The sequence below is a fragment of the Olsenella sp. KH1P3 genome (assembly GCF_900167315.1).
GTDB classification, from domain to species: domain Bacteria; phylum Actinomycetota; class Coriobacteriia; order Coriobacteriales; family Atopobiaceae; genus Olsenella_J; species Olsenella_J umbonata_A.
In genome coordinates this window covers 114,414-171,584 of the sequence record NZ_FUWQ01000003.1, presented here as the reverse complement: position 1 = coordinate 171,584, position 57,171 = coordinate 114,414, and the positions used below count along the sequence as shown (strand labels likewise).

Annotated in this window: 52 protein-coding genes and 4 tRNA genes (2 of these 56 running past the window's edge); 40 read left to right on the top strand and 16 right to left on the bottom strand. The window is 60.6% G+C overall.

What is annotated here, in order from left to right; all coding sequences use genetic code 11:
• From B5D13_RS05445 to gyrA, 7 genes are all read left to right on the top strand, one after another.
• Positions 1–703, top strand: partial view of an ATP-binding protein gene (locus B5D13_RS05445; RefSeq protein ID WP_078687314.1) — the 3' portion only. 359 nt of this gene lie to the left of the window's left edge; 703 of the gene's 1,062 nt are visible here — the last part of the coding sequence; the start codon falls outside the window, past its left edge; its stop codon occupies positions 701–703.
• Between the two features lie 69 nt (positions 704–772).
• Positions 773–2,308 (top strand): chromosomal replication initiator protein DnaA, encoded by a 1,536-nt coding sequence (locus B5D13_RS05440; protein WP_078687313.1) that lies wholly within the window; start codon positions 773–775, stop codon positions 2,306–2,308.
• A 240-nt stretch (positions 2,309–2,548) separates the two neighbouring features.
• A complete protein-coding gene (dnaN, locus tag B5D13_RS05435; RefSeq protein WP_078687312.1) occupies positions 2,549–3,652 on the top strand; it encodes a DNA polymerase III subunit beta in 1,104 nt (367 codons plus the stop codon).
• Between the two features lies 1 nt (position 3,653).
• Positions 3,654–4,742: a DNA replication/repair protein RecF gene (locus B5D13_RS05430; protein WP_078687311.1), complete on the top strand. Its 1,089-nt coding sequence runs from the start codon at positions 3,654–3,656 to the stop codon at positions 4,740–4,742.
• On the top strand, positions 4,735–5,307 hold the full coding sequence (locus B5D13_RS05425) for a hypothetical protein (RefSeq protein WP_078687310.1): 573 nt from the start codon (positions 4,735–4,737) through the stop codon (positions 5,305–5,307). The genes B5D13_RS05430 and B5D13_RS05425 overlap by 8 nt, the downstream gene beginning before the upstream one ends.
• Positions 5,308–5,437: 130 nt before the next feature.
• Positions 5,438–7,384 (top strand): DNA topoisomerase (ATP-hydrolyzing) subunit B, encoded by a 1,947-nt coding sequence (gyrB, locus tag B5D13_RS05420; RefSeq protein WP_078687309.1) that lies wholly within the window; start codon positions 5,438–5,440, stop codon positions 7,382–7,384.
• 14 nt (positions 7,385–7,398) lie between these two features.
• Entirely contained in the window at positions 7,399–10,242 is a 2,844-nt protein-coding gene (gene gyrA, locus B5D13_RS05415) for a DNA gyrase subunit A (RefSeq protein ID WP_078687308.1), read from the top strand.
• A gap of 153 nt (positions 10,243–10,395) precedes the next feature.
• Here the strand turns inward: gyrA and B5D13_RS05410 are convergent, their stop codons facing one another.
• Positions 10,396–10,899 carry a bifunctional nuclease family protein gene (locus B5D13_RS05410; RefSeq protein ID WP_078687406.1) on the bottom strand — a complete coding sequence of 168 codons (504 nt, stop codon included), beginning with the start codon at positions 10,897–10,899 and terminating at the stop codon, positions 10,396–10,398.
• A 269-nt stretch (positions 10,900–11,168) separates the two neighbouring features.
• Between B5D13_RS05410 and B5D13_RS05405 the strand changes: the two genes are divergently transcribed.
• The 4 genes from B5D13_RS05405 (at position 11,169) to typA (ending at position 14,032) form a co-directional block, all read left to right on the top strand.
• Positions 11,169–11,245, top strand: a tRNA-Ile gene (locus B5D13_RS05405).
• 92 nt (positions 11,246–11,337) lie between these two features.
• A tRNA-Ala gene (locus tag B5D13_RS05400) sits at positions 11,338–11,413 on the top strand.
• A gap of 116 nt (positions 11,414–11,529) precedes the next feature.
• The gene (locus tag B5D13_RS05395; protein WP_078687307.1) at positions 11,530–11,985 is read left to right on the top strand and encodes a hypothetical protein; all 456 of its coding nucleotides are present in this window, start codon (positions 11,530–11,532) and stop codon (positions 11,983–11,985) included.
• A gap of 208 nt (positions 11,986–12,193) precedes the next feature.
• The gene (gene typA / locus B5D13_RS05390) at positions 12,194–14,032 is read left to right on the top strand and encodes a translational GTPase TypA (protein WP_078687306.1); all 1,839 of its coding nucleotides are present in this window, start codon (positions 12,194–12,196) and stop codon (positions 14,030–14,032) included.
• Positions 14,033–14,190: 158 nt separating this feature from the next.
• Here typA and B5D13_RS05385 read toward each other — a convergent pair whose 3' ends face one another.
• Positions 14,191–15,012, bottom strand: a complete 822-nt coding sequence (locus B5D13_RS05385) for a trimeric intracellular cation channel family protein (protein ID WP_234970713.1) — start codon at positions 15,010–15,012, stop codon at positions 14,191–14,193.
• 171 nt (positions 15,013–15,183) lie between these two features.
• Here B5D13_RS05385 and B5D13_RS05380 point away from each other — a divergent pair.
• The 14 genes from B5D13_RS05380 to B5D13_RS05315 all read left to right on the top strand — a co-directional run bounded on the left by B5D13_RS05380 (position 15,184) and on the right by B5D13_RS05315 (position 27,088).
• Positions 15,184–15,274, top strand: a tRNA-Ser gene (locus tag B5D13_RS05380).
• A 47-nt stretch (positions 15,275–15,321) separates the two neighbouring features.
• Positions 15,322–15,412: transfer RNA gene (locus tag B5D13_RS05375), tRNA-Ser, on the top strand.
• 176 nt (positions 15,413–15,588) lie between these two features.
• Complete coding sequence (locus B5D13_RS05370; protein ID WP_078687305.1) at positions 15,589–16,617, top strand: DUF4013 domain-containing protein; 1,029 nt, start codon at positions 15,589–15,591, stop codon at positions 16,615–16,617.
• Positions 16,618–16,901: 284 nt separating this feature from the next.
• Complete coding sequence (gene rpsF, locus B5D13_RS05365; RefSeq protein ID WP_078687304.1) at positions 16,902–17,195, top strand: 30S ribosomal protein S6; 294 nt, start codon at positions 16,902–16,904, stop codon at positions 17,193–17,195.
• Positions 17,196–17,243: 48 nt separating this feature from the next.
• Positions 17,244–17,705, top strand: a complete 462-nt coding sequence (locus tag B5D13_RS05360; protein WP_078687404.1) for a single-stranded DNA-binding protein — start codon at positions 17,244–17,246, stop codon at positions 17,703–17,705.
• Between the two features lie 49 nt (positions 17,706–17,754).
• Positions 17,755–18,027: a 30S ribosomal protein S18 gene (rpsR, locus tag B5D13_RS05355; protein ID WP_078687303.1), complete on the top strand. Its 273-nt coding sequence runs from the start codon at positions 17,755–17,757 to the stop codon at positions 18,025–18,027.
• A 30-nt stretch (positions 18,028–18,057) separates the two neighbouring features.
• On the top strand, positions 18,058–19,101 hold the full coding sequence (locus tag B5D13_RS05350; RefSeq protein WP_143327751.1) for a DUF2232 domain-containing protein: 1,044 nt from the start codon (positions 18,058–18,060) through the stop codon (positions 19,099–19,101).
• A 42-nt stretch (positions 19,102–19,143) separates the two neighbouring features.
• Positions 19,144–19,677 carry a 50S ribosomal protein L9 gene (rplI, locus tag B5D13_RS05345; RefSeq protein ID WP_078687301.1) on the top strand — a complete coding sequence of 178 codons (534 nt, stop codon included), beginning with the start codon at positions 19,144–19,146 and terminating at the stop codon, positions 19,675–19,677.
• Positions 19,678–20,127: 450 nt separating this feature from the next.
• Entirely contained in the window at positions 20,128–21,516 is a 1,389-nt protein-coding gene (gene dnaB, locus B5D13_RS05340; RefSeq protein WP_078687300.1) for a replicative DNA helicase, read from the top strand.
• A gap of 94 nt (positions 21,517–21,610) precedes the next feature.
• Positions 21,611–22,891 (top strand): adenylosuccinate synthase, encoded by a 1,281-nt coding sequence (locus B5D13_RS05335; RefSeq protein ID WP_078687299.1) that lies wholly within the window; start codon positions 21,611–21,613, stop codon positions 22,889–22,891.
• Between the two features lie 12 nt (positions 22,892–22,903).
• Positions 22,904–23,848: a DegV family protein gene (locus B5D13_RS05330; protein ID WP_078687298.1), complete on the top strand. Its 945-nt coding sequence runs from the start codon at positions 22,904–22,906 to the stop codon at positions 23,846–23,848.
• Between the two features lie 25 nt (positions 23,849–23,873).
• Positions 23,874–25,172: a phosphoribosylamine--glycine ligase gene (gene purD, locus B5D13_RS05325; RefSeq protein ID WP_078687297.1), complete on the top strand. Its 1,299-nt coding sequence runs from the start codon at positions 23,874–23,876 to the stop codon at positions 25,170–25,172.
• A 61-nt stretch (positions 25,173–25,233) separates the two neighbouring features.
• A complete protein-coding gene (locus tag B5D13_RS05320; protein ID WP_078687296.1) occupies positions 25,234–25,986 on the top strand; it encodes an NUDIX domain-containing protein in 753 nt (250 codons plus the stop codon).
• 142 nt (positions 25,987–26,128) lie between these two features.
• Complete coding sequence (locus B5D13_RS05315; RefSeq protein WP_078687295.1) at positions 26,129–27,088, top strand: hypothetical protein; 960 nt, start codon at positions 26,129–26,131, stop codon at positions 27,086–27,088.
• A gap of 111 nt (positions 27,089–27,199) precedes the next feature.
• On the opposite strand, the gene B5D13_RS05310 is transcribed toward B5D13_RS05315, so the two are convergent.
• The 8 genes from B5D13_RS05310 to B5D13_RS05275 all read right to left on the bottom strand — a co-directional run bounded on the left by B5D13_RS05310 (position 27,200) and on the right by B5D13_RS05275 (position 33,197).
• The gene (locus B5D13_RS05310) at positions 27,200–28,072 is read right to left on the bottom strand and encodes a PfkB family carbohydrate kinase (RefSeq protein WP_078687294.1); all 873 of its coding nucleotides are present in this window, start codon (positions 28,070–28,072) and stop codon (positions 27,200–27,202) included.
• Between the two features lie 237 nt (positions 28,073–28,309).
• Positions 28,310–29,383, bottom strand: coding sequence for a type IV pilus twitching motility protein PilT (locus tag B5D13_RS05305; RefSeq protein WP_078687293.1), 1,074 nt, complete (start codon positions 29,381–29,383; stop codon positions 28,310–28,312).
• 8 nt (positions 29,384–29,391) lie between these two features.
• On the bottom strand, positions 29,392–29,892 hold the full coding sequence (locus tag B5D13_RS05300; RefSeq protein WP_078687292.1) for a hypothetical protein: 501 nt from the start codon (positions 29,890–29,892) through the stop codon (positions 29,392–29,394).
• Positions 29,889–30,272 (bottom strand): hypothetical protein, encoded by a 384-nt coding sequence (locus B5D13_RS05295; RefSeq protein WP_078687291.1) that lies wholly within the window; start codon positions 30,270–30,272, stop codon positions 29,889–29,891. Before B5D13_RS05295 ends, B5D13_RS05300 begins: the two co-directional genes overlap by 4 nt.
• Before the next feature lie 2 nt (positions 30,273–30,274).
• On the bottom strand, positions 30,275–30,808 hold the full coding sequence (locus B5D13_RS05290; protein ID WP_078687290.1) for a DUF4860 domain-containing protein: 534 nt from the start codon (positions 30,806–30,808) through the stop codon (positions 30,275–30,277).
• The gene (locus B5D13_RS05285) at positions 30,805–31,131 is read right to left on the bottom strand and encodes a hypothetical protein (protein ID WP_078687289.1); all 327 of its coding nucleotides are present in this window, start codon (positions 31,129–31,131) and stop codon (positions 30,805–30,807) included. The genes B5D13_RS05290 and B5D13_RS05285 overlap by 4 nt, the downstream gene beginning before the upstream one ends.
• A gap of 9 nt (positions 31,132–31,140) precedes the next feature.
• Entirely contained in the window at positions 31,141–32,193 is a 1,053-nt protein-coding gene (locus tag B5D13_RS05280; RefSeq protein WP_078687288.1) for a type II secretion system F family protein, read from the bottom strand.
• 38 nt (positions 32,194–32,231) lie between these two features.
• On the bottom strand, positions 32,232–33,197 hold the full coding sequence (locus B5D13_RS05275; protein WP_159443993.1) for a transglutaminase-like domain-containing protein: 966 nt from the start codon (positions 33,195–33,197) through the stop codon (positions 32,232–32,234).
• A gap of 236 nt (positions 33,198–33,433) precedes the next feature.
• Between B5D13_RS05275 and purE the strand changes: the two genes are divergently transcribed.
• The 5 genes from purE to purN all read left to right on the top strand — a co-directional run bounded on the left by purE (position 33,434) and on the right by purN (position 38,041).
• Positions 33,434–33,895 (top strand): 5-(carboxyamino)imidazole ribonucleotide mutase, encoded by a 462-nt coding sequence (gene purE / locus B5D13_RS05270; protein ID WP_078687286.1) that lies wholly within the window; start codon positions 33,434–33,436, stop codon positions 33,893–33,895.
• A gap of 6 nt (positions 33,896–33,901) precedes the next feature.
• Complete coding sequence (locus B5D13_RS05265) at positions 33,902–34,741, top strand: class B sortase (RefSeq protein WP_078687285.1); 840 nt, start codon at positions 33,902–33,904, stop codon at positions 34,739–34,741.
• Positions 34,742–34,749: 8 nt separating this feature from the next.
• Positions 34,750–36,282, top strand: coding sequence for an amidophosphoribosyltransferase (gene purF, locus B5D13_RS05260; RefSeq protein ID WP_078687284.1), 1,533 nt, complete (start codon positions 34,750–34,752; stop codon positions 36,280–36,282).
• 77 nt (positions 36,283–36,359) lie between these two features.
• Positions 36,360–37,433 (top strand): phosphoribosylformylglycinamidine cyclo-ligase, encoded by a 1,074-nt coding sequence (purM, locus tag B5D13_RS05255; protein WP_078687283.1) that lies wholly within the window; start codon positions 36,360–36,362, stop codon positions 37,431–37,433.
• Complete coding sequence (gene purN, locus B5D13_RS05250; protein WP_078687282.1) at positions 37,430–38,041, top strand: phosphoribosylglycinamide formyltransferase; 612 nt, start codon at positions 37,430–37,432, stop codon at positions 38,039–38,041. The genes purM and purN overlap by 4 nt, the downstream gene beginning before the upstream one ends.
• Positions 38,042–38,167: 126 nt before the next feature.
• On the opposite strand, the gene B5D13_RS05245 is transcribed toward purN, so the two are convergent.
• From B5D13_RS05245 to rlmD, 3 genes are all read right to left on the bottom strand, one after another.
• The gene (locus B5D13_RS05245) at positions 38,168–39,898 is read right to left on the bottom strand and encodes a 1-deoxy-D-xylulose-5-phosphate synthase (protein WP_078687281.1); all 1,731 of its coding nucleotides are present in this window, start codon (positions 39,896–39,898) and stop codon (positions 38,168–38,170) included.
• A gap of 140 nt (positions 39,899–40,038) precedes the next feature.
• A complete protein-coding gene (locus B5D13_RS05240; RefSeq protein WP_078687280.1) occupies positions 40,039–40,563 on the bottom strand; it encodes a GNAT family N-acetyltransferase in 525 nt (174 codons plus the stop codon).
• Between the two features lie 149 nt (positions 40,564–40,712).
• A complete protein-coding gene (gene rlmD, locus B5D13_RS05235; RefSeq protein WP_078687279.1) occupies positions 40,713–41,909 on the bottom strand; it encodes a 23S rRNA (uracil(1939)-C(5))-methyltransferase RlmD in 1,197 nt (398 codons plus the stop codon).
• 261 nt (positions 41,910–42,170) lie between these two features.
• Between rlmD and B5D13_RS05230 the strand changes: the two genes are divergently transcribed.
• From B5D13_RS05230 to B5D13_RS05205, 6 genes are all read left to right on the top strand, one after another.
• The gene (locus B5D13_RS05230) at positions 42,171–43,118 is read left to right on the top strand and encodes a lactate/malate family dehydrogenase (protein WP_078687403.1); all 948 of its coding nucleotides are present in this window, start codon (positions 42,171–42,173) and stop codon (positions 43,116–43,118) included.
• Between the two features lie 202 nt (positions 43,119–43,320).
• Positions 43,321–44,793, top strand: a complete 1,473-nt coding sequence (locus B5D13_RS05225; RefSeq protein WP_078687278.1) for a radical SAM protein — start codon at positions 43,321–43,323, stop codon at positions 44,791–44,793.
• Between the two features lie 207 nt (positions 44,794–45,000).
• On the top strand, positions 45,001–46,323 hold the full coding sequence (locus B5D13_RS05220) for a hemolysin family protein (RefSeq protein WP_078687277.1): 1,323 nt from the start codon (positions 45,001–45,003) through the stop codon (positions 46,321–46,323).
• A gap of 88 nt (positions 46,324–46,411) precedes the next feature.
• Complete coding sequence (locus tag B5D13_RS05215; protein WP_078687276.1) at positions 46,412–48,046, top strand: cyanophycin synthetase family protein; 1,635 nt, start codon at positions 46,412–46,414, stop codon at positions 48,044–48,046.
• 81 nt (positions 48,047–48,127) lie between these two features.
• Positions 48,128–48,574: a YtxH domain-containing protein gene (locus B5D13_RS05210; protein WP_078687275.1), complete on the top strand. Its 447-nt coding sequence runs from the start codon at positions 48,128–48,130 to the stop codon at positions 48,572–48,574.
• 70 nt (positions 48,575–48,644) lie between these two features.
• On the top strand, positions 48,645–49,619 hold the full coding sequence (locus B5D13_RS05205; protein WP_078687274.1) for a PRC-barrel domain-containing protein: 975 nt from the start codon (positions 48,645–48,647) through the stop codon (positions 49,617–49,619).
• Between the two features lie 16 nt (positions 49,620–49,635).
• Here the strand turns inward: B5D13_RS05205 and B5D13_RS05200 are convergent, their stop codons facing one another.
• Together B5D13_RS05200 and B5D13_RS05195 are read right to left on the bottom strand one after the other, a co-directional pair.
• A complete protein-coding gene (locus B5D13_RS05200) occupies positions 49,636–50,904 on the bottom strand; it encodes an Nramp family divalent metal transporter (protein ID WP_078687273.1) in 1,269 nt (422 codons plus the stop codon).
• Positions 50,905–50,906: 2 nt separating this feature from the next.
• On the bottom strand, positions 50,907–52,760 hold the full coding sequence (locus B5D13_RS05195; RefSeq protein ID WP_078687272.1) for a magnesium transporter: 1,854 nt from the start codon (positions 52,758–52,760) through the stop codon (positions 50,907–50,909).
• 345 nt (positions 52,761–53,105) lie between these two features.
• Here B5D13_RS05195 and B5D13_RS05190 point away from each other — a divergent pair, with 345 nt between their 5' ends.
• Entirely contained in the window at positions 53,106–53,783 is a 678-nt protein-coding gene (locus B5D13_RS05190; RefSeq protein ID WP_078687271.1) for a transaldolase family protein, read from the top strand.
• 64 nt (positions 53,784–53,847) lie between these two features.
• Here the strand turns inward: B5D13_RS05190 and B5D13_RS05185 are convergent, their stop codons facing one another.
• Complete coding sequence (locus tag B5D13_RS05185) at positions 53,848–54,723, bottom strand: DeoR/GlpR family DNA-binding transcription regulator (protein WP_078687270.1); 876 nt, start codon at positions 54,721–54,723, stop codon at positions 53,848–53,850.
• Positions 54,724–54,960: 237 nt separating this feature from the next.
• Between B5D13_RS05185 and B5D13_RS05180 the strand changes: the two genes are divergently transcribed.
• From B5D13_RS05180 to B5D13_RS05170, 3 genes are all read left to right on the top strand, one after another.
• Positions 54,961–55,413 carry a PTS mannitol transporter subunit IIA gene (locus B5D13_RS05180; RefSeq protein WP_078687269.1) on the top strand — a complete coding sequence of 151 codons (453 nt, stop codon included), beginning with the start codon at positions 54,961–54,963 and terminating at the stop codon, positions 55,411–55,413.
• 65 nt (positions 55,414–55,478) lie between these two features.
• Entirely contained in the window at positions 55,479–56,951 is a 1,473-nt protein-coding gene (locus B5D13_RS05175; RefSeq protein ID WP_078687268.1) for a PTS ascorbate transporter subunit IIC, read from the top strand.
• Positions 56,952–57,143: 192 nt separating this feature from the next.
• Positions 57,144–57,171: the start of a PTS sugar transporter subunit IIB gene (locus B5D13_RS05170; protein WP_078687267.1), read on the top strand. It continues 254 nt past the right edge of the window; the window shows 28 of its 282 coding nt (coding positions 1–28); the start codon lies at positions 57,144–57,146; its stop codon lies off the right edge, out of view.

Genomic DNA, 57,171 nt, shown 5'->3' with positions numbered 1-57,171 from the left:
GGAGAAGGACCGCGCACTGGAGTACGGGACCTCCTCCGCAACCGAGCCCATGAAACAGTTCATACGCGGCGTTGGGTCGGGACTTCCTTACGCACAACAATATATGGAGGACCGAGGCGGCACCCTTACCATCGCAGACAACATCTCGGGTGGAACCGTCGTTACCCTTTCGACGCTGGGTGATGAGGAAGACCTCGTAGATGAGCCAGCATATCCGGGTTCGCCGATACAGGGGCAGCCGAAAGGCTACATACCACGGCAGGGATATCCCCAGGGATACCCGCAGGCCTACCCGCAGCAGACCTATGTGCAAGGGACCTATGGCTATCCACAGTACGGCCAGCAACTGGGAGCCTATCAACCTGCCTACCAGCAGATTCAGCAGGGGTATCCCATGGCGCCCGCGGGAGCGATGCCTCAGGGCACACCCTATAGCATGGGAGGCGCGCAACTGCCTATGCAGGCAACGCCCATGCAGGTTAGTGTCACCAACAGGGGAATGCAGATCCTCTCGTACCTGACCCATCACGAGTCAGTAGGCCCCACCGAGCTCTCAAAGAACTTCGAGGGATCCCAGCCGACCTGGTCGAGGGAGCTGCGTGCTCTTGAGCAGGCGGGTCTCATCCACAAGAGCAACGGCAGCCAGAAACGCGGGCTAACGCCGGCAGGCAAGGCCTTTATCTCCCAATTTCCACAGATGTAGTGCCCTGTAGAAAAGTTTTCATCATATAATGGGTCCACTTTTCAACAATTCTAAGATATACGGGGAAAAATGGACCAGTCACAGCAATCAGATGCGGACTTCCTCTGGCAGGACGCACTCACGCTCCTGGAGTCAGAGGGGCTTCCAGCGGCGAACGTAGCAATGCTCAAGAGCTGCGACCCCGTCTCGTTTGACGGGGAGACTCTGATCATCTCGACTAACCTTGGCTTTGCCCAGAGAAAGATTTCGCAGATCACGCCGACCATCGAGGAATGTCTCGAGAAGGCCGCCTTCCAGCCCGTGACCCTTCAGGTCACGCTGTCTCAGGACAGGACGCCAGTCACTATCGACACTAGGTCATCAATGACGGCAGAGGAGATCGGTCGCGCGAACAAGGAGTCCCACGAGCACGAGCTTAAGGACTTCTCATCCGCAAGTTGTCGACAGACTGCCGCAGAAGCTCCCACTCCGACCCCGAAACAAGAGATCAAGAGTTCCTTTGCCTCCGAAATCGTCGACCCAGCAACGTCTAAACTCACCTTTGACCGCTTCGTCGCCGGTGATGAGAACGAGCTCGCTTACGATGCCGCGAAGCAGGTCGCGAATGGAGAGAACAAGAGTTACAACCCCTTGTTCATATATGGAAAGAGCGGCCTGGGCAAAACACACCTACTTCGCTCCATCCAGAACTACATCATCCAGAACGACCCCTCGCGGCTTTGCGTCTACCGAACCTCTTCTGAGTTTATGGATGACTACATCAAAGCAATGAACGACCCTCAGAAGAGCGCCCGAGATGCCCTGGCGCGCGACTACCAGAACGTCGACGTGCTGATAATCGATGATATCCAGGGCATGAGCAAGGCAGCGGGCACCATCGGGTTCTTCTTCGACACCTTCAACTCCCTGGCATCCAGGGGCAAGCAGGTCGTGCTCGCGGCCGACCGCGCACCTTCTCAGCTGGGCATGGGCGACAGCAAGTTCGACGAGCGAGAGACGAGCCGCATGGACTCCGGCGTCACCGTCAGCGTTCAGGTGCCGGACTACGAGCTCAAGGTAAAGCTCATCAACAACTTCTACGCCCGTATGCGCGAGGACGCCGTCACCGAGCACATACCCCATATGGACGCAAACATCTCAGAGGAACTGCTAAGGCTCATGGCCGAGAGGGCAGGCACCAACATCCGCGTCATCGAGGGCTTCGTCCAAACCTGCCTCATGTCAGCCAGCAACAAGCGTGAGCACGGGCTCGACTTCACGCGAGACGACGTCATTCGCATAGCACAGGCAAAGTGGCCGAGCGGACAGCGCATCATGAGCATAGAGCAAATCCAGAAGGCCGTGGAAGCGTTCTACGACGTAGCCCACAATGATCTGGTAGGCTCCAAGCGCAATAAGGAGCTCATGGAGCCTCGTCACGTTGCCATCTGGATGGCGCGAGAGCTTACTGACAACACGCTGGCTGACATCGGGAAGAAGTTCGGCGGTAGAAGCCACGCAACGGTAAAGCACAGCATCCATTGGGTGGAGGACGCCTCTAAGGAAGACCGCATCTTCCAGAACCGCGTCGAGAGTCTAAAGGAGAGCATTACCGACAACAGCTAGTGTTGAATGGCTTGTCGAAAACCTGTCGAGCCTGTAAGAAAAGTCACCGAGGAATGTAGACAATAGTTTTCGACAAGAATTTGGTAGAAAAGTGGCTCGGAGTTTTAAGACGAAATCGTTTCTCAGATACCTCAATCTACCAGCAGTTTTAGAAAGCTTTGAACATTTCAACACCGGCTATTATTACTACTACTCTTTAATTTAAATATAAGTACTAATAATAGGAGGCCAAGGAGCACCATGAAGTTCACCGTCAGTCAGTCGTCTCTTGCCCAAGCCCTCTCTGTAGTCTCAAAGGGAATGGCATCCAACTCCACGCTTCCCGTCCTCTCGGGCATCTATATCAAGGCGGAAGAGGGGACGCTTGAGTTTCAGACCACGAACCTAACCATCTCCATTCGCCACAAGATCGCGGCAAACGTTGAGGAGCCCGGCACCACCGTCGTCTCTGGCAAGATTCTTGCCAACATCGTCAAGACGCTACCTGACGCCGCGGTCGAGTTCGAGGGAGGAGAGAGAGTCGTTTCCATCAGCTGTGACAAGTCCTCCTTTAGGCTCAACACTCTCGATCCCGTGGACTTCCCCGAGTTCCCCCAGTTCGCCCTCGATCAGACCATCGAGCTTCCCTCGGAGCTTTTGAGCGAAATGGTCGACAAGGTCTATAAGGTCACCTCTAAGGACACCTCGCGCCCCATCCTCTCTGGCATTCTGCTGAACGTCGAGGAGAACACAATTCGCCTCGTCGCGACTGACTCGTACCGTCTTGCGGTGTGCGATTCCAACGTCGAGACTTCGACGCTGGAGAGTGCCTTCCAGACCATCGTTCCGGGCAACACCTTCCACGACGTGCTCACGCTCCCATCGATGACCGAGAAGGTGCTCATTGGCACTACGGCAAGCCAAGTCGTGTTCGTGTTCGGCAATACCACCTACATCTCGCGCAAGATTGACGGGCAGTTCCCCAACTACAGACAGCTCCTTCCACCTAGCTGCAACACCTCGGTGAAGATTAACATCCCGCAGTTCAACGCCGCTCTCAAGCGCGTTTCGGTCATCGCTCTGACCAACCCCTCCGTCAGGTTCGACATCGATCCCGACGGAAAGGTGATGAAGCTCTCCGCGAGCTCGCCTGACCAGGGCGAGTCGACGGAACTTCTGCCCGTCGAGGTCGAGGGTGACGGCATGTCGATCGCACTGAACTACCACTACGTCTTTGACTGCGTCAACGCGGCGTCCGACGAGAAGGAGATTACCCTCGAGTTGCAGAGTACGATGCAGCCGGGCATCTTCAAGTCCTACTCCAAGATCAACTACCTCTACCTTCTCATGCCCGTCAGGATGTAGCGTGGGGCTGCTGGTTCGGAGCCTCGTCCTTCGCAATTGGCGAAACTTCGAGGAGAAGAGCATAGACTTCTCGGACGGAATGACCATCCTCTGTGGGCACAATGCCGTTGGGAAGACAAATACGGTCGAAGCCCTGCAGATTCTTACTGCGGGGTTTTCCTTCCGCAAGCCGAAGCCGTCGCAACTTATCCGCGAGGATGCCGCGTCAGCGAAAATCTCGGCGCGCCTCGAGGGGGACGGACGTGTCATTGACGTTGCATGCGAGGTCGACTCGAAACGCCGCCACTTTATGAGAAATGGGAAGAAATGCACTTCTCAGGATCTTCCCGAATCTCTGATGTCGGTGCTCTTCAATCCTGACGACCTCTCCTTCGTCAAAAGAGGTGCGTCGTATCGCCGCGATGAGCTCGATGGCTTTGGTCGTCAGGCGAATCGCGGCTACGGGAAGGTCTTCTCGGCGTATCAGAGGTCCGTCGAGCAGAGGAATCGCCTGTTGAAAGAGGACTGTCCCGACCTCGCGCTGCTGGACGCTTGGGATGCCTCGGTCGCCTTGGGAGGTGCCGCCCTCCTTGTGGCGCGCTATCGCCTGTTCGAGAGGCTTCGCACTCATCTGCGTGCCATATACCAAGAGATATCCGAGGGCGAGCAGGTCGATTGCACCTATGAGTCGTCGCTTGGGATAGACCTTGCGGGACGCGGCCGCGACGAGGTCTGCGAAGCATTCGCTGCAAAGCTCTGCGAGATGCGCTCGGCCGAGCTGCGAAGGCAGCAGACGCTTGTGGGTCCGCAGCGCGATGACCTCGCGTTTACCATTAATGGGCGCGACGCTCGCGCCTTTGGCTCGCAGGGACAGCAGCGCTCCATTGTTCTTGCGTGGAAGATGGCCGAGGTGGAGCTCTCGCGCGAGCTCTCCGGGGAAACGCCCCTGCTCCTGCTGGATGACGTTATGAGCGAGCTCGACGAGGGCAGGCGCGGCGCCATGACCAGGTTCGTCCAGGGCAGCATCCAGACGGTCGTCACCACGACCAACCTTGGGTACTTCCCGCAGGAGCTTCTTGACGCAGCTAAGACGGTGATCATGGATGAATAGCTATGACAACCTGGGGGAGCTTTTTGACGGCCGCGATGACAACTCCTCGTCGCTCTCCGACGCGCTCTCCAGCATGCTTGGCAAGGACCTACGCACCCATATGAGTGCCAACCAAAAGGCTGCCGCCACCTGGTATGGCGCCAACGGCGATGTGGAGCGCGAGCACACGACGGGTGTCTTCCTGAAGAAGCCCCGCGTCCGCGGGGCGGCGCCCATTTTGGGCGTCTACGTAGACTCTCACTCGCGCATGACTGACTTCACCGTCAATCGAGAGATCTATCTCTCGCGCATGTATGCTGCTGGCCTCGAGCTCTCTGGCATCGAGTTCATCCTCAACAAGCGCAAGCCCGCAGAGGCGAAATCCTCATTGGGGCGCGAGACCTCGCCGTCTGCAAGGAAGGTGGCACCTCTTCCTGAGCTGAGCGACGAGGAAAAGGAAACGATCGAGGAGGAGTGCTCCGTTCTGGAGGAGCCGCTTCGCTCGAAGGTGGCGAGAGCGATGGAATTCTCTCTTAGAAGAGAAAAGTCCAAAAAGTCGCAAAATGGCGAGAAGGGCGAAATTTAGCGTCCTGAGGCCCTCTGACGAGAATCAGCCACGTTATTTAGACCCTTTTTTTGCAAAGGCCCGCGGTTTTCTACAGAGTATGAAGTAAAATTGCTCCGTCTCTTTGCTATGAGATAGAGAGGAAAATCGCGTGGCAAACCAAGAAAACAACTATGGCGGAAGCGAGATCAAGGTCCTCAAGGGTCTCGAGGCCGTTCGCATGCGTCCTGGCATGTATATCGGCACGACCAGCTCCGCAGGTCTTCACCATCTCGTTTGGGAGATCGTCGACAACTCGGTTGATGAGGCAATGGCTGGCTACTGCCACAACATCGCCGTCACGGTGCACCCCGACAACTCCATTACGGTCGTCGACGATGGCCGCGGCATCCCCGTCGACCTTCACCCGACCGAGAAAAAGCCGACCCTCGAGGTCGTTCTGACGATTCTCCATGCGGGAGGCAAGTTCGACAACAACGCGTACAAGGTGTCCGGCGGCCTTCACGGAGTGGGCATCTCCGTCGTCAATGCGCTCTCCAAGAAGCTCGTCGCGCAGGTAAAACGCGACGGAAAGATCTTCGAGATGGAGTTTGCTCGCGGCAACACCACCCAGAAGATGAAGGAGATTGGCACTTCGGAGGAGACCGGCACCACTGTCACCTTCTGGCCTGACGAGACCATCTTCGAGACGACGGTCTACGACTTTGACACCCTCCACGATCACCTGCAGGAGACGGCGTTCCTGAACAGAAACCTCAAGATCACGCTTACCGACGAGCGCGAGATGGAACCCCGCGTCGTCGAGTTTTGCTATTCCGGCGGTATCAACGACTTCGTCAAGTACCTCAACGAGGGAAAGGCCATCCTCCCGGGCCTCAATCGTCCTATCTACATTGAGGGAAAGACCGACGAAGATACGCCCCTCGAGCGCCGTGGTGAGGTAGAGGTCTCGATCCAGTGGAATGCGGGCTTCTCGGAGCGCGTGATGTCGTTCGCCAATGACATCTACACCGAGGAAGGCGGCATGCACCTCGAGGGCTTCCGCACTGCTCTGACCAAGGTGGTCAACGAGTATGCGAGGTCTCACAAGCTGCTGAAGGAGAAGGAGGCCAACCTGACGGGTGACGACATCCGCGAGGGCCTCACGGCGGTTATTTCCGTTAAGCTCCCCGACCCCCAGTTTGAGGGTCAGACCAAGGCAAAGCTTGGCAGCTCGTACATGCGCACCCTCACCAACAAGATCGTGACCAAGGGGCTCTCCGAGTATCTTGAGGAGCATCCCAACCAGGCCAAGGAAATCTTCAAGAAGGGCTCCCAGGCGGCAAAGGGTCGCCTTGCCGCCCAGAAGGCCCGCCAGGCAACTCGTCGCAAGGGACTCCTCGAGAGTGCTTCTCTTCCCGGCAAGCTTGCGGACTGCTCGGTTAAGGATGCCGAGCTCACCGAGCTCTTCATCGTCGAGGGCGATTCCGCAGGCGGCTCTGCAAAGATGGCGCGTGACCGCTCCATCCAGGCAGTGCTGCCGCTTCGCGGAAAGATTCTGAACGTCGAGCGCGTCCAAGAGCACCGCGCCCTCTCCTCCGAGACCATCACCTCTCTCATCACGGCCATTGGCACCGGCGTCGGCCCCGAGTTCAACATCGAAAAGGCCCGCTACCACAAGATCGTCATCATGACCGATGCTGATGTCGACGGTGCCCACATCCGCATCCTCCTGCTCACGTTCTTCTACCGTTTCATGCGCCCCATGATCGAGGCGGGCTACATCTACGTCGCCCAGCCCCCTCTCTACCAGCTCAAGCCTAAGGGAAAGAAGCGCGGGAAATACCTCTACACGGACGAGGAGCTCGCGCTCGAGGCGAAGAAGTACGAGGACTCCAGCAAGTACACCGTCCAGCGCTACAAGGGTTTGGGCGAGATGGACCCCGATCAGCTGCAGACCACAACGATGGACCCCAAGAACCGCATCATGTTGAGGGTCACCATCGACGATGCGCTGGCTGCGGAGCGCGCGGTTGCCGACCTCATGGGTACGCAGGTGGAGAAGCGCAAGGACTTCATCCAAACGCACGCAAAGGACGTTCGCTTCCTCGACATCTAACGAAAGGCTAGATAGTGGCAGACGATAACAACAGAAACGACGACGATCTCGGAAACGAGACCGACGACCTGAACCAGAACGACGATCTGGATCTCAACGACGCGGACGACGTCGATGAAGAGGACCTCGACGAGTACGAGTCCGACGACGAGGACGATGACTTCGACTCTGATGAAGAGGATGAGGACGAGGACTACGGCTTCGAGGCCGACGACAACGCGAAGCTCGCGGGTGCGGGGCTTGATCACACCATCTCCGACGAGGCCGGCACGCGCCTTGACTTGACCGATATCCATGGCGGCGCACTCAAGCCCACTGACCTTTCCTCCGAGATGAAGGCCTCCTTCTTGGAATACTCCATGTCGGTCATCGTTGCCCGCGCACTCCCCGACGTGCGAGACGGCCTCAAGCCTGTCCACAGACGCATCCTGTACGCTATGAACGAGGCCCACATCGTCCCGACCCGCCCGCACAAGAAGAGTGCGTGGACGGTCGGCGAAGTCATGGGCAAGTATCACCCGCACGGTGATGCGGCCATCTACGACTCTATGGTTCGTATGGCGCAGGATTTCTCCATGCGCCTTCCTCTGGTTGACGGTCACGGCAACTTCGGCTCCATCGACGGCGATCCCCCCGCGGCAATGCGTTACACGGAGTCGCGTCTCACACATGCCGCCATGGCGATGCTCCAGGACCTCGACAAGGAGACCGTCGACCTTCAGCCCAACTACGATGAGTCTCTTCAGGAGCCTGCGGTGCTGCCGTCTCGCTTCCCGAATCTGCTCGTCAACGGCTCGGCCGGCATCGCGGTCGGCATGGCGACCAACGTTCCTCCTCACAACCTGAAGGAGGTCACCGACGCCGTTTGCATGATGATCGACAACCCTGACGTCACCATCGACGAGCTCATGACTGTGCTTCCCGGTCCCGATTTCCCGACCGGTGGTGTCATCATGGGCACTTCGGGAATTAAGGAGGCCTACGAGACGGGCCGTGGCACGATCACCATTCGCTCGAAAGTCCATGTCGAGAACATCGGCAAGGGCGGTCGTCAGCGCCTTGTCGTCACCGAGATTCCCTATGCCGTGAACAAGGGGACCCTGCAGGAGCGTATTGCCCAGCAGGTCAACGAGAAGCATATTGAGGGCATCTCCGACCTTCGTGATGAGTCCAACAGCAAGGGCATGCGAATCGTCATCGACCTCAAGAGTGGTGCGGTCCCGCAGGTTGTCCTGAACAACCTCTATAAGCGCACGCAGCTGCAGTCGAACTTCGGCGTTATCGACATTGCCCTTGTTGACGGCGTCCCCCGCACCCTTTCGCTGAGGGAGATGCTGCGCTACTACATCGACCATCAGGTCGACGTGGTTACTCGTCGTACGAAGTTTGACCTCGACAAGGCTCTCAAGCGTGTTCATATCCTCGAGGGTCTGCTCATCGCTGTCGACAACATCGACGAGATCGTCCACATCATTCGCTCCTCCCGCGATGACGCCGAGGCCAAGGCGCGCATGAACGACCGTTTTGGCATCGACGACATCCAGGGTGAGGCAATCCTTCAGATGCGCCTTCGTCGTCTCACCGGCCTTGCTCGCGATGAGCTCGTTGCGCAGATTAAGGACCTTCACGACAGGATTGACTACTACCGCGACCTCCTCGAGCACCCGAACAAGCTCCTTGGCGTCATCAAGGACGAGCTGCGCCAGATCTCCGATCGCTTCTCTAACAAGCGCCGTACGAGCATCTCGGAGCACTCGGTCGAGAACCTCGACGTCGAGGACCTCATTGCCGAGGAAGATATGGTTGTCACCTTTACACACGCCGGCTACGTCAAGCGCGTTCCCTTGGCGACCTATCGTGCGCAGAAGCGCGGTGGCAAGGGCATTCAGGGGCTCTCACTCAAGGACAACGACTTCGTCGAGGATCTCTTCGTTGCGTCGACGCATGACTATGTCATGTTCTTCACCAACAAGGGCAGGGTCTACCGCGTGAAGGTGCATGAGCTCCCGCTTGGAAGCCGCCATGCCCGTGGCTCCGCGCTCGTGAACGTCGTTCCCCTTTCCGAGCGCGAGCACCCGACGGCCGTCGTGTTTACCCGCGAGTTCCCGGCCGACGAGTACCTGCTCTTTGCAACGAGGAACGGAATGGTGAAGAAGACCGCCATGAGCGACTACGACAAGAGCCGCCGCGATGGCATCATCGCCATCAACCTCAAGCCGGGAGACGAGCTCGTCAACGTCCACCGCGTTAAGCCGGGCCAGAAGGTCATCATGTGCTCCGACGAAGGGAAGGCCATTCTGTTCGACGAGTCTGAGGTCAGGCCGACCGGCCGCGACACCTCCGGAGTCCGTGGCATCACGCTGAAGGATGGCGTGAGAATGCTCGGCATGGAGATTACCAACGGTCAGGGCGACCTTCTGGTCATGACCGAGAAGGGCTATGGAAAGCGTACTCCGGTTGCCGAGTATCCCGAGCACAAGCGTGGTGGCATGGGCGTCGCTACGATTGTCATGACCGAGAAGAAGGGCAACCTCGTGGCCTGCCGCGTCGTCGGGCCCCAGCACGAGCTCATGGTTGTCACCGAGGAGGGCGTCGTCATTCGCGTCAAGGCGACTGACATCTCGCGCCTCGGGCGCGCCACCCAGGGCGTGAAGATCATGAACATCGCCGACAGCGACAGGGTCGGTGCCGTTGCTCGCATGGTCGCCCACAAGAAGAAGGCCGCCAAGGCCGATCCCGCACAAGGGTCGCTTGCGATTCCTGTGACCAACAGCAATGACTTCGATGAGGAAGACAGCATCGACATTGGTAGTGACGATGACTTCGATGAGTCCGCCCTCGACGAGGACGAAGAGTAGCGAGACCAACGAGGTCACATCGCGAAACGAAAAGTCCGGCCACCTTCGGGTGGCCGGACTTCTTGTGTCGCGTCGGACATTTGGGCATGAATCTGAACAAGAGGGCGCGCCCTCTTTGGCGCGCGTTATGATATGTCGCTGTGACGGCGCGTGTTAAGAGAAGTCCTCGGGGGAGAGGGTCTCTACGAACTCGTGGAACTCGCGCATCTCCTGCTGCTTCTCGGCATCCTCTACCGCGGCGAAGTCTGGCATGGAGGCCGCATCGATGACCTTTTCCTCTGCAAAGATGGGGACATGTTGACGCACCGCTATGGCTATGGCGTCCGATGGGCGTGCGTCGACACGGGTAGAGGTTCCGTCCGCGCGTGTCAGGCGCAGCTCTGCGTAGAACGTCGTTCCATGCACGTCAACGATGTCTATGGCTTCGAGAGTGGCCCCGAGAGAGCGTATCGTCGCCGCAAGGAGGTCGTGTGTGAGAGGTCTCGTGGAAGAAGACCCCTCGGCTCCGAGCGAAATGGCGGTTGCCTCGATACTTCCGATGCGGATGGGAAGCTGGACCGAAGTGTTTCCCTTGTAAGGCGTGTGGGTGCGGAGAACCACAAGCGACGAGACTGGCCCGCCGCCGACAACGATAGTCTGAATGTCCATGCGAATCATGACGTTCACCTCTTCTCTTTTGTGGTGGTTATGGTACCCGCTTGGGGGAGAACTAGTAGAGAAATTCCTAAATCGGTACATATGTGAATAATTCTTCCATGTAAGTTATCAATGCTTAATTAGTAGTTACAAGCAGTCTAACAGTGATATTTTTTGATAGCTATCTGAAGTAAACATTCATTATTGATAATTGTACGAAGAAATTTGGAACGAATTTAATATTTCGGTTGACCTAAGAGGGAACCATGCGTAATATTACTTCTCGCGTTGGGCCCGTAGCTCAGTTGGTTAGAGCGTCCGGCTGATAACCGGGAGGTCACAAGTTCGAACCTTGTCGGGCCCACCATTTATTTGTGAATAGTCGCCCCAGCGTGAGCCGAGTCGCCGCTGGGGCGATTATTAATCACAAGAGGGCGATTCCCAATCGCGCGCAGAATCGGGGACGTAGCTCAGCTGGGAGAGCGCGGGCTTTGCAAGCCTGAGGTCGTGGGTTCGATCCCCATCGTCTCCACCAAATTATCTATAGGCCGAGGCACTTGCCCCGGCCTATTTTTGTGCCGACTGGCCGCCGCCAGCACAAGCATTTCTCTCGCGCTATCATCACAGAAAACGGGTGCGAAGGAGCCATTCATGAAAGAGGAAATCAAGCGCAAGGACGGCGTATCGCCCGAGACCGACGAGCTGTCGAGCACGCTTATGGGTGACGCCTTCGACCTCCTTGCCGAGGGAACGACTTTCAACGTCCTCCTGGTGATTCAGGATGGCGGTGGTGAGGTCGCCTCGTATGAGTTCTCGCACGACGGCGTCGAGGCTTGCCTCGAGGGCGCCCGAGAGAAGGTCAGGAAGGTCGCCTCTGCCCACGGCGATCCCGACGCGCATCTCGCCGACCCGCTTCGTTATGCGCTTTCGTACCTTGGTGCCGTGGAGGACGAATCCGGGGCTTACAGGGATGCACTTCTCCTCGAGTTTGGCGAGAAGGGTTATATCTCATATTCCGCATACTCGTTCGTCGAGGGCATCGGCTCAGGTGACGAATTCGCCTGGAGCGAGCCGGCGCCGGCGGGGGAGACGGAGCCCCTTCTGTAGCTTCGCGACGTGGCCGCCGACGTCACGTCCATACCACTCGCTGCCCTGTCTTGCAAAGCGGGCATATGGTGGGAAGGTGCCTTCGGCAAGCAATTTACATGGAGTAACGCGACGTACGCGTCACATCGCCTTTGGCTGAGATAAAGTTTTTCAGTCTATGTCGATTAATCTGCGCGCCGCGCAGCATCCTGACGTCAAAGAGGTACACATGCTCCAGGAGCACATTCGCAACATCGCAATCATCGCGCACGTTGACCACGGTAAGACCACTCTGGTTGACCAGATGCTCAAGGCGACTAACGCCTTCCGTGAGAATCAGCAGGTCGAGGACCGTGTTCTTGACTCCAACGATCAGGAACGCGAGCGCGGCATTACCATTCTGGCCAAGAACATCTCCATCGAGTACAACGGTATCAAGATCAACGTCATCGATACGCCTGGCCACGCTGACTTTGGCGGTGAGGTTGAGCGCGTCCTCAAGATGGCTGACGGTGCCGTTCTGCTGGTTGACGCGGCGGAGGGCCCCATGCCCCAGACGCGTTTCGTCCTGAGTCACGCCATCGCGGCCGGCCTGTCGATCATGATCTGCATCAACAAGATCGACCGTGACGGCGCCAACCCCGAGAAGGCCCTCAATGACTGCCTCGACCTCATGATGGACCTCGGTGCCGACGACGAGCAGCTCGAGTTCACCATGGAGCACGTTGTCTACGCCTCCGCGGTCAACGGCTTCGCCCGCCTTGACCCCGAGGATGGCAACATGGACATGCTGCCCCTTATGGACATGATCGTCGACGCGCTGCCCGCGCCCGATGTGGACGTTGAGGGCCCCCTCGCCATGCAGTGCGTTACCATCGACCACTCCGAGTACGTCGGCCGCATCGGCATTGGCCGCATCTACTCCGGCGCCATCCACGTGAACGACAAGATCCTGGTCGTCAAGAACGACGGCTCTCGTACGATGAGCCAGGTCAAGCAGCTCTTCACCTTCGACTACCTTGGTCGCAAGGAGTGCACCGAGGCGCAGGCCGGCGACATCGCCGCAGTGGTCGGTGTTGACTCCACGGATATTGGTGACGTCTACACCGACCCCGAGAACCCTGTAGAGCTCGATCCAATTGAGATTGATCCCCCGACCCTGTCGATCATCTTCGAGCCCTCCACCTCGCCGCTCGTCGGCCGCGAGGGCGATATCGTTGGCGGCCGCCAGCTTAAGGAGCGTCTCGAGCAGGAGCGCGAGAACAATGTCACCATGCGCATCGAAGAGCTCCCCGACAAGACCGGCACCGAGGTCTCCGGCCGCGGCATCCTTCACCTTTCCGTCCTGATGGAGCAGATGCGCCGCGAGGGCTTTGAGTTCCAGGTCGGCCGTCCCCGCGTCCTGTTCAAGAAGGACGAGCACGGCAACACACTTGAGCCAATCGAGCAGGCCGTCGTCGAGTGCCCCAACGAGTACTCCGGCAAGGTCATCGAGGTATTCGGTAACGTCGGTGGCACCATGACCAACATGATGGCCGGCGTGCAGCAGACGCACCTCGAGTTCAGCATCCCCACCCGTGGCATCATGGGCCTCAAGACGCGCATCCTCAACGTCACGCACGGTGATGCCGTCTTCTATCATACGTTCCAGGAGTACGGCCCCTATGCGGGCGACATCGCCGGTCGCCAGAACGGTGCCATGATCTCGATGTCGACCGAGAAGGCCGTTGCCTACGCGCTCGGCACCCTGCAGGAGCGCGGCCAGCTCTTTGTTGGCCCTGGCGACGAGTGCTACGAGGGCATGCTGGTTGGCGAGCGTTCCAAGCCTGGTGACATGGTCGTTAACATTGCGCGTACCAAGTCTTTGGGCAACCAGCGTTCCTCGACCGCTGACATTGCGGTGCAGCTGACCCCGCCCAAGTCTTTCACGCTCGAGGAGGCTCTCGAGTACATCATGGACGACGAGCTTGTTGAGATCACACCGCAGAACATTCGTATGCGCAAGCGCATTCTGAATGAGACCGACCGTCGCAAGTGGCGCGTCAAGAACGGCATGGTCAACAAGTAGTCTGCCTTGAGTCTGACGTTGGATGGCTAAGGTCGGCGTCCGTGCGCAAAGACACGTAGTGACGCAAATAGAGCGGCCGAGAAGGAAAGTCCTTCTCGGCCGCTCGCTTCATTTGTCTAGGCACTTGACAGGATGGAATGAGGCTTTGCTGGGTCCTGCTATTTGTTGCTGTCCTTCTTCTCTTCGTGGTCGTGGACCAGAACGAACCTGTGGTCATGGGCCTTTTTGCGCGCGAGCCTTCGGGTGATCTTCTTTGAGCGGTGCATGCCCTCGTCGATGGCCTGGCGGTACATTTCCCTTGCGCTCTCTTTGACCTTTGGCACGAGGTCGACGTCGGTGGGGGAGAGTACGTTGAACCGAAGCGAGTACCTTCTGAGGCCGACCGTTATCGCCACGCATAGAACCACGGCCCAGGTTCGGTTGAAGCAGATGAGAAGCACGCCCGCGTAGTAGGCGACGGCGCCGGCGAGGGCACACACCGCGTAGAAGTTGCTCCGTTGGAAGATGCGGGGCGTGTCTCCCAGACAAATGTCGCGCACCATGCCTCCTCCGACGCCCGTAATGGTGCCCATCAGCACCGCCGCCCAGGGGGTGAGGCTGTACACGATCGCCTTGTCTGTGCCGGCCGCGACAAAGAGCCCGACGGAGATGATGTCTACCCATTCGAGTAGGTTGGGGAATTTCTTAAGGATGCTCGGGAACAGGAAGCCGAACAGACCTGCCGTCACCGTAAGGGGAATGGCTGCGGCTGAGTCGAGCATGTAGACCCCACCACGCTGCATTATCACGTCACGAACCAGGCCGCCGCCCAAACCGCATATGACGGCGAGGGCAACATATCCGACGGGGTCAAGCTTGCGCTCCTGCGCGACAAGTATGCCCGACACCGAGCCGATGACGACGGCCGATAGGTCGAGCCAGACGGGAATGCTCATCGCGGACATGTCTGGTCCAGTGGAGGAAATGATCTCGGGTATCACAACGCGCTCCTCGTACACGCATCAAGCTGACAACTATATTTAAGTAAGAATATGATAGTAATATCTTAGAGTCGCTTCGGTATGCCCTGTCGGCAGATGAATTGGTATTGAAGAAATAATGTGCGTCGCAATGTGACTGGAAGTAATGTATACTACCCCTTGCGGTTTTAAGGAGAGTTGTCCGAGTGGCCGAAGGAGCACGATTGGAAATCGTGTATACGCCTAAAGCGTATCCTGGGTTCAAATCCCAGACTCTCCGCCAGAATCTTCCAAGTGGCGCCTCAGGGCGCCACTTTTGAATCACCCTTCGGAGGGGTGGCAGAGTGGTTGAATGCGGCGGTCTCGAAAACCGTTTACCCGCTTCGCGGGTACGAGGGTTCGAATCCCTCCTCCTCCGCCATTGCAAGAACAAGCCAGCCTACGGGCTGGCTTTTTCTTTACCTACAGGTTTCCTGTCATCGTGTGAAAAGCTCCCGGAACGCTGGAAAACGGGTTATGCCCTAGACTATACGTAGGTTAATCGCATGCCTATGATCGCCGGCATCCTTTGGATGCCGAAGACGAAAGGAGTATCACATGGCATCTGAGAGCGCAGGCTACTACGGCCGTGCATGGGCCCTCCTCACGAAGGATAAGGGTTGGATTAAGACCATTCTCGTCGCGGCCATCGCGCTTTGGGTCCCCGTTGCGGGCATCCTGGGCGTAAATGGCTACGTGCTTGAGTGGGCTCGCCTCACTGCCTGGGGCGTCGACTCTGCTCCCAAGCAGAAGAACGTTCAGGTTGGCGAGTGCATCAAGAGTGGTTGGCGCGCCTTCGTCCCCACGTTCGTTTGGGTTTGTGTCTGGGGTGCGGTGAACTACTTCATCAGCGTCCTGTTCAATCACCTGCCCATCGTTGAGCTTGCCGTCAACGTGCTGGGCATCTTCATCGGCGTCGCCTTCATGGTCAACCAAATCCGCGTGACCATCTATCAGAGCATGGGTGCAGGCTTCCAGCCCGTTGTCATTGCGAACATGATTAAGGCTGACGCCAAGGGCTTTGCCAAGGTCGCCGGCATCTTCACGCTCATGCAGCTCATCATCGGCATCGTCTTCGCCATTATCGTTACGGTTGCGATTGTTCCCACCATCGTCAGCATCGGCGCCAATGCCTATGACGCTTACTTCTATTCCTATAGCGACAGAATGATGATGTCCCACATCATTTCGGCGATCACCGGACTCATTCCGGTCATTCTTGTCGTCATTTACATTTGCTGCATGGGCGAGGTGTTCTCGACCATGATCGCCTACACGATGGCCGGACTCTGGGTCAGGCAGTTCAATGTTCCGGCCTGGGGCGACATGCACGCTCCTCTACCCGCCGTCACTCCGTATCAGCCTGTGACCTCTGCTCCTGCTAATCCGCAGCAGGGATATCAGCCCGTCGCCCAGGACCCTGCATACCCGCAGTCCGCTCAGCCCGCCGCTCAGCCTGCGCCGACTGCCCAGCCGGCTCCCGCAGTCCAGTCTAATCCCGCCCCTGAGGCCTCGGAGAGCGTTGAGACTATTTCCCTGAGCGGCAACGCTTCCCAGCATGGCGAGGAAGGTCCTTCTCAGCAGTAATGTGTCGACTTTGAGATTCTCAGAAGTCGAAAAGGAATAGCCGTAATTTCTTACAAGGGTTTGACCTGCGTCATCACTACCCCCGTGCAGTTACGCGCTGTACGGGGGTAGTTTTGTGTCAGGCGGGGCTATTAGCTTTGGATGTGGGATGTGTGTGGGAGAGGGAATGAGCCGATTGCGTATGAAGAGGCTGATGTCGTTTGTGTTAGCATGACAGACTGACCTTTCCTGCTCCGGATGCAACCTTCACTAACCGGAGCCGTTAGCCCAGAGGAGGTGACCACATGAAGGCTTATGAACTGCTGTATTTTGTCGATCCCGCGACCACCGAGGAGGCTCGCGCCGGCGTCTCCAAGCGTATTGACGTCGCTGTCACCGAGAACGGCGGCACGATCGACAACGTCGAGGACTGGGGCAAGCGCAAGCTCGCCTTTGAGATCGACAAGCTCACTGAGGGCGACTATACCCTCGTCAACTTCCACGCAGATCCCGCTCAGATCGCCGAGCTCGACCGCGTTCTCCGCATCAACGATGCCGTGAAGCGCCACATGGTCGTGCGTCGTACCGACAGGGACTAGTTTTGGAAGATCGGACGTAGAGTCCGTGGATGAGAGGCAGTGAGCAACGTGAGCATCAACAGGGTGAACATTTCCGGAAACCTAACTCGTGATCCCGAGCTGCGCGCAACGGGTGGCGGAACCTCGGTTCTTACCTTTGGCGTCGCCGTTAACGACCGTCGCCGCAACCCGCAGACTGGCGAGTGGGAGGACGTTCCCAACTTCGTAGATTGCGTCGTGTTCGGCAACCGCGCCGAGCCGCTCTCTCGTTTCCTCTCTAAGGGCCAGAAGGTTGCCATCGAGGGCAAGCTTCGCTGGAGCTCTTGGGAGCGCGACGGCCAGAAGCGCAGCAAGCTCGAGGTAATTGTTGACGAGGTTGAGTTCCTCTCCTCGAGGAACTCCGGCCAGCAGGGCGATGGTGGCTACCAGACCTACAGCGCTCCCGCTCCCGCGCGCGCCCCCCAGCAGTCTCGTCCCCCCGTCCAGAATCCGCCTGCGGCGGATGTCTACGACGAGGACATCCCGTTCTAGGATCTTAATGACGGCCCGTCAGGGCTGTCGGTAGAAAGGCATTAAAGACATGGCTAAGCAGAGGAAAGTTGAACAGCGCCAGCCGCGTCGCAAGTATTGCCAGTTCTGCAAGGAGGGTGTCGAGTTTATCGACTACAAGGACACCCAGCTCCTCCGCAAGTACATGACCGATCGTGGCAAGATCAAGCCCCGTCGCGTCACTGGCGCCTGCACGCAGCATCAGCACGACATTGCGATCGCCATCAAGCGCGCTCGCGAGATGGCTCTTCTTCCGTACACCGTCACCGTGGTTTCTAGCCGTGGTGGCCGCAATCGCGGGTAGTAGGGCTACTTCAGAAGGATCTAGTTATCGTTGAGTGAAGACTACGACAGCAAACGTCCCGTACCACCTCAGGGATACGAACGTATCCCAGGGGGTGAGGTTCCTGAGGCAAAAGCCTCTGGAGCACAGAAACGGGGAGACGGGCAACGCCTTGCAAGGCCCGGATCCTTTTGGGCTGTGTTTGGCGCCGCTATTGCCTACGCCAGCCCAAACGCGGGGTCGCTCCTGGCTTCGTATGGCATTTGCCGGATGGGGTTGGGGTCCAAGGGCAAGCCGAGGGCAATTCTTTTTGCCAGCCTGCTTGTTCCGGCCCTCCTCGCTGCCGTTCTCTTCGACTGGAGCCAGCTCCCCTATGTGGTGATTACCTGCGCTTGCGTTGGTTTCATCTCGTGGTGGGGCTTGGACCAGGAGGTTTCGGAGCAAAGGGTCATTCTTTTGGGAGTGGCCATAAGCCTTTGCTTCGCGGCCGTCGACGCCTGCGTCGCATGGATGAATGGATACACGCTGCCTGATGTCATCGAGCAAGTGATTGGCGCTTACTCCCAGTATCTCAGCGGATCCAACAACATTGCGGCACAGACGAACCTTTCGGTCGCGTCGGACCTTATCCGGCAGTACTGGCCGATGGCATACGTCATAAACGCCATCGGACTGTTGGTCTGCTCCCTTGTCGGAGCGAGCGCTGCGCTTCGTAAGCGTGCTAAGCGTCCCGTCCTGGGGCGCCTCTGCTCTTACGATGCCCCACGCTGGGTGGCGATTCCCTTTGTGGTGTCCGCCGCGCTTGCCGTGGCGGCACCTCATCTGGGCGACCAGTCCTCCCTAGCCGACTTCGTTGGCAGGAACGGGCTGGCGGCCTCGCGCATCGTCCTCGCTCTTCAGGGTGTGGCCGTTGCCGACTGGTACGCAAGGAAGCTCAATGTTGGATCCTTGTTGCGAGGCATTCTCGCAGCAGCCCTGATTTGGGCTGAAGTGTCGTTTGTTGTACCGAGCGTTTTGGGTCTTGTCGACCTGCTGGCGGCAAACTTTCGCGATTTAGATCGTGGCCGCAGGACAGTTGACAAGGCCGCTAAGTAAGCAAGGAGTCGACCGTAAGGTCGACCAACAAAAGGAGTTCCCATGAAAGTCATCCTTCTGGGTGAGCTCAGGGGCAAGGGCGGCGAGGGCGACATCGTAGAGGTCGCTCAGGGCTACGCGGAGAACTACCTGTTCCCCAGCAAGATTGCTCAGCCCGCCACCCCGGGCAACATCAAGCAGCTTGAGGAGCGCCGTCACGTCATCGCCAAGCGCGAAGAGAAGCGCATCGCTGACGCTACCGCCTCCAAGGAGCAGCTCGACGGCAAGACCGTCAAGATTGACGCCAAGGTTGGCGAGAACGACCAGCTCTTCGGCTCCGTTACCGCCGCTCAGATTGCCGACGCAATCAAGGAGCAGCTTGGAATCGAGATTGATCGCAAGCGCATCGTGCGCGGTGGCACGATCAAGACCGCTGGTACCCACCAGGTCGAGATCAATTTCTATCGTGAGATTGGCGCGGTCATCACCCTCCGCGTCGCTGATCCCGACGCCGAGGAGGAGGTTGTCGAGGCAGAGGAGACCGCTGAGGTCGAGGAGACTGCCGAGGCTGCTGAGACCGAGGAGTCCGCTGAGTAACTGTACTTGTCAACAAATGTTCCGTCCCAAATCGCGGATATCAACAATCCTTGAGCTGACGGATGGAACGGCCTGACAATTGACATGAGCTTAGTGTCACAAGAGCCCTGCTGGCATCGTTTTTGCGGTGTTGGCGGGGCTTCTTTTTGTGCGTTCGGGAAAATGCTGTCTACCTGCGGAAATATCATTTCTCATATTCAAATTCTCACTTTTTTTGACGATAGGCGCAGGTTGACGGGTACCTTCTGATGTCAACGCGAGAATGTTGAAAACTACCTCTCGGAAAATTTTTCAAATTTGTTGAAAACGTTGAAAAAGCAAGAATTGCCCGCTAACGCGAAATAGCTATCAACAATGCCCTGTTAATTGGGGATATGGACAAAATCGTCCATTTGGTTTTGCGGTACCATCCCCCTGCACCATCTTTTTTCATCGCTAGGAGTTGCTCCCATGCCGGACACCGTCTTCGAGAGTTATTCGATCCCCAACGTTCCCGAGGGCGGCGGAACAATGCCGCAGAACCTCTCGGCCGAGAAGTCGATCCTCTCGGCCATGATTCTGAGCCAAGAGGTTCTTCAGGAGTGTCTCGTCGTCCTCAAAGAGAAGGACTTCTTCCTCTACTCGCACAAGTGCATCTTCATCGCGATGCGCGAACTGTTCGATAACGGTCAGAATGTCGACCCGATCTCCCTCGCCGACCACCTCAAATCGTCCGGCAAGCTCGATCAGATTGGCGGCATGGCTTACCTCATCGAGCTGAACTCCAATTCCTTCTCGCTCGCTAGCTGGAAGCATCACGTTCAGATCCTTCACCGCGACGCCACGCTCCGTGCCCTGATTGAGGCTTCTTCCAAGATTACCGCCCTCGCCTTCGACGCACCCGAGGACACCAAGGAGGTTGTCGACACCGCAGAGGGGCTCCTGCGCGACGTCACCAACGACGAGATTGGTGACACGTTCCAGAGCCTGTCTGACGTCATGGGCGACCTCTACGAGGAGCTATCTGAGGCCTGCGAGAATCCCGACGGTGCCCTGGGCGTCCAGACCGGATACAGGGGAATCGATGCGAGGCTTCAGGGCCTACGCCCCGGCCAGATGGTCGTCATCGGCGCACGACCTGGTGTCGGTAAGACCTCGTTCGCGCTTAACCTTCTCATCAACGCGGCGGTTAACGGCGCGTCGGTCGCGTTCTTCTCGCTCGAGATGAGTAAGGCCGAGATCGCCCAGCGCCTGCTCTCGGCGCATGCCCACATTCCCCTGGGCGACCTCCGTGGCGCCAAGATTCAGGCAAACCAGTGGCCCACCATTCTGGACGCGACCAGAGAGCTTTCGACCCTCGACGTCATGATCGACGATACCCCTGGCACAACGGTTACCGAGATTCGAGCCAAGGCCCGCCGCATGCTCAAGGATAAGGAGAAGGGCATGGTCGTGGTCGACTACCTCCAGCTCCTTGAGCCGCCTTCGGGCAGCGGCGGTGCGGACAGCCGTGCCACCCAGGTCTCCGCCATGTCACGTGGCATCAAGATTATGGCTAAGGACCTTGGCGTTCCGGTAATCGCGCTTTCGCAGCTTAACCGTAACGTTACCGACCGCAAGGGCAAGCGCCCCGAGCTTTCCGACCTTCGCGAGTCGGGCTCCATCGAGCAGGACGCCGACATCGTAATCCTGCTGGATCGTTCGATGACCGAGGAGGAGGCGGCGAGCGAAGACCGCCCAGACTTCAACGTTACGGACTTTATCATCGCGAAGAACCGTTCCGGCCCGCTCGACATTATCCCGCTCGTATTCCTCCCAGGTACGACGAAGTTCGTCGAAATGGATCGCCACGAGGAATAGGCGAAGTCGTGTGCATGTTGCAAGAACGTTTAGCAGCCCTTGGCGGGGCGTATACTAAAGAATGGTGTGTAGAACAAATCCGAGAGGGGTAGTAATGCCTGCATCAGTGCTCGTTGGTACGCAGTGGGGAGACGAAGGAAAGGGTAAGGTGACAGACCTTATCTCCGGCGACTTCGACGTCGTATGCCGCTACGCGGGCGGCGCTAACGCTGGGCACACGGTCATCGCAAACGGCCACAAGCTCGCACTGCACCAGGTTCCCTCCGGCGTTATGTATAAGGGGACCTATCCCGTCATCGGCAACGGCTGCATCGTCGACCCCGAGGTCCTCCTGGGCGAGATTGACATGCTCGAGGAGCAGGGCATCGACTGCGGCGACCTCAAGATCTCCGGCAACGCCCACATTGTCATGCCGTATCACAAGGATCTCGACGGCGCTCACGAGAAGAAGCTCGGCAAGAACCTTATCGGCACTACCAAGCGTGGCGTCGGCCCGACCTACATGGACAAGATGAACCGCACGGGCCTTCGCGTTCAGGACATGTTGGACGAGAAGATCTTCCGCGAGAAGCTCGAGGCTGCCCTTGCATACACCAACCCCATTCTCGAGAAGGTCTACGAGATGCCGACCTACACGGTCGACCAGATCTGCGAGACCTACCTTCCCTTCGCCGAGCGCATTCGCCCCTACATCGTCGAGAGCTCGCTCTTCCTCAACGAGCAGCTCGAGTCCGGCAAGAACATTCTCTTCGAGGGTGCCCAGGCAACCATGCTCGACATCGACCACGGCACCTATCCGTTCGTGACGTCTTCCAACTGCACCGCCGGCGGCGCAGTTACCGGTTCTGGCGTTGGTCCCACCAACATCAAGCGCGTCCTTGGCATTGCCAAGGCCTATCTGACCCGCGTCGGCTCTGGTCCCTTCCCGACCGAGCTGTTCGACGAGACGGGCGACCTGCTCGGCGAGGTCGGTCACGAGTATGGCGTCACCACGGGTCGCAAGCGTCGCTGTGGCTGGTACGACGGCGTGGTCGTTAACTACGCCGCCCGCGTCAACGGCCTGACCGACCTCGCCATCACAAAGCTCGACGTCTTGGGTTGCCTGGACGAGATTAAGGTCTGCGTTGCCTACGAGTGTGACGGCAAGATCTACAAGACCGTCCCCGAGCACCAGAGCGTCTTCTATCACGCGAAGCCCGTTTACGAGACCCTGCCTGGCTGGAAGTGCGACATCTCGGGCGTCCGCAATTTCTACCAGCTCCCGCGCGAGGCGAAGGACTACATCGACTTCCTCGAGCAGCTCGCCGGCGTCCGCGTTTCCATCATCACCGTCGGTCCCGATCGCGAGCAGACGATCGACCGTTATTGGAACTAGGCTCCGTTCGTGATGATCGAGTCTCGCAAAAACTTTGCCATAGTATGTGACAGTGCCTGTGACCTCCCCCTTTCCGTTCTGGAGAGGGCGGGGGTCGCTCTTGTCCCTCTCAAGGTGCGCATTGCTGACGAGACCTACCGTGACTGCATTGACATCGACGCACCCGACTACTTCGTCTCGTTCTCGTCGCGTACGGGACAGGTCAACACCTACTCGCCGTCCGTCGAGGAGCTCGCTGACGTTTACAAGAGCCTCGTCTCCCAGGGTTACACCCAGATCGTTTCGGTGCACGTGTCATCCGAGATGCGTGATGCCTATCAGAACGCCGTCGCGGCTGCTCATGAGACCAAGGGTGCGCGCATTCAGGTGATGGACACGCGCGGCACCTCGGGCAAGTTCGCCCTCGTCCTCGCCCGCCTTGCGTGCGATCGTGACGCTGGCTTCGGGGTCGACGAATGCGTTGCACGTGCCGTCAGGGTGGCGCAGGAGTCCCGCATGCTGGTCATTCCCTCTGCTGCCGCTCGCCCTGATCACGGAATCGGGCACAGGAGCAGGGGAATTCTGGGCCACGTGACCAGTCTCCAGCGACGCGCGCTGGGCATCAGGGGCGTATTTGAGATCAATGGCGAGGGGCAGGCCAACGAGCTCTTCCGCTCGAGCGAGCTCTCGAGGCTCTCGGGCTTCATGGCGCGAACTATGAGCGCCTATGCCCAGAAGATGGGTCCGGTAATCTATGTCGAGGTCAGTGGTGGCGTTCCCAAGTTCCTCTCGGTTGTCGAGAAGCCCCTTGACACCAATGAGTTTGAGTCGGACTGCGCCGCCGTTCTTGACACCAACCCCACCACCACGAGTCAGCTGGGCGTCGGCGCCGTCGGGCTGGCCTATGTTCCCCAGAGCCTGCTGGACCCCGCCGAGGCGGCGTCCTTCTTTCAGGTAGACGAAGCGCTTGACAGCTAATAACTTTCAAGGCCGAGGAGGCAGAATGAGCAGCTCGAAAGACACGGTAGACATCCTTCTTCTTGGTGCGGGAGGAAGGGAGCATGCACTTCTTGCCAAGCTCGCCCAGTCCCCGCGTGCGGGAAAGCTCTACGTTGCCCCGGGCAACGGCGGCATGCATCAGCTTGCCGAGGCGGTCGACCTTGACCAGGAGTCTCCCGAGGCCGTCGCGGCATTTGCGCGCGACAATAACATCGGCCTCGTCGTGATCGGCCCCGAGGCCCCGCTCGTCGCCGGCGTCGCCGACGCTGTCCGCGCGGCTGGCATTCCCGTGTTCGGTCCGTCTGGAGCCGCCGCGCAGATGGAGGGCTCAAAGGAGTTTGCCAAGAAGGTCATGTCCCGCGCCGGCGTGCCCACCGCGTCTTACCGCTCCTTCACGGACGAGTCCGCCTGTGCTGACTACGTTCGCGAGCTCAACGGCCCCTGCGTGGTGAAGGCCGACGGCCTCGCTGCCGGCAAGGGCGTCGTCGTCGCGTTCACGGTCGAGGAGGCTCTCGAGGGCGTCCACGAGTGTTTCAACGCCTTCGGCGAGGCCGGAAACACTGTGGTCGTCGAGGAAATGCTTGAGGGACCCGAGTGCTCCCTGCTTGCGCTGACCGACGGCGCAACGGTCGTTCCCCTTGCCACCTCTCAGGATCACAAGCGCGCACTGGACGGCGACAAGGGTCCCAACACCGGTGGCATGGGCGTCTACTCTCCCGTCCCTATCCTGCTCGACGGCGAGCTCGAGAAGATGATCCAGATCGAGCAGAAGGTCGTCGACCAGCTTCGTGCCGACGGCATCCTGTATCAGGGTTGCCTCTACGGCGGCTTCATGCTCACCAAGGACGGTCCCAAGGTCCTCGAGTTCAACGCGCGCTTTGGCGACCCCGAGACGCAGGTCGTGCTGCCTCGCATGAAGGCCGACCTCGTCGAGTGCTTCCTCGCCTGTGACAACGGCACGCTCTCCTCCGACATGGTTCAGTGGGATGACGACTGGGCAGTATCGGTCGTCCTCACGTCGGCGGGCTATCCCGGTTCCTACGAGAAGGGCAAGATCATCTCTGGCGTCGACGATGCCAACGCGATGGACGGCGTGACGGTCTACCACGCGGGAACTAAGCTCGACGCCGACGGCAACGTCCTGACCAACGGCGGGCGCGTGCTGAACGTCACGGCGGTCGCGTCGACGTTTGAGGATGCTCGAAACCTTGCCTACCAGGCCTGCGACAAGATTAGCTTTGAGGGCAAGACCTACCGCCACGACATTGGCATCAAGGCCATCAAGGGCCGCTCCAACCTGTAGCGAACTAGTTCGATGAGTTGGGTTGCGGCGTCTGCGGGCGCCGCAATTGCATTGGAGGATTATGGCTGACGAGAATAGCAAGGCAACGGAGTCAATCATCGACGAGCCGACGTCGGGCGACCGGCTGACTGATGCCATTGATAGCATGCGCTCCAGCGTGACCGCCTTCACCTTCGACGGCGATCGCTCTTCTCATGATCACCAGTCCGGCACACCGGAGCGTCGCGAGCTCGTGCTGGGGGACAACGATCCGCGCGACGCCTCTCTCAGCGAGAGGGTGCTCTCCGAAGATGTTGCCTGGACAGGGAAGATATTCAACGTCGACCGTCTTCAGGTGGAGCTCCCCGATGGTCGCAAGGCCACGCGCGATGTCGTGCGCCATCCCGGCGCTGTCGCCGTCGTCGCCCTTACCGACGACGGCCGTATCTGTCTCGTGAGGCAGTATCGCACCGCCCTCGGGCGCGTCACGGTCGAGATTCCCGCCGGCAAGCTTGACCCTGGCGAGGACCCCCTGAGCTGCGCCGCTCGCGAGCTTCTGGAAGAGACGGGCCTCAAGGCCCAGAAGATGGCATTCCTTACCACCATCGCAACCTCCTGCGGCTTTGCCGACGAGCTCATCCACATCTACATGGCGACGGGCCTCGAGCAGGCTGCGTCCGACCCTGACGTCGACGAGTTCATCAACGTCGACCTCGTGGAGCTCCCAGAGTTCATCGATGCGGTGCTCGACGGCAAGATTGAGGATGCCAAGACCGTCGTGGGCGCGCTCATCTGCGACGCGGTCTCGCACCGTCTTGCGCCTCAGGAACAGTAGGCTGCGGCCAGGCTGTAGCCATTAGCTGTAAGGCGACGCTAAGAGGCCCAGGCACCTGTCGCCTTGCCTATACTTAGGGAAACCAACACGAAAAGAAATGCTGGCCGCCATGGGTGGCTTGAGATTGTTAGGAAGAGGCCGCATGGCAAACAGACACGATAGGGCCCGCATCCAGAAGGGCGCGCTCACCGCCGAGCAGGCCGAGAAGCTCTTCGCCACCGTTGACGAGACCGGTCACACCAACGAGGAGACCGCCAAGAAGCAGCGCAAGCGCCGTAAGGAGCTTGGCCACGGCGTCGACGTCGACCCGCTGTCCGATGCAGACCCCTCGGGTTCCAACGTCGAGAAGGTCATCACCAAGACGGCCGTCGGCTTCGTCATCGTATTCCTCGCAATCGTCGTCGTATCTCAGGTCTCCTGTGGTCTCGTGCGTCGCGCCAACACGGCCGACCTAGCCGAGAACGCCGACCTTACCAGCGTTGCTTCCGCACTTCACGGCGGCGTCGAGTGGGGCAATGGCTTCACGCAGTTCCCTGATACCTTCTCGGTCCAGGAGGCGGACGAGAACACGCACCGCATCGAGGTCACGGTCGTCGACACCACCTCGCAGAATGCCCTCGAGGCTTTCTCGGGCGCGCAGATCCAGGCGACGGCCTTCGCGGTCAACTCTCTGCTCAACCCCAACATCAACACGGTCACGTACCACGTGAACGTTCACGTGGACGAGAACGGCAAGTACCAGCAGTCCGCGCTGTTTGGGCTCCTGCAGCCAAAGGGCGAGGTCAAGACCATCATGACGTTCGTCTGGACCAAGACGACGAACGAGAACGGCGTGGTGCGCTTCAACTGCACGATTACCGGTCTCGACCAGAATATGCAGGACCAGCTGCGTGACAACATCACGTCGTCCTTCACGCCCACCTCGGTAATCAGCAACGTTCTGGGCACTTCTGAAAACGAGAAGGACTCCAAGTCGAAGTCCAAAGCTGATTCCGCCACGAGCTCGACCGAGGCCGCCGCGGCGACGTCGGACGAGTCCGCGACGTCTTCCGACGGAGGTTCCTCGGCAACCGTGGAATCGACCAGCTCGAGCGCCCAGTAAGGTTCTCTGCGGGCTATGCAGCAAGAAGGCCAGGTCATACGACCTGGCCTTCTTTTTCAGACAACATGTGCAGTCGAGCGGCTGGCTTTCGGGCGCGTGACTGGCGTGAGGCTAGCGCACGAGGTCGGTAATCTCGCCCAGGACGCTTTCGAAGCTGACTCCGCGCGTCTCGTAGTCCGGCTGCTGGCGGGTTACGATCATGGCATCGTGTACCAGCTTGCCAGCAAAGTTGACGCTGTCGTACAGGCTCTTGCCGCTCATGACCGCAGCCAGAAGGGCGGACGCGAACAGGTCGCCCGTGCCGTGGAGCATGTAGGGAAGCTGCTCTGCGCAGACCTCGCAGGTCTCGAAGTCCCTGCCCGCAACGTAGTTGCGGATGACGCCGTCGCCGTGGGCCACGCCCTTGATGACGACGGTCTTGGCGCCCATGTCCAGTAGGGCCTCCATGTTGCGCTTGATGAACTCAACGTCGACGTCCTGCCCGCGATACTCGATGCCGGTGATGATGGATGCCTCGGTGAGGTTAGGCGTCAGGATGTCAGCACCCTCGACCAGCTCGGCCGTGGCCTTGCACATCTCGTCGGTGTAGGTGGGGTACTTGCTGCCGCCATCGCCCATGACAGGGTCGACCACGCGCAGCGCCTTGGGATGCGCGTGGTAGATGCGGTTGATTGCCCCTACCTGCTCGGCGGAGCCAAGGAAGCCAGAGTAAACGGCGTCAAGCTCTATGCCCTCCTTGTCCCAGGCGTCCAGATACTCTTCGAGCATCGGCGTGGTGTCATGCATGTAGAAGAAGGGGAACTTGGTGTGCGCCGAGAATAGGGAAGTGGGCACGGGGCACACGTCGCAGCCGGCTGCGGACAGCACGGGAATCGCGACTCCCAGCGAGCACTTTCCGTAGCCGCACAGGTCATGGACGGCTGCGATGCGAGGGATGTAGGCTCCCTCTCGCTTGTACAGATACAGATCTTTGGCATTGCTCATGGCTATTCCTTTCGCATGGACTAATGGACCGATGCCTAAGGCACAAGGATAGCCATTTGCCCGCCCGAGGCGCGACTTGTGCTCGATTGGAAACAGCGCGCGGCGGCATGATGATTGCCTGCCGAGAAGGCGCGTAAAGAAGGCGAGAAGGACAAGTCCTTCTCGCCTTAGGCATAATCGTTGTGTCAGCGTCAGCTGACTGAGAGGTGTCCCGGCCGGCGGCTGGCCCACCCGACTCTAGAGGCCGACCGCATTGAACCTGTTCTCGAGCGCCTCTTGGTGAATGGCGTGCTGGAGAGCGACCTCCTTCGAGACGGTGCCCTGCTTCACCAGGTTGAAGAGGCTCTGGTCCATGGTGTGCATGCCCTGCGCGGAGGAGGAGGCGAGCACCGAGTCGATCTGGTAGCTCTTCTCCTCACGGATAAGGTTGCGGATGGCGGGGTTGCAGACCATGATCTCGAATGCGGGGACGATCTTCCCATCCGTCGTGGGGACGAGCTGCTCACTCACGACGGCCTGGAGGACCATGGAGAGCTGAAGCCGAATTTGACGCTGCTGCGAGGAGGGGAAGGTGTTGACGATGCGGTCCACCGTAGCCGACGCGCTCGAGGTGTGCATGGTCGAGAGGATGAGTTGGCTCATCTCTGCTGCGGTGACGGCGGTGGCCATCGTGTCCCTATCGCGCATCTCGCCCAGGAGGATGACGTCCGGGGACTCGCGCAGTGCCGAGCGCAACGCCTCGTCGTAGGTTGCGACGTCGGTGGGAACCTCACGTTGGGTGACGATGCAGGTGCCGTGATGATGCACGTACTCGATGGGGTCCTCCATGGTCACGATATGGCCGGCGCGCTCGTGGTTCAGGCGGTCGACCATGCAGGCGAGCGTCGTCGATTTGCCCGCTCCGGCGGTACCGGTGACCAGGACGAGACCGCGCTGGAATCTGACCAGGTCGAGCACCTCCTCAGGGATGCCGAACTCGTCAGGGTCGGGCAGGCCGAAGGGGATTACGCGGATGACCATGCCGAAGGACCCGCGCTGGCGGAAGGTGTTGGCGCGGAAGCGTCCGAGGCCCGCGATGGAGAGCGAGAAGTCCTCGTCGTGGTTGTAGTTCGACTCGAAGTGCGAGAAGTCGCGACCCGCAATCTCGTAGATGCGCCTGACCAGAGCCTCCGTGTCGGAAGGCATCAGTCGCTCGGAGTCGGTGCGATAGTGCTGACCACTCACCTTGTAGGACAGGGGGAGGCCGGCGATGACGAAGACGTCAGACGCCTTCTTGTCGATCATTTGCCTGAGCATGCTCTCGAGATCCATGGGGACTCCTAGTCTTTATTGGAGGCGTCGCCGCCCCAAAGTGAATAGTCGCTGGTATCGCTTTCGGTAACGGTGGAGAGCTCCCATTGCTCGATGGTGTAGGAGCGGTCGCCGTTGACGCCAATCTTGATCTTGAGCGTGTGGCCGTGCTTCGTGGTGATGGTTGCGGTCACAGCCGTTCCGTCGATGCTCGCGCTCACCGACGCGTCGTCCGTGGAGCACTCGCCCGTGAGGCTCGTGAGCTGGCTGGACACGGCGTCGATTGCGCTGTTCTGGTCCTTCGAACCTGAGACGATGCCGTCGATCTTGGAGAGCAGCGTCTGTCCCGTGGCCTCTGCCTCGTATCCCTCGGCAGCCATCGTGGCCTGCCTGTTGGCGAGCGAGCTCATCGCGTTCGAGGTCGAGACGGCGAGCACCGCAAGCACGGCCAGAACGATGATGATTACCAACGTCAAGATGGTCAGGAGGCCAATGCGCATGTTGCCGCCGGCCTTGCTGTAACGACTCATGAGCGCTCACCTCCCACGTAGCGTGCCGTATCCATCGAGAAGAGCTCGCTTCCGTCGACCTCGCGTACGGTGATGCGCGCGTGGTAGAGCGTTCCCCTGGAGGTGGGCTCTGCGGAGACGTCGCTGTCGACTACGAGGCCGCCCTGGGTGTCGCTCGTCTGTCCGACCTTTGGGTCCGCCGAGAAGGACTCGGCCTCGTTGGACGCCGCGAGGACTGCCTCGTTGAGCCGTGCGCTGTGCTTGCCGGCGACCAGCGCGGACGAGAACAGGGTCGAGAACACCGCCAGCGTCGCGATGAGGACCATGAGCAGGACGAGTGCCTCGACGAGGAAGGCCGTGTTGCCGCCGCCGACCAGGCGTGCGCTCAGGCGCTTTGTCATGGCTACTCACCTCCCTGGACGCTGCGGAGCGCGACGTTTGCGGTCCCGCTGTCGGTCGTAATTGAAAGCAGGCCGTCCTTGTACGAGAACGAGAAGGCCGAGCTTGCGCCGAGTACTGTCGCCTTCTGGGGCGTGTACGGGGTACCCGCGATGGCATACTCTTCGACGACGTTACCCTGGTAGAGGTAGATGCGCGTCTCGTACGTGCCACTCTCGAGCTTCTCGATGATGACGAGGGACTCGCCCTCCGGCCCCCTTCCGCGCGCGATGGAGCCTGCGGCATCGTTGGCGCGCACGGTGCTCACGACGGGGCCAAGGGCGAGCATGCCCTGCTGGCTGTCGACCTGCGTCTGGTGCAGCGAACGATAGCTTACGGTTGCCGCGGCGATGGCGACAAGGTCGATGATGATAAAGCTTGCAAGAAGGATCATCAGGAAGATGCGCATGGGGTCGCGTCGACTTCCCGCATCGATGGCGGCGCTCGCGGCGATGGCCTCGAAGCGCTTCTCGCCCGATTGGTCGGAAGGGGCTCTCATCGTGGAATCACCACCACGGTTGGCGCGACGTTTCCCGCGTATGCTTCGTAGGTAATGACGTAGTCGTTGTGGTTGACAACGAGGCCGTAGTTCCGCTCGAGGTAGCCGAGGGAGGTGGGGTAGGACCCCTCGACCGCGCAGCAGTGGTTTGCGGACTCCAGAATCGCCTCGCGTACCGAGGCGGCGCCCTGCTCAAGCGCACTGCGTCGGTACGCGTTGACGGCAAGACCACAGACCACGGCGAGTACGACGGTCACGACGAGCGAGATGATGCGCGCCCGCCGTCTGCTCTTGATGCGCTCCTGCGTAAGCTCGTGGTACATCGACGCCCCCTATCCGATGGACCTCATGATGCCGATGAGAGGAAGCATGACCGAGATCAGGGTCGCACCAACGGCGATGGTGAGGAAGGCCGCAAGCATCGGCTCGACGCGGGCGATCAGCTGGTCGACACGCTCGAGGGCCGCCTCGAAGAACACCTTCGAGAGCTTGTTCAGAACCGAGTCGACGCTTCCCGTTGAGGATCCGACCTGAATCATGCGCGCGTAGACCGGCTCGAAGATCTCGTGCTTCGAGATAACTTGTGCGAGGGAGAGCGGCGCCTCGGCATCGCACATGTCCTGGAAGGCGGCATCGAGCTTCTTGCGCAGGATGGGATTGGTAACGAGCTCCTTGGAACGCGCCATGGAGGTCTCGGTGTCGAGGCCGGAGGAAACGTAGGTGGACAGAGCGGAGGTGAAGCGGGCGAGCGCGAGCTCGTACATGGCCTCGCGCGTGAAGCTGAGCCTCTCGAAGAAGGCGATCGTGCGGTCGCGGCCCCTTTCGGACCCGCTTGCGATCGTCATCGCCGCAACGACCGCGGCCATGACGATGGTGACCACCAGAGCGATCCAGCCGATGACAATCGAGATGCCCACGGCGTTGAAGGACCCTGTCGTGAGGGAGCCGGAGATTCTCTCGTAGGAGTCGACGAAGACCGGGAGGATGAAGGCGACCGTGAAGGCGAGAATGACGGCCATGATGCACAGGAGGCCCGCAGGGTAGCTGACCGCCGCACGCAACTTTGCGAAGGCCGTGCTCTTCTCGTCAAAATAGGTGTCGAGGCTCCTGAGGACGTCCTCGATGCGGCCGGACTGCTCGCCCGCCTTGACCATCTCGATGGCGTAGAGCTGGAAGGCCCCGGTCTCTTCCATGGCGGTGGAGAGGGGCTTGCCTTCGATCAGGTGACTGTAAAGGTCCGCGCAGACGCTCTTGAATCGCGAGTCACTTTGGTTGTCCGCAAGCATGTGGACCGCCTCGTCCACCTGGATGCCCGCCGAGAGCATGTTTGCCATGCTTCCGCAGAACGCGCTCAGCGCACTGCTGTCCAGCAACGTGTCTGCCATACGACTGCCCCCTCGCATCGTCAGATTGCTGACGAAAATCAATAGATGTACCTGTCAGTATACGTCTTTCCATCACCCACATATTGGGTTGCGTCTGACGCAGCGGCAAAGGTTAGGTCAACGCGACTCCAGGTGTTTTGCTCGACGGTGAACGAGGCTGTTTGCCAGCTGCCGTCGACGTAGACCATCATCCATGCGTGATAGATGTCGCCGGGCGAGACGTAGCCGGTGACGAGCTGCGCCGGGATGCCTTGACTGCGCAGCATCGCGCAACCAAGCGCGGCGTAGTCAAAGCATATGCCCCTGCCCGTTGCCAGCGTCTCGTCCGGGTCGGGCACGTAGCCCTTTACGTTCCCGATGGACTGGGCCTTCTGGGTGTCGTATGAGATGTTGTCTACGATGAAGGCGCAGATCTTCTGGGCGGCCTCGCCCTGGTTCTGGGCGTCTGATACGATCTCGCGCGCCTTGGCGACGCAGGCACTGCTCTCGCTGTAGTTGCAGTACACGTTGGGCCTCAGGAAGGGCTCGAAGGGGGAGGCCAGCGTGACCGAGACGTTGGCGCTGGTGGTCTCGACGTAGTTGTTCTCGCTGGTATTACGCATGATTCTGATGACGTAGTCGCCGTCGCCCATGTTGAGGGGGAATACCGTGGGCGTACCGTCTGAGGGAAGGTCGTAGTTGTAGCTCTGCTCGCCGTGGGTGATTTGGACCTTCAGCCGTGCCTCCGAGGTCGCCGACGCGCTGACATAGCCGTCCGAGGTGTGCGAGGCGTCGATGTACCCGTCGTTTTGTGCGATGGCGGCCTCGCGAACAAACACGGCGTCGCGAATCGACTGGGCTGGCGCGAACGGCGCGCCCTGGGCGCTGCTTCCGCCGCAGCCAAGCAGGGCGAGACAGCAGAGCAAGACGGCGAGAAGCGCGCGGTGCCATGGGCACGTGGCCGCAGCGGGGCATGCGGACGAACGGCGTGCGATGCGCGACGCTATGTGGCGTGCCGAGCCCATCAGCCTATGCCCTTCTCGCGAGACGACGGCAGCATACAATGACTCGAATGTTGGTGCCGTGGCAGGATATGAAAATAGTAACGCCTTCGCCGCGCTTTTTTGCCACCACCCACGTCCGTCTTTATAAATGCTCTGTTGCAGTTTGCCTGCGGAGTAAAACAGGCGCATGCGCCCTCTATACTTGTGAAAAGACAGGGCGCTTGGCGCGCCAACCGTGAAAGGGCTTTGGAGGAGCAATGGCAGAGGCACCGCTCGTGGGAATCATCATGGGGTCCAAGTCGGACCTTCCGGCAATGGAGGCTTGCACCGAGCAGCTCGACGAGCTCGGCGTTCCCTACGAGCTTGTGATTGCGTCGGCTCACCGCGCGCCGGCGAGGGTTCACGAGTGGGCGTCCACCGCTGCGGACCGTGGCATCAAGGTGATCATCGCCGCTGCCGGCAAGGCCGCGCATCTTGGCGGAGTCGTTGCCGCGTATACCCCGCTCCCCATCGTCGGCGTGCCCATGAAGACGAGCGACCTGGGTGGCATGGATTCCCTTCTGTCCATGGTCCAGATGCCGTCGGGCGTTCCCGTGGCCTGCGTGGCCATCGGCGGCGCCAAGAACGCTGCGATCTATGCGACCCAGATTCTCGGCGCGACCATGCCCGAGTATCGCAGCAAGATCATAGAGTTCAAGAACGCGATGGCCGAGGCCTAGGCAGCCATGAAGACGACTCCCGACAACGAGAAGCGCGCAGCCTCCCGCGAGCAGGGGGTCTCTGGTCACAAGGCCCACCGTGCCCGCAGAATCGTGTCGAACATTCTGATCGTGTGCGGCGTCGCCCTTCTGCTCTACGCGGCCGGAAGCTGGGGCCTTGCCCAGTACAACTATTGGAAGCAGGACCAGGAGAACAAGAAGCTTGCGACGTATGCGAGCGTGCCGACGAGGGAGTCGGAGGCGCCCACCGTTGACTGGGAGGGGCTTAAGGCGGTCAACGGTGACGTTGTCGGCTGGCTCGAGGTTCCTGGCACTACGGTCAACTATCCCGTTTACCAGGGGGAAGACAATACCTGGTACCTGAGGCACAGTGCCGAGGGCTACTGGACCATCGGCGGACAGGTGTTCATGGACTACCAGAATACCGCTCCTGGCCTGGTGGACAACCAGACCATCCTGTACGGGCACCACCTCAAGGACGGGTCGATGTTCTACCCGCTCTTCCTCCTGAACGACCAGGCAACCTTCGATGCGACGAATACCGTCTGGTACGTAACCGAGGGCGGCGCCGTCGAGCTCGAGCCGCTTATGGTCTACTACACCGACCCCAACGACCAGAACGTCCGTCGCTTCCAGTTCGCTTCTGATGATGAGTTCCGTTCCTACCTTATGGGTCTGCTGGGCAAGTCGGTCACCCGCCGCGCCGACGCCGAGACCATCATTTCCGGAACGAGCCATGTTCTAACCATGTCTACCTGCAACTACTACGAAGGGTACGGTCGCTCCCTGCTGGTGTGCGTACCCAAGTCCGAGGCTCAGGCGGCAACGGTTGCCGCCTCTGTATAGGGGGATTTGTGCTAGAGAATTTTACCGGGCTTGACGTCCGCGAAGACGCCGACACGCTCCACGAGGAGTGCGGCGTCTTTGGCATTTGGGCACCCGACCGCGACGTTGCCCGACTCACCTGCTTTGCGCTCCGCGCCCTTCAGCATCGCGGACAGGAGTCCGCGGGCATCGCCGTGGGCAATGGCTCTACGGTGCTGGTCCGCAAGGACCTGGGTCTTGTTGCCGAGGTCTTCTCGGATTACGATTTGGGGGCTATGCCGGGCAAGCTTGCCGTCGGACACGTTCGCTATGGCACTTCGGGCGCGCGCAGCTGGGAGGCGGCTCAACCTCACCTGTCCACCATCGACGACGTCATTATCGCGCTTGCGCACAATGGCACCCTGGTGAACTCTGACCATCTCCGCGCGGAGCTCGACCGCGTGGGCGTGCGCTTCAGGTCCAACACCGACTCTGAGGTGGCCGCGAAGCTCATTGGCTTCTTCACGGGTCACGAGCATCGCATCATCAAGGGCATCAGGCACACGATGAACCTCATCGAGGGCGGATATGCCATGGCGCTCGCCCGCGAGAACGCGCTGTATGCCTTCAGGGATCCGCACGGAATCAGGCCGCTGGTTCTGGGGGAGCTTCCCGCTCGCGAGGACGGAACCGGCGCGGGTTGGGTCGTCGCGTCTGAAACCTGCGCCTTTGACATTGTCGGCGCTCGCTTCGTGCGCGAGATTGAACCGGGCGAGATCATTCGCATCTCCGAGGACGGCCTGGTCTCCGAGCCCGGCACCCAGGCACGTGCGACGCACAACTGCATCTTCGAAGAGGTGTACTTCTCGCGCCCCGACTCCATCGTCGACGGCAGCTCCGTGTACTCGATGCGCTACAACATGGGTCGCCAACTTGCCCGTGAGGCACCCGTCGACGCCGACCTCGTCATCGGCGTTCCCGACTCTGGCCTGCCTCCTGCGGAGGGCTTTGCCGCCGAGCTTGGGCTCAAGTTTGGCGAGGGCCTCATCAAGAACCGCTACGTCGCCCGCACCTTTATCCAGCCAACGCAGGAGATGCGCCAGATGGGCGTTCGCCTCAAGCTGAACGCGCTGCGCGACAACGTCGAGGGCAAGCGCATAGTCATGGTCGACGATTCCATCGTGCGCGGCACCACCTCCAAGCAGATCGTTCGTATGCTCAAGGACGCCGGCGCCAAGGAAGTCCACGTGCGCATCAACTGCCCCGAGGTCAAGTGGCCCTGCTTCTACGGCATCGACACGGACGTGCAGGCACAGCTGATCAGCGCCACCAAGAACGTCGAGGAGGTGTGCCAGTTCATCGAGGCCGACTCGCTTGCGTTCCTCTCGCTCGAGGGGCTCGAGAGCTGCGTGCCGAAGGTCGGGTGGTGCAAGGCCTGCTACAACGGCGAGTATCCCGTCGAGGTGCCACCTGCGTTCGCCGCCGGCAAGTTCGTCGAGGGATTCAAGCCCGTGAGCCTGTATCCGCCGACTGACGGCGCCACGCGCAGCATCGACGAGGAGCTTCAGGTCGAGGTTCAGTAGGGCATCCCCGGGGGAGAAGAGCCTGGCATCTTAGGTTGTAAATCGGCGGCGACGCCGCCTGGACTAAGGAGTAATGAATGACGACAGAGCAGACCAAGCACGTCACGTACGCCGACGCGGGTGTCGACGTCGATGAGGGGGCACGTGCGGTCGATGCGATCAAGGACACGGTCAAGGCGACCAGTCGCCCTGAGGTCATCGGCGGCCTGGGGGGCTTTGGCTCGTGCTTCTCCATGAAGCCATTCAAGGACATGGAGGATCCCGTCTTGGTGTCCGGAACCGACGGCGTTGGCACCAAGCTCGCCATCGCGCAGCTGCTCGACCGTCACGAGACCGTGGGTGAGGACCTTGTCGCCATGTGCGTCGACGATGTCGTGCCCATCGGCGCCGAACCCCTGTTCTTCCTGGACTACGTCGCCATCGGCAAGCTCAAGGCCGACCACGTCGCGAAGATCGTCAAGGGTATCGCGAACGGCTGCAAGAAGAGCGGCTGCGCCCTGGTCGGCGGCGAGATGGCGGAGCATCCCGGCGTCATGAAGGCTGACGACTACGACCTGGCCGGCTTTGTCGTCGGCGTCGTCGACCGACCGAAGATGATCGGTCCCGACAAGGTCAAGGCGGGCGACGTCATCATCGGTCTGCCCTCCAGTGGCATCCACTCCAACGGCTACTCCCTCGTGCGCAAGGTCGCCATCGAGGGCAAGACGATTGAGGAGCTCAACCAACCTCTCGACGAGCTGGGCGGAGAGTCCCTGGCAGATGCGGTCCTTCGACCCACGGCCATCTATGCAGGTGGCCTCGTCAAGGCACTCAAGGCTGGTGCGCCGATCCACGCAATGGCTCACATCACGGGTGGTGGCATCACCGAGAACCTCAACCGTGCCCTGCCCTCCAACGTCGACGCCGTCGTTGACCGCGGTGGCGATGATGGTCCCGCATGGGACGTTCCGCCCATCATCACCTACTGCGTCAAGGCCGCCGGCCTCACGCCCGACGAGGCCTACAAGACCTTCAACATGGGTGTCGGCATGAGCATCATCTGTGACCCCAACGACGTGGACGAGGTCTGCGGGGACCTAGTCGAGCAGGGCTTCGCTCCCTTCGTCATGGGCGAGTGCGTCGAGGGCGAGGGCAAGGTGACCTATCGATGAGCATCAAGCTCGGCGTTCTGCTCTCGGGCTCAGGCACCAACCTGCAGGCTATCATCGACCGCATTGACGCGGGCACGCTCGATGCACAGATCGCGATTGTAATTTCTTCTCGCCCGAGCGCCTACGGCCTCAAGCGCGCCGAGGCTGCTGGCATCCAGACGATGACCTTGAGCAAGGAGATCTATGCCGACCCGATGACGGCGGACGAGGTGATCGCGTCCGCGCTGAAGCGCGAGGGCGTCGACTACGTCATCATGGCTGGATACATGCGAATGGTCCACGCTCCCATTCTGCGTGCGTTCGAAAATCGCGTCGTGAACCTGCATCCAGCTCTGCTGCCCAGCTTCAAGGGCGCCCATGCCATTCAGGATGCCTACGACTACGGCGTCAAGGTGACGGGCGTGACCGTGCACTTTGCCGACGACAAGTACGACTGTGGCCCAATCATCGCGCAGCGTGCCCTGGTCGTTGAGGAGGGATGGGATGTCGATACGCTCGAGTCTCGCATCCACGACATCGAGCACGAGCTCTACCCCGACACCATTCAGCTGCTGTCGGAGGGCCGCGTGCGCGTTGAGGGCAACAAGGTTGTTGTCGACCCCGCCTAGGGGAGTCGCGAATCGTGCGTCGCGAAATGCGCCACGTGAAAAGGAAAGGGAGGCCGCCCGATGGACGGCCTCCCTTCTTTCTGTCCATGCCGTGCTGCGCGGACGTGTTTCCCGCGGACGCGCGGCCTAGCGCTCGAGAACCTCGCGGATCTCTTGCGCGATGGTTTCGGGGTTCAGGTGGTAGCGCTTGCGCATGGCCTCGCCGTCCACGCGGTCGAGATACTCTCGACGAGCGCCATAGTTGAGCACGCGCATGTCGTCGGCCGAGTAGAACGCGGTCACGGCAGAGCCGAAGCCTCCGGCGAGCATGCCGTCCTCAAGCGTGACGACCAGACGATGGTCTCCCTTGAGGGCCTGCAGCAGCTCTGCATCGATGTCGTTTGCGAAGACGGGGTCGATGACGGTGGCGTCGATGTCGCACTTCTCAAGCTCGGTCGCGACCTCCTGGGCGAGCGCCTGGAAGTTGCCGTAGCCCATCAGCGCGACATCGCGACCCATGCGCACGACGCGGTTGCGCTCGACGTCCTCCGTCGAGAAGCGCTGCGGGCCATGTGTCGCGGATTCGGGAACGTTGATGATGACCGGTCCCTCCTGCTGGTCGATGGCCCAGTCGAGGATGGCGTACTCGTCCTCCATTGAAGAGGGCGAGAAGACCCTTACATTTGGCACGATGTTCTCGAGCGAGGAGATATAGGTGCCGTTGTGAGTCGCGTCTCCCGTGCCGATGGAGGCTCCGCGGACCAGAATCACGCCGGCGCTGCGGTTGAGGGCGAGGTCCTGCATGAGCTGATCGTACGTGCGCTGCGCAAAGGAACCGCTTACCAGGTAGACCGGTTTGGCGCCGCCGCGGGCGAGACCCGAGGTGAAGGCAACCGCGTGCTCCTCCGCGATGCCGACGTCGACGAATTGCTTGCCGGCCTTGGCGCGCCACGCGGGTGTGAGCGACAGACCGCCCGGCGTGCCGGCGTTGATGACCACGACGGAGGGGTCCGCTTGGATCTTCTTTAGGAGGAAGTCGGCGTTGAGCTTGGTCGGGCTCTCCTCGTCCGACGGCTCGGCGCCCTTGGGGTCAACCCAGTGGCCCTCCTCCCTGTGCTCCTGCGCCCAGTCGGAGCCGAGGCCCTTCTGGGTGCAGATGTGTACGACGATGGGGTGGTCGATGTCTTTTACGGCACGCAGCTCCTGGATGAGCGCATCAAGGTCGTTGCCGCTCTCGAGGAAGCGGTACTCGAGCCCCATCGCGGTGAAGAAGTTGTTCGAGGCGGTGCCCTTCGTAGCGCGCAGTTCGGCGAAGTTTCGATACATGCCACCCTGGTTGGGCGCAATGGACATGTCATTGTCGTTGAACAGGATGATCATGTTCGAGTCGAGCATCGCCGCGTTGTTGAGGCCCTCGAAAGCCTCGCCGCCACTCATGCTCCCGTCGCCGATGACCGCCACAACGTTGCCCTTCCCGCCCGTCAGGTCGCGGGCCTTGGCCAGGCCGCAGGCAAGCGAGAGCGACGTGGAGGTGTGCCCGACCTTGAACTGGTCGTGCACGCTTTCCTCGGGGGCGCTGAAGCCGCTGTAGTCAAGGTACGTCTCGGGTTCGACCATCCCGCGCCGCCCGGTCAGGACCTTGTGCGTATACGACTGGTGAGAGACATCGAAGACGAACTTGTCGCGCGGGGAGTCGAATACGTAGTGCAGGGCTATCTCGAGCTCGACGGCACCAAGATTGGAGCCGAAGTGCCCTCCGACGGCCTCTAGGCGCCTGATGAGAGCGGAACGGATTTCCTTCGCAAGCTCGGGAAGCTCAGACTGCGGAATGCGTTTGAGGTCGGCGGGGCTATCGATGGAATCCAGGTACTTTGACATGCAAAAACTCCTCGTCTTTCTTGTATTTCAAAGCGCTGTAGCAAGCGCCGTCGGTGGCAAAATGCACCCTCACTTCAGTACCCGCGCGCAAGAGGGTCTATGCCTTGGGCACAAAAGGCACAGGGGAGAAGCGCGCGGCCCTACAGGTCGATCCAGTAGCGCTGCTCGATGGTTCCGTCAGGGAGCGACAGCTCGTTTTCGAGCACGCCGCCATTGTTGATGATGGACTTGGCAGATCCGACGTTGGTCTTGTTGCAGGTCATGAGCACGCGGTCGATGCCCAGGTCTCTGCATTTATCGAGTGCAAGGCCAATCATCTTGGTGGCGTAACCCTTTCGCCTCTCGCTGGGCCTGATTCCGTCACCAATGTGGCCACCGCACTCCAGCAATTCGTCGTTCAGGTGATGGCGGATGTCTACGGCGCCCAAGAGCCGGTCTCGCTCATCGTCCAGAAGGAAGTATACGGAGTTGGGAACGTGTCCCTCTGGCACGGGGTTTGGCTCGAGTCCGGCAAGGTAGGAATCGAAGTCGTGGTAATCGTTCCGGAAGATGGCGTAGGGGGAATGGTCGGTGCCGTTGGCCTCCTGATCGGCCTTCCACTCGTCTATCATTCGGCCAAGCTTGGTCTCGTACTTGCGGGATAGCTTGATGAGCCTGAGTCCCATGTACTTCTCCTCCTCTTTAGCTAGTAGCTCCTCGGGATGTCTAATCCAAGAAGAAGCTCCTTCTTGTGAGAGCTTGTCCCAAAGTCTCTCGCATCATACTCGTGAACATTTGCCAGGGAATCCGCAGCAAAGAGAAGCCGGCTGCCCGTCTAGCCGCGCTTGGTAAGCAACGCGACAGTCTCGATGTGCTTGGTGTGAGGGAACATGTCGACGGGGGTCAGCGTGCGCAGGCGATAGCCGCGCCTCTGCAGGTGCTCGATGTCTCGCAGCTGCGTCTTTGGGTTGCACGAGACGTAGACCACGGTCTTGGTCCCCATGTGTGTGACGCCGTCGAGGAACTGTGGCGTCGACCCCGCGCGTGGTGGGTCCATGACGACCACGTCGAAGCTCGCCTTTCCCGACTCTGCGATTGAGTTCATATACTCGGTTGCATCCGCCGCCACGAAGCGCGCACGCTGGTCTAGGCTGTTTGCGCGCGCGTTGCGCTTTGCGCAGTCGACCGCGTCATGAACCTGCTCGACTCCCGTGACGTGTACGGATCCGTCCTGTTTGGCGATGCACATGCCGATGGTTCCGGTTCCGCAGTAGGCGTCGAGCACGTTGAAGTTGCCCTCGCCTGAGACGGCTGCCTGTTGACAGGCGTCAATCGAGAGCTGGTACAGAACCTCGGTCTGGCGCGGGTTTGTCTGATAGAAGCTGGTCGGGCTGATCTCAAAGGTGCATCCCAGTAGCTTGTCGTGCATGATGCCGCTGCCAAAGAGCGTCTTGCACTCGCGGCCCAGCATCGCATTCGTGCGATGCTGGTTGATGTTCTGCGCGATGGAGCTGATCTCGGGGTGCCTCTGGGTGAGCTCAGCGACGAACTCGCGCTCGCGTGGAAGCCGCTGCCCGTTGGTGACGAGGGTCAGCAGGATGTCTTCGGTTGCGTAGCCGCAGCGTACAATGGCGTGGCGCAGCGTGCCACGGCCGCGGTCTTCCTGATACGCGCGAATTCCCAGACGCTCCGCCACGCGGGCGACGTCGTTCAGAATGTCGCGTGCGCGGGGGTCCTCCACCAGGCACGAGTCACAGCGAACGATGCGATGGGATCCCGCCGCAAAGAAGCCGCTGCGAATGCGCCCGCCCTTACCGGGCGCGAATGGCGTCGCGGCCTTGTTGCGAAAGGCTCTGGGGTCCTCCATCCCACGGATTGGCTCTATCGTTGCGTGGTCTCTTTCGGCCGCGGCGGAGAAGAGCTTCTCCACTTCCTTCTGCTTGCGCCTAAGCTGAATGGGGTAGGGCACCGCGAGCCATTCGCAGCCTCCGCATGCCTTTGCTATGGGGCAGGTGTATGTCTTAAAGCCCATTGAATACCTCGACTGGTGTCCGCCTTATTCTTGCGTATTGCAAGCTTAGGACTAGAAAACTGCGTGCGGCTACCCTTGCCTGGGCGGCTGCGCGATACTCACATGAATTCTGTGGCGCCGCCCGCCATCACTGGCGTTTGTCGCTATGTTTCCGCAATGCTTCCGACTCGTGTGACTGTGGCCTGGCTGGGGGCTTGCGCTTTACGATTTACCAGAATATAAGTTGTTCTGTCCGGAAGTATCGAGTGAATGGACGGCATTATGGGTTTGGTCAGCAAGATCGGCATCATCGGCATCAACCATGTGGGCGCTCATGTCGCCAACGCCCTTCTGTATCAGTCTCTCGCGTCCGAGCTATACATCTGCGACACCAATGAGGTTCTGTGTCGCGCACAGGTGAACGATCTGCTGGACGCCATGTCCTTCTATCCCCATTCTGCGCGCGTGTTCGAGTGCGACGACCGCTACGAGGAGCTTGCGCAGTGCGACGTCATCGTCAACGCCGCGGGCCATGTGGCTGCAGCCAAGGAGAATCGCGACGGCGAGCTGTTCGTGACGACGGAGGAAGCCAAGAAGTTCGCGCAGCGCATCGTCGACGCTGGCTTCAAGGGCGTTTGGGTAAGTATTGCCAACCCCAACGACGTCGTCGCGACCGAGATCTGGGGCCTTACGGGCTATGACCCCAAGAAGATCATCGGTTCGGGCACCACGCTCGACTCCTCCCGCTTCAAGCACGCCATCGCCAACGTGTGCGGCTACGACCCCCAGTGCATCAACTCGTGGATGCTGGGCGAGCATGGTCTGTCGGAGTTCGCGCTGTGGTCCCACGTCACGATCGGCTGCCTGACGCCGGAGGAGGTCGAGCGGCAGGCTGGCGTCAGCTTCGATCGACCCGACCTTGAGGAGCAGGCCCGTCACGGCGGCTACATCACCATGGCCGGCAAGATGTGTACCGAGTATTCCATCTCGAACGGCGCGGTCGAGATCATTAAGGCGATCGTCCACGACACCAAGCTGGTCACGCCCGTGTCCACGCTCGTTGAGGGCGCCTACGGCGAATCCGGCCTGTTCTCTTCGCTGCCCTGCGTCATCGGCGCCCAAGGCGTCGAGCGCGTCTTCGTGCCCGAGATGGCCGAGGGCGAAATTGCGAAGTGGCATGCGAGCTGCGCTCACATTCGGGAGAACATCGAAAAGGTGAAGTGCTGGTAAGCCCGACCATCCAACTAACTGGCAAGATGCCCGTCCGCATTCGTGCGGACGGGCTTTTTGTCCCGTGCGGTTGGGGTACGCTTGCGTAAAAGTGCGCATGCTCTTCTCGTCGAATGGGTAAAGAGACTCATAAGGTTTTTGAACGCGAGTCAAAAACCGGGGAAGGGCCCCGGGCTCACATTTTACGTGGGGAGTGATTGCCATGCAGTCAAAGGTTGCCCATGCCGCCGAGCGCGCGGCTTTCGGACTGGTCGTCGACAAAATACTCAAGGATGCGTCGGTGGAGGGCCGTGAGGAGAACATCGACCATCTCATCACGATGGCCGGAAAGCTTCTGAAGGACACGTCTCCCGGTGCCACCCGGGGTCTGCGAAAGGGAATCTATCCGGGCTCGAAGTGGGAGAGCTTCCTGTTTGATGTAATCGACCATACCGATCACAACGTGCTGAAGACTACCATCCTCAACGGTGGATACGAGGCCGCCTTCCGCGGTCTTCGCAATACCACGGCCAATGCCGAGAAGTACCAGTGCAACGTGCCCTGGATCATCCTCTTCGACCCGACGAGCGCATGCAATAAGCATTGCGTGGGCTGTTGGGCCGCCGACTACGGAAACCGCCTCAACCTGACGTATGACGAGATGGACAGCCTGGTATCGCAGGCGGAGGAGCTTGGCACTCACCTCTTCATGCTGACGGGTGGCGAGCCGCTCGTACGCAAGGCCGATGTCCTACGCCTGGCCGAGAAGCACAACGAGAGCCTCTTCAACATCTTTACCAACGCCTCCCTTGTGGACGAGGAGTTTTGTGCGAAGGTGGCCGAGCTGGGTAACATTGTGTTCTCGGTTTCGCTCGAGTCCTATGAGCCCAGCATCAACGACGGCCGCCGTGGTGACGGCTCCTTCGAGGAGGTCATGCATGCCTTCGACCTCATGCGCGAGCATGGCCTGCTCTTTGGAACCTCGACGGCCTACACGCGCGAAAACACCGAGAAGGTCTCGTCTGACGAGTTCTTTGACCTTCTGATTGGCAAGGGCTGCAGGTGGGCGTGGTTCTTCCACTACATGCCCGTGGGGGAAGGAGCGAACGCCGACCTTATGCCCACCGTCGAGCAGCGCCGCTACATGTTCCGCCGCATCCGCGAGCTTCGCGCACCGGAAGGCGGCAAGCCCATCTTCGCGATGGACTTCCAGAACGACGGCGAGTTCGTCGGCGGCTGCATCGCGGGCGGCCGCGTGTACTGCCACGTCAACGCGCGCGGCGACGTGGAGCCGTGCGTCTTCATCCACTACTCCAACGCGAACTTCAAGAAGAGCGGCAACTGGCTCGAATGCCTGCGCCAGCCCATCTTCCAGGCGTATCGCAAGCACTGGCTCTTCAACAAGAACCTGCTGATGCCCTGTCCGATGCTCGAGAACCCCCAGGAGCTTCCCAAGATGGTCGAGGAGTCTGCGGCGCGGCCTTCTGAGTACGTGGCCCCCGAAAGCGCGAAGGACCTCTGCGCTCGCGTCACCCCGTACGCAGAGGCATGGGCCAAGGTCGCCGAAGAGCTGTGGCTCGAGATGTATCCCACGGGCCAGAAGACCTATGCGGATAAGATGTCGCAGACCGACGTGGACGAGAAGGCCAAGATCATCGCCGAGGAGGACAAGAAGGCGGAGGCCATCGTGGCATAGGATCCTTCGCAGGGTGTGACATGCGCACGTTCTGGTGGGGCGGGCAGCAACGCTGACAGAAATGTTTCACCTAATCGCCGTCAGTGACGTCGCGATTGATGGAGGTGGGTTGCACTCGGGTAGAATGCAGATAATCTGCCCGGTTGCGACTCACCTTTTCGCGCTGTGGCGCTGTCGGACGCTGTCTAGGAGGTTGCGCGAGCGCGCATGGACATAGCCCTTTCAATCTTCGTTACCGTATTGCTCACGCTGGTGAACGGATACTTCTCGATGTCCGAGATGGCCCTCTCCACCGCGAAGAAGGTCATGCTTGACCACGACGCCGAGCAGGGCGACAAGGCTGCCGCGCGGGCTGCCCGCGTCATCGAGAACCCCACTGGGTTCCTTGCGGCCATACAGGTTGCGATCACGCTTGTCGGGTTCTTCTCGTCTGCCTTTGCCGCGACGAGCCTGTCCGCTCCGCTGGGTGCCTGGCTGGCGTCCTTGGGTGCGGACCCCGCGTTTGCCGGGGGCTTGGCTACCGTGCTCATCACCCTGGTGGTCTCGTACTTCTCCATCGTCGTGGGCGAGCTCGTGCCCAAGCGCATCGCGATGGCGGAAGCCGAGAAGGTCTCGAAGTCCGTCGCTGGACCCTTGAGCGCCTTCGCGCACTTTGTCCGGCCGCTTGTCGCGCTCACCTCGGCCAGCGCCAACGGCCTGGCTTGCGCGTTGGGAATCAAGAGTGCCGATGACCGTCAGGACGTCTCGGAGGACGAGATTCGCTACATGGTGACCGACTCCGACGAGCTGAGCGACGAAGAGAAGACGATGATCCACGAGATCTTCGACCTGGGCGACGCCAAGGCGCGCGAGGTCATGATTCCGCGCGTCGACCTGACGGCGCTCGAGGATACCTCCACCTTGTCCGAGGTCCTGGACGTCATGAGGAGCACGGGCTTCTCACGCATTCCCATCTTTCACGACGACGTGGACCGCATCGTGGGAATAGCCCATATCAAGGACCTCATCGGACCCATGGTCGATCTGGGCGAGGGCGACAAGCCCATCAGTAGGTACATGCGCAGCGCCGACTTCGTCCCCGACACCAAGGACATCATCCCGCTGCTGTCCGAGATGCAGAACAGCCGCGACCAGATGGTCATCGTGGTCGACGAGTACGGCGGAACCGCCGGCGTCATCACGATTGAGGACATTGTCGAGGAGGTCGTGGGCGAGATTGCCGACGAGTTCGATCCCGACAACAAGTACCTGACGCAGCTTTCGGATCGTGAGTGGCTGGTTGACGGGCGCTTCTCGATCGACGACGCCATCGAGCTGGGATGGCCCATCGAGGATAGCGAGGAGTACGAGACCGTTGCCGGCTTTGTGCTCGAGATTGCAGACGGGCTGCCCAAGCCCGGCGAGGTCTTCGAGGTCGAGGGGTATCGCTTCAGGGTACAGTCGATGCGCGGGCGACGTCTGGCTCTCCTGCGCGTGACGGCTCCCGAGCCTCCAGCGGACGCCGCGGATGAGGAGGAAACGGCGGAATAAGGCCGCTAGCAGCAGCGAACGAGGACAAGTAGCCAAGTTTTACTACAATGGCACTTAAGTATGCATTTCTAGGCGGAAGGCTTCACCAATGGCAAAGCTCATCGAAATCCAGAGGGTCGAGATTGGACTCGAGAATCTCACCGCGCGCGTGCGCATTGCCCCCGAAGCCCCGCTGTTCACAAGCGAGGACCTGCAGGGCACCACGCGCATCTACAACCTGATGCCGCACATCATCGACCACGTGTGCCTGGGCGACGCCGGCGAGACGTTCAAGGACTGCATGGGAAACACCGAGCTCGCTCACCTGCTTGAGCACGTGACGGTCGAGCTGCTCGCGCAGACCAACGTAGCAGGCGACGTCACGACGGGCAGGACCTATCCCGTCGAGGGCGAGGAGCGCGGGTTCGACATCGAGCTGTCCTGTCAGGATGACGTCCTCACGGTGGGCGCGCTCTCGAGTGCCGCATGGATCATCGACTGGGCCTTCACGGGCGGCGAAGATGCCAGCCCCGACGTGGACGCGATCGTCAGCGGCCTGTGCGGGATGATCGACTCCATGGGCGACGATCCGGCCGACGCCTACGAGCGCTCAGTGATGGAGGAGCTCGATGCCGAGGCGGCTGACCAGCACCAGCGTGCCCTCGAGGAGCGCCAGCGCGAGATCGCCCAGCGCGAGCAGGAGATCGAGGCCGCGCGCCAGGAGGCCGAGCGTCTGGCGGAAGAGAAGCGATTTCGCCTAGAGCAGGAGCGCCTGCGCAAGGAGGAGGCAGCCCGTTTGGCCCGCGAGGCTGCCGAGAGGGCCGAGGCCGAGGAGGCTGCCCGCGTTGCCCGCGAGCAGGCAGAGCGCGAGGCTGCCGAGAGGGAGCGCGAGCGCCGGGCCGAGGAGGAGCGCCTTGTGGCCGAGGCCCATCGCGCCGCAGCCGCACTCGCCGCCTCCGAGGCAGCCGCTGCCGAACGTGCCGCCGCCGGCCTGAACGGATCCTCCTCGTCTGACCCCACCATCTCTCCGGAGGCCTACCAGTCGGCCCATGACGAGCCGCTCAAGGCCTTCCCCACGGACCTCGTACGTGCCTCGGCGCCGGCCGATCATACCGCGAGCATTCCGGTTGACGCCACTGCCGCCCTCGGCGCATCCGAGACGACGGCCCTTGAGGTCGTCGACGCGGGCGAGACCTCTGTCATGGCGCCCGTAGGCGTAGACGTTGAGGCGTCCACGGAGGCTGCGCCTGAGGAGGCCCCCGAGGAGCCCACGGACGAGCCTGTTACCGTCGAGGCCGCCCCGGAGGAGGATGTCGCCGCAGGCGTCGGGCCTGATTCGGCTGCGGGGCCCGAGCCGGTTGCGGAAGACGGGGCGGACGAAGCCGAGAAGGGCGAGCCCTTCTCGGCTGAAGAGACCACGGTCATGGATGCGACGCTCATCGTTGCCGGAACCCAAGAGGCGGATGCCGACGGCCCCGACGAGGATGCTGCCGAGGACGTGCCTGCCGAGGACGAGGACATCGTAGACGATCCCGTCGCAGATGAGGCTGTCGTGGGCGCGGACGCTATCGCCGAGGATGGCTCGGACGAGGGTGCAGGCGCCTCGACCGATGGGTTCGAGGATGACCTCTCGGAGGAGGATGACCAGGAGGATGTCCCGTCTGACGACTATGGCCAGAGCTCTCTGTTTGACGTGCCAGTTGAGGAAGAAGAGCATATTCCCGGCCCCCGAAGGGTACGATAGAGAGCAATGTGGATGGAATGCGGCTGTGCCGCGTGAGATAGAAATGAGGCTGGCGCTTTCGCCAGGCATGAGGAGGATTTCATGGGCACGAAGGGCGTACTTGGATTCGTGGCGGGCACCATCCTGGGGGCCGCTGCTGGCGTTACGGCTGGCGTGCTGATGGCCCCGCGCTCCGGTGCGGAGAGCCGTGCCATGGCTGCCGATGCCATGAACGATGCCTGGGACACGGCCGTCGACTCCTACGAGCGCGGTTCTCGCATCGTAAACGACAGGATCAGCTCCGTTCGTCCGAGCGTGGACGCCACGACCGACGAGCTTCGCGCCAAGGTCGACCTTGCCCGCGAGCGCATGGACCAGCTTCGTGACTCGCTCTCCGATGCCGTCACGAGCACTACGGGCCAGGTTCAGGAGGCGGTCACTACGGTTACCGACACGGTCGTCTCTGCCGCTGGCGATGCCGCTGACCTTGGGTCTACTCCGGCCGAGGGCGTGCACGTCGAGGTTGTTGAAGACGGGAATGCCGAGTAGCCATCGTTTGTTGAAACTATGGGGAGCGTGGTGCGCTGGCACCGCGCTCCCTTTTTGATTTGGAGCGGTTATGCAGAGGGTTTCCAACCTGATTGGCGCGAAGGTATTCAAGAAGAAGGTCGACCGGAAAGGCAAGACGAAGGACGTTCGCCTGGGCAGGATGCACATGGCCGTCTTCTCGCCTGATGGCCGCCGCGTCGTGGGCTTCCAGGTCATGCAGCCCGACATGGTTGGCGTCGTCAAGAGACCCGACCTGTTCATGGCGTTCGACTCGTATCGCATCGAGAACGACTACGTATACCTGAACGAAGGGGAGGCTACCCTGGAGCAGGCCGCCCGAGACCGCCTTGGTCTCGACTGGGACCGCTGCATCATGTGGACCGGCATGGACTGCCAGACGGAGTCGGGCAAGCAGCTTGGCTACGTCGGCGACTGCATCTTCGACGAGCGGACGGGGGCTGTTCGCAAGCTGTGCGTCGGCGACGGTAGCGTGGCGAAGTCCCTCGTCGGCCAGCTCGAGATTCCCGTCGACATGCTCAAGGGCTATCGCGATGGCTGGATGATCGTCGACGACGCGGCGCCGAGCCTGCAGCTCTCTGGTGGCGTTGCGGCGGCGGCGGGCGAGGGCTACGCTCGCGTTAAGCAGGGTGGCCAGAAGGTTGTCGCCAAGGCGTCCGCCGCCTCGGCCAAGGCCGTAGACAAGGGCTCCTTCGCACTGGGAAAGGCCCTCGGCAAGGCGAAGCGTGCCCTCAGCGATGCCACAGCTGAGCCTGAGGAGCAGATGCCCTCCGCAAAGGCGGGAAATGTGCAGGTCTCTCCAGCCGCCGAGCCCGTCAAGCTCAAGGGAGGATCCTCCAAGGTGACCACCTATGCCCCCACAGGCAAGCCCGCGGCGAAGAGGCCGACTGCCAAGAAGGGTGTCAGTCCCAAGAAGAAGACCAGCAGCACATCCGACAAGGCCGCAAGATCAGTCGGACGACAGCTGGGCAAGATGGGCGGAATGTTCGGCTCGTTTATGGACGAGTACAAGAAGGCGAGCAAGTAGGCGAGAAGAGCCTTCGCTACGCTCCGAAGCCCATAGCCTGAAGCACGAACATGATGACGGTGAGGATGGTCACCGCGATGATGGTGAACCAGGTCAGCGCGGTCCAGGCTCGACCGTTGGCGTTCTGTCCCATGATGTGGCGGTCAGCCGCGATGATTACCATGCAAAGCAGAAGAACGGGCAGAAGCACGCCGTTGATCACCTGGGCGGCCATCATGATGCCGAACAGGTTGATATTGGGGACGAGCACCACGGCTGCCGATATCACCAGGATGATGGTGATTAGGCTGCGGTAGACGGGCGCGTCCTGCCAGCTGCGGTCGGCGCCGCGCTCCCAGCCGAATGCCTCGCAGACGGCGCTTGCGGTGATTCCCGGCAGTACGCAGGCTGCGAGGAACGACGCGCCGATGAGGCCCGTGCCGAAGAGCGCCTCCGCGTGCGGGCCGGCAAGCGGAGCCAGTGCCGCGGCGGCGTCCTCGGCGCCGTTCACTGCGACACCCGCGGGATGAAGGACCGCTCCGGTCGCGAGGATGATGAACCAGGAGATCGCACTTGCCACGACCGCTCCGGTCACGGTGTCGATGCGCTGGTAGGGAAGGTCCTCCTCGTCGGCGTTCTTGTCGACGACGTTTGACTGGGCCAGGAAGATCATCCATGGCGCGATGGTGGTGCCGACGTTTGCGACAAGCAGGGAGATATAGCTGGGGTCACCCGAGATCATCGGGATGACCGTCGCGCGTGCGGCTTCGCCCCAATCCGGCTTGACCATGAAGCCGGCAACGACGTAGGTCACGAACGCGCACGAGATGGCAAGCAGGATTTTCTCGATGCGGCGATAGGAACCACTCATGGTGAGCAGCCAGATAGCCAGCGCCGAGATTGGGACGGAGACATATACGGGAATGCCAAAGAGCGCCATGCCCGACGCGATGCCAGCGAACTCGGAGAGCGTGACGGTGGTGTTCGAGATGAGAAGCGCAAGCATGGCCAGGGCCGAGACCCTGATGCCAAAGCGCTCGCGAATGAGCGATGCGAAGCCCTTGCCTGTGACGCAGCCCATGCGTGCCGCGGTCTCCTGCACGACGATGAGCAGGAAGCACATTACCGGTACGGTCCAGAGCTGGCCGAAGCCAAAGAGAGCGCCTGCGTTCGAGTAGGTGGCCACGCCGCCGGCATCGGCTCCCGCCAGCGCGGCGACCATGCCCGGGCCCATTGCGCCCAGGACGAGCTTGGGGTCAAGTTTGGTGTGCGGCCGCTTTTCGACCTGCTTGCGCTTGCTTCCCATGGCTACACCAGCAGGATTCCCGGGCCCATGCCGAATGCCGCGACAAGGACGAACACGACGACCGCGACGAGCATGGCGACGCACGAGAGCGTGAAGCCCGAGGTCTCCTCGTTACGCTCGTCACGCGTGCGAAGAATCCAGAGGTACACGGGCGAAAGCGCAAACGACACGACGGTCGAGACGCCTGCGGCGATGAAGCCCGAAAGGATGGCCCTCGACAGCTCGAGATCGCCTGCTCCAGCAAACACGATCTTGTCGAACACGGTCACCAGCAGAGCGACGACCGCGCCAAACACGATGCCCAGCCCGATGCTCTTGAGCGAGAACCCTAGGAACGAGGGGGATGAGTCGTCGTCGGGGTCGTTCTCGAGGAAGAAGTTGGTGACATAGTTAATGGAGTCGTCAGCCAGCACGACGGCGACGGGCAGCGCCATGCAGCTCAGCAGGACGTTGAGAAGGGCAACCCTCGGAGCCGAGGCCACAGACAGGATGCAGACGGCGACGATCCAGATGAAGAACCACAGGTTGCGGCGGATGAGCCAGGCGATGTCGTGGGAGCTTCCGTCGCGCTCGCCGTCGCTGTTGCTCGCACCGGCAATCTGAAGGTCCTCGGCGTGCTCCTCCTCGAGGACGTCGAGTGCGTCGTCGACGGTGACGATACCCAGCAGGCGCCTGTTGTCGTCGACGACAGGCATTGCCATCAGGTTGTACTTGGCGATGTCCTCGGCAACGTCCTCCTGGTCGTCGTCGGGGCTTGCGGTAATCAGGTCGTCGTCGATCGCGATGTTGCGAAGCTGCTCGTTGCTCTCGGCGACGGCCAGCCTGTGAAGGGTGACAAGTCCGGTCAGGCGCTTCTCGTCATCCTCAAGATATATGTAGTGGACGGTCTCGAAGTCCTCGTCGAGGTTGCGCAGACGCTCGATGGCCTCGGCTACCGTCGCGTCCTCCGGAATGGAGACGACCTCGGACGTCATGATTCGTCCGGCGGTGTCCTCCTTGTAGCCCAGCAGCTGGCGGATGGCCTTCTGCTCCTTGACGCCCATGAGGCGCAGGAGCTTCTCGGCCTTCTCGTAGTCAAGCTCGCTGACCAGCTCTGCTGCGTCATCGGGGTCCATCTCGGAGAGCATGCGGGACGCGTCGAGCTCCTCCATGTCGCCCATGATCTCCGCGGCCATCGCGTCGTCGTCAAACTCGGCCATGGCCTCGGCGGCCTGCTCGTCATCGAGCTGCGCAAAGACCTGCCCGCGCAGGCGCGGGTCCAGGCGCTCGAGGATGTCCGCGATGTCGGCGGGGTGGAGCTCGTCGAGCGTCTTGTGCGAGACGGAGAGCTTTACGTTGGAAAGGTCTCGGTCCAGCAGGTCCATGTAGTTCCATGCGATGATCTTCTCGGGCATCGGCTTGCCCAGGGCCCTTGCGGCCTTGAGGGCCGCGGCCTCAAGGTGCGGCGACAGCGTGCGTAGCAGTCCACGCGCGCCGACTTCCGCCCCCAGCAGGCGAAGCTGAGAAGAGCTGGTATCCGAGAGCTTGAGGTCGTTTACGCGAACGACGCGCATGCCTCGGGTGTCGACGATCTGCTTGTTGAGAAGGTCTCGCGCAATGAGGACCTCATCAGGTTGTAGGTACGAGAAGCGGATGTCGGTTGCGACCACCTTGAGGGTGATCTCGTCCTCGTCGAACTCATCCACGTACTTGCGCCACGAGATCATAAGTGGAGTGTTTGCGGGACCCTGCACGGCAAGCGCCGTCACGCGGGGGAATACCTCGCCCGTTGCTATGCCGAGGTCGCTCACGCGACCGATGCGCTCGCCATTGAGGTCATAAACGGGGTTGCCCAGCAGCTGGGACAGATAGATCATGCGAACTCCTTAGTTGGTATATGCGAACTGTGCCGCGCGTGGCGCGACGGCCTGGGTTACCCCGCGGCGCAACCAACTAGGACACACCGGGGGTCATCGACTGTGAGGTCGAGGTTTCATCAATGCCCCTTCTCTTCGGTATCGAAAGGCCTTGTGCGGTGTGTGCGCAAGGCAAACCGTATTGTACACGCCCTTGCCCGCGATTGTCTCCGAAGCTTCCAAGGCGCACATATTCGCATGCAATACCGTCGCCGATTGGTCCTGCCGGACGCCTTGCTGCCGCGATTACAATGGGGCCGTTCTGTGGGCGGCTTGGCCGTCGGGCTGTTTTGAGAAGGGCGTGCAATGGATTCGTTTGAGCTTATCATCGACACTGCGGACCTCGACGGGATTAAGGAGTGCGATGACATCCTGAACGTTCAGGGTGTAACCACAAACCCAACCATCCTCACCAAGACCGGAAAGCCTGCGGAGCAGGCGATTCAGGACATCATCGACTACCTTCGCCCCGACCAGAAGCTCTTCGTGCAGGTCGTCGCGACGGACTATGAGTCGATCATGGACGAGGCGCGCTACATCGCCCAGCTGCGACCCGAGAACATCTACACGAAGATCCCCGTCACCCATCCGGGTCTCAAGGCCATCAAGCAGTGCGCGAGGGAGGGCATCCCCACGCTCGCCACGGCAATCTACAGCTCTGATGCCGCGTTCATGGCGGCGCATAACGGAGCAAACTACCTGGCCCCTTACGTCAATCGCATGTGCAACTATGGCAACGGCGTCCAAGACGTCATCGATCTCATCGACATGCTCGCCATACAGGACTCCGACACCAAGGTGCTTGCGGCCTCGTTCAAGAACGTCGACCAGGCGCACCAGCTCATCGCCGCTGGCGCGCAGGCGCTGACGCTCCCGCCCGATGTCGCCCTGAACCTCGTTGCCCACCTGGGCACCCAGTTTGCGGTCGACGAGTTCTCGGCCAACTGGGAGCGCGCCTACGGGCGCACGACGCTTCGTGCCTAGCGCTCGTGCTTCTGACACTTAGCAACGTGAGGGCTTCGATGACCGAAGTCGTCGGGCCCGTTTCTTACTGAAGGGGAGGAAGGGCGCGGAGGGTCGGAATGGCAAGCATCTGGAGCTTGCGAAGGACTTCAGGGTCCTGGGCGTCGGTGATGACCGCGGAGAAGTCCGAAAGCGACGCAAAGCGATATGCTCCGCGCAACTTGAACTTGGCCTCGTCTGCCAGCAGAAACTTGTACGAGGCGTTGTGGATGACGCGCTCCTTGACCGAGCCGCTGTCGATGTTGTTCGAAGTCACTGCGGCACGGTCGAGGTCCACTCCGCTGGCGCCTATGAACGCCTTGGCAAACAGGAGCGGCTCAAGCAAACTGACGGTCGCGGACCCCACGAACCCGTTGAGCTGAACGTTGAGGTAGCCGCCGGTTCCGAGTGCGGTGACATGGGGAAGGTTGGAGAGCGTCCGCAGAATGTCGATCATGTTGGTTGTGACGATGACCTTCTTGTCGCCCTCGGCGATCAAGCGGGCAAGAATCGCATTGGTTCTCGAGACGTCGAGGAAGACCGAGTCCCCAGGGTTTATCTCTAGGTAGGCGCGCCTTGCCACTGCAAGTCGGGCGAGGTAGTTGGCCTGGCTGCCCTGGCCGAGCCGCTGGGCGTCGATGTCTGGGGAGACGTCGCCCTGCGCATCCGTTGCATGTGCCGCGTTCGTAGAGGCATGCGGTGCGTGCTTGGCGTGCGAGCTGGAGCGCGCGTCCTTCTCGTCATCGAGGCGTGTCGCTCCGCCATAGACGCGGATGAGCTTGCCGGCCTTTGCGAGGTCCTGCAGGTCCTTGCGGATGCTGTCGACGCCCACGCCAAAGAGCCTTGCGAGGTTCTCGACCTCGACATGGCCTTCTCGACGGACAATGTCGAGAATCTTTTGGCGTCTCTCACGGCGAAACACGGCGGACCTCTTTCGCGGGCTTATTGCTGCGGGTCGTCCTTGGGCTTAGCTTGCTCAAAATACACTTCCCTAATCCAATTCTGGAACAATCTGGAAGATTTGTCACAAATCGTTCTTGCAAAACTGGAAAAAACTGGAATAGAATGTGACTGTTATTTGAAGTGTACGGTTTGAGCTATGTGTCAATCCACAAATCGTCCCCAAACACTAAGTTGCTCAAGAAAGACGGAGGCTCGAATGAGCGCAATGGAAGAGATGCTCAAGCGCGAGAACGTGCAGATCGTTCAGTCCTGCATCGATTGGGAGGATGCCGTACACGTGGCCGTGCAACCCCTTGTCGATGGGGGATTTGTTACGCCAGCCTACATTGACGGCATCATTCAGAACGCCCACGAGATGGGCCCGTACTTCGTTCTCGTGCCCGACCTTGCACTCCTTCACGCTCGTCCCGAACAGGGGGTCCTCAAGAAGCAGCTGGCCGTCACGGTCCTGCGCGAGGGTGCCGAGTTCAAGCCGGGCGAGCCCTGCCGCGTTCTCGTGACGCTGGCCGCCGAGGACTCTGACTCGCACATTGACGTCATGAGGACCCTCGCGATGATGTTCGCCGATCCGGGCAACATCGAGAAGGTCGCAACTGCCCAGACGGCAGACGACGTCTATCGCCTATTCACGGACTTCCCCACGGCGTAAACGGGGATGCCGTAGGAAGTCATGAAAATAGGAATGTAGCAAGAACGCAAAGTAAAGGGGGAACCATGGCAGTACTCGACTTTATAGTCAACATTCTGTCTACGCCGGCTATTCTCGTCGGCCTTCTTGCCCTTCTCGGCCTCTGCCTCCAGGGCAAGCCCGTGGAGGACGTCATCAAGGGGACCATTAAGACCATCGTTGGCTTCCTGGTTCTGTCTGCCGGCGCATCTTTCCTGCAGACCGGCTCTCTGCTCGCTTTCGGTGAGCTCTTCAACTACGCCTTCAACATGCAGGGCGTCGTTCCCAACAACGAGGCAGTCGTTGCGGACGCGCTTCAGAACTTCGGCACCAGCTCGGCCATCATCATGGCCCTCGGCATGGTCCTGAACATCGTTCTGGCTCGTTTCTCTCGCATGCCGTACATCTTCCTGACCGGCCATCACACGCTGTACATGGCGTGCATGCTTGCCGTCATCCTCGGCGGCGCCGGCCACCTCGAGGGCATCCAGCTCTACATCGCTGGCGGCTGCCTGCTCGGCCTCATTATGGTGCTTTCGCCTGCGTACTGCCAGGTTACCTTCCGCAAGGTCACTGGCTCTGACGGCGTCGCGCTCGGCCACTTTGGCGGCATCGGCTACGCGTTCTCCGGCCTGGTCGGCAAGCTGTTCGCGAACGACCCCAACCGCAAGAGCACCGAGGAGATCAACTTCTCCAAGCGCCTTGTGTTCCTGCGTGACACCACCGTCTCCATCTCCATCACGATGATGGTCTTCTTCCTCATCGTCGTGGGCGTTGCTGTCAGTAAGGGCCTGCTCGGCCTCGTTCCCGCTGGCACCGATGCCGCTGCAGCCGCCGAGATTCTCGAGCCCTACGGCATCACCGTTGCCAATTGCGGTGAGCTTTTGAACGTTGGCACCGAGACCACGACCAACTGGGTCGTCTGGGCGCTCACTGCTGGCATGAGCTTCGCGGGTGGCGTCTACATCATCCTCTCGGGCGTCCGCCTGATCATCGGCGAGATCGTTCCTGCCTTCAAGGGTATTGCCGACAAGCTCGTCCCCGGCGCCAAGCCCGCACTGGACTGCCCCGTTGCTTTCACCTATGCACCTAACGCCGTCATCATCGGCTTCCTGTGCTCCTTCCTCGGCGGCATCGTTGGCCTGCTGATCCTCAACGGCATCAACGCCGCCATCCCCGTGGCACTCATCCTCCCCGGCGTCGTGCCCCACTTCTTCTGCGGCGCGACCGCTGGCGTCTTCGGCAACGCCGAGGGCGGCCTGAAGGGCTGCGTTGCGGGCTCCTTCGCCCACGGCCTGCTCATCACCTTCCTGCCCATGATCTGCATGCCTGTCTTCAGCGCTCTGGGCTACGTCGGCACGACCTTCTCGGATGCTGACTTCTCGTGGATGGGCATCGTTTGGGGTAACGCGGTCAACTTCGCTCAGGGTGGCGTCCTTGTTGCCATCTGCGTGGTTGTCTATCTGCTCCCCATCATCTACAACTTCGTCGCTCCCAAGAGGGAGGCCAAGGAGGCCTAGTCTCCTGAGCTAAGGGCAACAAGCGAGCTGTTCACCGGGGTCGGGCCGTTTGGGCTCGGCTCCGGTTCGTATGCCGGGCCAAGTTGTGCGTCTATCGCATTTACGACCGCGCTCAGAGCAAAGTGGGTAGACTATTCAATGTTCTTACATGCTGCCAACGGGGTGGCAATCGTGCCAAAGAAGGAGAACAACATGGCAATTCGCAAGATCATCTGCGCCT

Bases quoted from the DNA above. Each gene is read 5' to 3' on its own strand.
- B5D13_RS05440 (WP_078687313.1), top strand. From the start codon at position 773: ATGGACCAGTCACAGCAATCAGATGCGGACTTCCTCTGGCAGGACGCA.
- dnaN (WP_078687312.1), top strand. From the start codon at position 2,549: ATGAAGTTCACCGTCAGTCAGTCGTCTCTTGCCCAAGCCCTCTCTGTA.
- B5D13_RS05425 (WP_078687310.1), top strand. From the start codon at position 4,735: ATGAATAGCTATGACAACCTGGGGGAGCTTTTTGACGGCCGCGATGAC.
- B5D13_RS05410 (WP_078687406.1), bottom strand. From the start codon at position 10,899: ATGATTCGCATGGACATTCAGACTATCGTTGTCGGCGGCGGGCCAGTC.
- B5D13_RS05395 (WP_078687307.1), top strand. From the start codon at position 11,530: ATGAAAGAGGAAATCAAGCGCAAGGACGGCGTATCGCCCGAGACCGAC.
- typA (WP_078687306.1), top strand. From the start codon at position 12,194: ATGCTCCAGGAGCACATTCGCAACATCGCAATCATCGCGCACGTTGAC.
- B5D13_RS05370 (WP_078687305.1), top strand. From the start codon at position 15,589: ATGGCATCTGAGAGCGCAGGCTACTACGGCCGTGCATGGGCCCTCCTC.
- rpsF (WP_078687304.1), top strand. From the start codon at position 16,902: ATGAAGGCTTATGAACTGCTGTATTTTGTCGATCCCGCGACCACCGAG.
- rpsR (WP_078687303.1), top strand. From the start codon at position 17,755: ATGGCTAAGCAGAGGAAAGTTGAACAGCGCCAGCCGCGTCGCAAGTAT.
- rplI (WP_078687301.1), top strand. From the start codon at position 19,144: ATGAAAGTCATCCTTCTGGGTGAGCTCAGGGGCAAGGGCGGCGAGGGC.
- dnaB (WP_078687300.1), top strand. From the start codon at position 20,128: ATGCCGGACACCGTCTTCGAGAGTTATTCGATCCCCAACGTTCCCGAG.
- B5D13_RS05335 (WP_078687299.1), top strand. From the start codon at position 21,611: ATGCCTGCATCAGTGCTCGTTGGTACGCAGTGGGGAGACGAAGGAAAG.
- B5D13_RS05330 (WP_078687298.1), top strand. From the start codon at position 22,904: ATGATCGAGTCTCGCAAAAACTTTGCCATAGTATGTGACAGTGCCTGT.
- purD (WP_078687297.1), top strand. From the start codon at position 23,874: ATGAGCAGCTCGAAAGACACGGTAGACATCCTTCTTCTTGGTGCGGGA.
- B5D13_RS05320 (WP_078687296.1), top strand. From the start codon at position 25,234: ATGGCTGACGAGAATAGCAAGGCAACGGAGTCAATCATCGACGAGCCG.
- B5D13_RS05315 (WP_078687295.1), top strand. From the start codon at position 26,129: ATGGCAAACAGACACGATAGGGCCCGCATCCAGAAGGGCGCGCTCACC.
- B5D13_RS05310 (WP_078687294.1), bottom strand. From the start codon at position 28,072: ATGAGCAATGCCAAAGATCTGTATCTGTACAAGCGAGAGGGAGCCTAC.
- B5D13_RS05305 (WP_078687293.1), bottom strand. From the start codon at position 29,383: ATGGATCTCGAGAGCATGCTCAGGCAAATGATCGACAAGAAGGCGTCT.
- B5D13_RS05300 (WP_078687292.1), bottom strand. From the start codon at position 29,892: ATGAGTCGTTACAGCAAGGCCGGCGGCAACATGCGCATTGGCCTCCTG.
- B5D13_RS05295 (WP_078687291.1), bottom strand. From the start codon at position 30,272: ATGACAAAGCGCCTGAGCGCACGCCTGGTCGGCGGCGGCAACACGGCC.
- B5D13_RS05290 (WP_078687290.1), bottom strand. From the start codon at position 30,808: ATGAGAGCCCCTTCCGACCAATCGGGCGAGAAGCGCTTCGAGGCCATC.
- B5D13_RS05285 (WP_078687289.1), bottom strand. From the start codon at position 31,131: ATGTACCACGAGCTTACGCAGGAGCGCATCAAGAGCAGACGGCGGGCG.
- B5D13_RS05280 (WP_078687288.1), bottom strand. From the start codon at position 32,193: ATGGCAGACACGTTGCTGGACAGCAGTGCGCTGAGCGCGTTCTGCGGA.
- B5D13_RS05275 (WP_159443993.1), bottom strand. From the start codon at position 33,197: ATGGGCTCGGCACGCCACATAGCGTCGCGCATCGCACGCCGTTCGTCC.
- purE (WP_078687286.1), top strand. From the start codon at position 33,434: ATGGCAGAGGCACCGCTCGTGGGAATCATCATGGGGTCCAAGTCGGAC.
- B5D13_RS05265 (WP_078687285.1), top strand. From the start codon at position 33,902: ATGAAGACGACTCCCGACAACGAGAAGCGCGCAGCCTCCCGCGAGCAG.
- purM (WP_078687283.1), top strand. From the start codon at position 36,360: ATGACGACAGAGCAGACCAAGCACGTCACGTACGCCGACGCGGGTGTC.
- purN (WP_078687282.1), top strand. From the start codon at position 37,430: ATGAGCATCAAGCTCGGCGTTCTGCTCTCGGGCTCAGGCACCAACCTG.
- B5D13_RS05245 (WP_078687281.1), bottom strand. From the start codon at position 39,898: ATGTCAAAGTACCTGGATTCCATCGATAGCCCCGCCGACCTCAAACGC.
- B5D13_RS05240 (WP_078687280.1), bottom strand. From the start codon at position 40,563: ATGGGACTCAGGCTCATCAAGCTATCCCGCAAGTACGAGACCAAGCTT.
- rlmD (WP_078687279.1), bottom strand. From the start codon at position 41,909: ATGGGCTTTAAGACATACACCTGCCCCATAGCAAAGGCATGCGGAGGC.
- B5D13_RS05230 (WP_078687403.1), top strand. From the start codon at position 42,171: ATGGGTTTGGTCAGCAAGATCGGCATCATCGGCATCAACCATGTGGGC.
- B5D13_RS05225 (WP_078687278.1), top strand. From the start codon at position 43,321: ATGCAGTCAAAGGTTGCCCATGCCGCCGAGCGCGCGGCTTTCGGACTG.
- B5D13_RS05220 (WP_078687277.1), top strand. From the start codon at position 45,001: ATGGACATAGCCCTTTCAATCTTCGTTACCGTATTGCTCACGCTGGTG.
- B5D13_RS05215 (WP_078687276.1), top strand. From the start codon at position 46,412: ATGGCAAAGCTCATCGAAATCCAGAGGGTCGAGATTGGACTCGAGAAT.
- B5D13_RS05210 (WP_078687275.1), top strand. From the start codon at position 48,128: ATGGGCACGAAGGGCGTACTTGGATTCGTGGCGGGCACCATCCTGGGG.
- B5D13_RS05205 (WP_078687274.1), top strand. From the start codon at position 48,645: ATGCAGAGGGTTTCCAACCTGATTGGCGCGAAGGTATTCAAGAAGAAG.
- B5D13_RS05200 (WP_078687273.1), bottom strand. From the start codon at position 50,904: ATGGGAAGCAAGCGCAAGCAGGTCGAAAAGCGGCCGCACACCAAACTT.
- B5D13_RS05195 (WP_078687272.1), bottom strand. From the start codon at position 52,760: ATGATCTATCTGTCCCAGCTGCTGGGCAACCCCGTTTATGACCTCAAT.
- B5D13_RS05190 (WP_078687271.1), top strand. From the start codon at position 53,106: ATGGATTCGTTTGAGCTTATCATCGACACTGCGGACCTCGACGGGATT.
- B5D13_RS05180 (WP_078687269.1), top strand. From the start codon at position 54,961: ATGAGCGCAATGGAAGAGATGCTCAAGCGCGAGAACGTGCAGATCGTT.
- B5D13_RS05175 (WP_078687268.1), top strand. From the start codon at position 55,479: ATGGCAGTACTCGACTTTATAGTCAACATTCTGTCTACGCCGGCTATT.